General features: G+C 44.8%; 49 protein-coding genes and 2 riboswitches (2 of these 51 cut by a window edge). Of the genes, 44 read left to right on the top strand and 5 right to left on the bottom strand.

All coding sequences use genetic code 11. The features are described from left to right. Both rimI and tsaD read left to right on the top strand, forming a co-directional pair. On the top strand, window positions 1–137 hold the end of the coding sequence (gene rimI / locus BN1234_RS10270) for a ribosomal protein S18-alanine N-acetyltransferase (protein ID WP_054956594.1). 388 nt of this gene lie to the left of the window's left edge; the window shows 137 of its 525 coding nt (coding positions 389–525); its start codon lies off the left edge, out of view; its stop codon occupies window positions 135–137. Next, window positions 134–1,177 (top strand): tRNA (adenosine(37)-N6)-threonylcarbamoyltransferase complex transferase subunit TsaD, encoded by a 1,044-nt coding sequence (tsaD, locus tag BN1234_RS10265; RefSeq protein ID WP_054956566.1) that lies wholly within the window; start codon window positions 134–136, stop codon window positions 1,175–1,177. The genes rimI and tsaD overlap by 4 nt, the downstream gene beginning before the upstream one ends. A 447-nt stretch (window positions 1,178–1,624) precedes the next feature. Here tsaD and BN1234_RS10260 read toward each other — a convergent pair whose 3' ends face one another. Further along, window positions 1,625–3,574, bottom strand: coding sequence for an ABC-F family ATP-binding cassette domain-containing protein (locus BN1234_RS10260; RefSeq protein ID WP_054956565.1), 1,950 nt, complete (start codon window positions 3,572–3,574; stop codon window positions 1,625–1,627). A gap of 186 nt (window positions 3,575–3,760) precedes the next feature. Between BN1234_RS10260 and BN1234_RS10255 the strand changes: the two genes are divergently transcribed. The 11 genes from BN1234_RS10255 (at window position 3,761) to BN1234_RS10205 (ending at window position 14,537) form a co-directional block, all read left to right on the top strand. Beyond that, window positions 3,761–4,381 carry a 5-formyltetrahydrofolate cyclo-ligase gene (locus tag BN1234_RS10255; RefSeq protein WP_054956564.1) on the top strand — a complete coding sequence of 207 codons (621 nt, stop codon included), beginning with the start codon at window positions 3,761–3,763 and terminating at the stop codon, window positions 4,379–4,381. Between the two features lie 4 nt (window positions 4,382–4,385). Continuing rightward, window positions 4,386–4,862: a cyclic pyranopterin monophosphate synthase MoaC gene (gene moaC, locus BN1234_RS10250; RefSeq protein ID WP_054956563.1), complete on the top strand. Its 477-nt coding sequence runs from the start codon at window positions 4,386–4,388 to the stop codon at window positions 4,860–4,862. Between the two features lie 82 nt (window positions 4,863–4,944). Beyond that, window positions 4,945–5,430, top strand: a complete 486-nt coding sequence (locus tag BN1234_RS10245) for a MogA/MoaB family molybdenum cofactor biosynthesis protein (RefSeq protein WP_054956562.1) — start codon at window positions 4,945–4,947, stop codon at window positions 5,428–5,430. A 195-nt stretch (window positions 5,431–5,625) separates the two neighbouring features. Continuing rightward, complete coding sequence (tatA, locus tag BN1234_RS10240) at window positions 5,626–5,853, top strand: twin-arginine translocase TatA/TatE family subunit (RefSeq protein ID WP_054956561.1); 228 nt, start codon at window positions 5,626–5,628, stop codon at window positions 5,851–5,853. A 165-nt stretch (window positions 5,854–6,018) separates the two neighbouring features. Beyond that, a complete protein-coding gene (gene tatC, locus BN1234_RS10235) occupies window positions 6,019–6,777 on the top strand; it encodes a twin-arginine translocase subunit TatC (RefSeq protein ID WP_370733876.1) in 759 nt (252 codons plus the stop codon). Window positions 6,778–7,086: 309 nt separating this feature from the next. Continuing rightward, entirely contained in the window at window positions 7,087–7,368 is a 282-nt protein-coding gene (gene groES / locus BN1234_RS10230; protein WP_054956559.1) for a co-chaperone GroES, read from the top strand. Between the two features lie 61 nt (window positions 7,369–7,429). Beyond that, window positions 7,430–9,058 carry a chaperonin GroEL gene (gene groL, locus BN1234_RS10225; protein ID WP_054956558.1) on the top strand — a complete coding sequence of 543 codons (1,629 nt, stop codon included), beginning with the start codon at window positions 7,430–7,432 and terminating at the stop codon, window positions 9,056–9,058. Between the two features lie 341 nt (window positions 9,059–9,399). After that, window positions 9,400–9,501: riboswitch (purine riboswitch) on the top strand. A gap of 121 nt (window positions 9,502–9,622) precedes the next feature. After that, on the top strand, window positions 9,623–10,774 hold the full coding sequence (locus tag BN1234_RS10220; RefSeq protein WP_054956557.1) for a BMP family lipoprotein: 1,152 nt from the start codon (window positions 9,623–9,625) through the stop codon (window positions 10,772–10,774). Window positions 10,775–10,901: 127 nt separating this feature from the next. After that, a complete protein-coding gene (locus tag BN1234_RS10215; RefSeq protein ID WP_054956556.1) occupies window positions 10,902–12,434 on the top strand; it encodes an ABC transporter ATP-binding protein in 1,533 nt (510 codons plus the stop codon). Then, window positions 12,427–13,578 carry an ABC transporter permease gene (locus BN1234_RS10210; protein ID WP_054956555.1) on the top strand — a complete coding sequence of 384 codons (1,152 nt, stop codon included), beginning with the start codon at window positions 12,427–12,429 and terminating at the stop codon, window positions 13,576–13,578. The genes BN1234_RS10215 and BN1234_RS10210 overlap by 8 nt, the downstream gene beginning before the upstream one ends. Beyond that, window positions 13,578–14,537, top strand: a complete 960-nt coding sequence (locus BN1234_RS10205) for an ABC transporter permease (protein ID WP_054956554.1) — start codon at window positions 13,578–13,580, stop codon at window positions 14,535–14,537. The genes BN1234_RS10210 and BN1234_RS10205 overlap by 1 nt, the downstream gene beginning before the upstream one ends. Before the next feature lie 108 nt (window positions 14,538–14,645). On the opposite strand, the gene BN1234_RS10200 is transcribed toward BN1234_RS10205, so the two are convergent. After that, entirely contained in the window at window positions 14,646–14,879 is a 234-nt protein-coding gene (locus BN1234_RS10200; RefSeq protein ID WP_054956553.1) for a hypothetical protein, read from the bottom strand. Window positions 14,880–15,297: 418 nt separating this feature from the next. On the opposite strand from BN1234_RS10200, the gene BN1234_RS10195 reads away from it, so the two are divergent. The 24 genes from BN1234_RS10195 (at window position 15,298) to BN1234_RS10080 (ending at window position 47,641) form a co-directional block, all read left to right on the top strand. Then, window positions 15,298–16,896 (top strand): PucR family transcriptional regulator, encoded by a 1,599-nt coding sequence (locus tag BN1234_RS10195; RefSeq protein ID WP_054956552.1) that lies wholly within the window; start codon window positions 15,298–15,300, stop codon window positions 16,894–16,896. 123 nt (window positions 16,897–17,019) lie between these two features. After that, window positions 17,020–18,285, top strand: a complete 1,266-nt coding sequence (locus BN1234_RS10190) for a cytosine permease (protein WP_054956551.1) — start codon at window positions 17,020–17,022, stop codon at window positions 18,283–18,285. Beyond that, window positions 18,282–19,385 carry an S-methyl thiohydantoin desulfurase family protein gene (locus tag BN1234_RS10185; RefSeq protein WP_054956550.1) on the top strand — a complete coding sequence of 368 codons (1,104 nt, stop codon included), beginning with the start codon at window positions 18,282–18,284 and terminating at the stop codon, window positions 19,383–19,385. The genes BN1234_RS10190 and BN1234_RS10185 overlap by 4 nt, the downstream gene beginning before the upstream one ends. Further along, complete coding sequence (locus BN1234_RS10180) at window positions 19,378–20,928, top strand: hydantoinase/oxoprolinase family protein (protein WP_054956549.1); 1,551 nt, start codon at window positions 19,378–19,380, stop codon at window positions 20,926–20,928. The genes BN1234_RS10185 and BN1234_RS10180 overlap by 8 nt, the downstream gene beginning before the upstream one ends. A gap of 266 nt (window positions 20,929–21,194) precedes the next feature. Further along, a complete protein-coding gene (locus BN1234_RS10175) occupies window positions 21,195–22,157 on the top strand; it encodes an ABC transporter permease (protein WP_054956548.1) in 963 nt (320 codons plus the stop codon). A gap of 30 nt (window positions 22,158–22,187) precedes the next feature. Beyond that, entirely contained in the window at window positions 22,188–23,081 is an 894-nt protein-coding gene (locus tag BN1234_RS10170) for a carbohydrate ABC transporter permease (RefSeq protein ID WP_054956547.1), read from the top strand. 104 nt (window positions 23,082–23,185) lie between these two features. After that, on the top strand, window positions 23,186–24,871 hold the full coding sequence (locus BN1234_RS10165) for an extracellular solute-binding protein (protein WP_054956546.1): 1,686 nt from the start codon (window positions 23,186–23,188) through the stop codon (window positions 24,869–24,871). Window positions 24,872–25,029: 158 nt separating this feature from the next. Next, window positions 25,030–26,610 (top strand): response regulator, encoded by a 1,581-nt coding sequence (locus BN1234_RS10160; protein WP_054956545.1) that lies wholly within the window; start codon window positions 25,030–25,032, stop codon window positions 26,608–26,610. A 9-nt stretch (window positions 26,611–26,619) separates the two neighbouring features. Then, a complete protein-coding gene (locus tag BN1234_RS10155) occupies window positions 26,620–28,404 on the top strand; it encodes a cache domain-containing sensor histidine kinase (protein ID WP_082423156.1) in 1,785 nt (594 codons plus the stop codon). Between the two features lie 178 nt (window positions 28,405–28,582). Further along, window positions 28,583–29,680 carry a threonine-phosphate decarboxylase CobD gene (gene cobD / locus BN1234_RS10150; RefSeq protein ID WP_054956543.1) on the top strand — a complete coding sequence of 366 codons (1,098 nt, stop codon included), beginning with the start codon at window positions 28,583–28,585 and terminating at the stop codon, window positions 29,678–29,680. A 10-nt stretch (window positions 29,681–29,690) separates the two neighbouring features. Then, entirely contained in the window at window positions 29,691–30,413 is a 723-nt protein-coding gene (locus BN1234_RS10145) for an adenosylcobinamide amidohydrolase (RefSeq protein WP_054956542.1), read from the top strand. Beyond that, entirely contained in the window at window positions 30,410–31,387 is a 978-nt protein-coding gene (cbiB, locus tag BN1234_RS10140) for an adenosylcobinamide-phosphate synthase CbiB (RefSeq protein WP_054956541.1), read from the top strand. Before BN1234_RS10145 ends, cbiB begins: the two co-directional genes overlap by 4 nt. Continuing rightward, window positions 31,378–31,971, top strand: a complete 594-nt coding sequence (locus BN1234_RS10135; RefSeq protein ID WP_054956540.1) for a histidine phosphatase family protein — start codon at window positions 31,378–31,380, stop codon at window positions 31,969–31,971. Before cbiB ends, BN1234_RS10135 begins: the two co-directional genes overlap by 10 nt. Window positions 31,972–32,078: 107 nt before the next feature. Continuing rightward, a riboswitch (cobalamin riboswitch) is annotated at window positions 32,079–32,287 on the top strand. Between the two features lie 252 nt (window positions 32,288–32,539). Beyond that, on the top strand, window positions 32,540–33,541 hold the full coding sequence (locus tag BN1234_RS10130) for an ABC transporter substrate-binding protein (RefSeq protein WP_054956539.1): 1,002 nt from the start codon (window positions 32,540–32,542) through the stop codon (window positions 33,539–33,541). A gap of 21 nt (window positions 33,542–33,562) precedes the next feature. After that, the gene (gene cobT, locus BN1234_RS10125) at window positions 33,563–34,633 is read left to right on the top strand and encodes a nicotinate-nucleotide--dimethylbenzimidazole phosphoribosyltransferase (RefSeq protein ID WP_054956538.1); all 1,071 of its coding nucleotides are present in this window, start codon (window positions 33,563–33,565) and stop codon (window positions 34,631–34,633) included. Continuing rightward, window positions 34,630–35,202 carry a bifunctional adenosylcobinamide kinase/adenosylcobinamide-phosphate guanylyltransferase gene (cobU, locus tag BN1234_RS10120; RefSeq protein WP_054956537.1) on the top strand — a complete coding sequence of 191 codons (573 nt, stop codon included), beginning with the start codon at window positions 34,630–34,632 and terminating at the stop codon, window positions 35,200–35,202. The genes cobT and cobU overlap by 4 nt, the downstream gene beginning before the upstream one ends. Beyond that, on the top strand, window positions 35,199–36,008 hold the full coding sequence (gene cobS, locus BN1234_RS10115; protein WP_054956536.1) for an adenosylcobinamide-GDP ribazoletransferase: 810 nt from the start codon (window positions 35,199–35,201) through the stop codon (window positions 36,006–36,008). The genes cobU and cobS overlap by 4 nt, the downstream gene beginning before the upstream one ends. 313 nt (window positions 36,009–36,321) lie before the next feature. Next, window positions 36,322–37,479 carry a response regulator gene (locus BN1234_RS10110; RefSeq protein WP_054956535.1) on the top strand — a complete coding sequence of 386 codons (1,158 nt, stop codon included), beginning with the start codon at window positions 36,322–36,324 and terminating at the stop codon, window positions 37,477–37,479. Between the two features lie 18 nt (window positions 37,480–37,497). Beyond that, window positions 37,498–38,157 carry a class D sortase gene (locus BN1234_RS10105; protein ID WP_054956534.1) on the top strand — a complete coding sequence of 220 codons (660 nt, stop codon included), beginning with the start codon at window positions 37,498–37,500 and terminating at the stop codon, window positions 38,155–38,157. 114 nt (window positions 38,158–38,271) lie between these two features. After that, window positions 38,272–42,549 carry a collagen binding domain-containing protein gene (locus BN1234_RS10100; RefSeq protein WP_054956533.1) on the top strand — a complete coding sequence of 1,426 codons (4,278 nt, stop codon included), beginning with the start codon at window positions 38,272–38,274 and terminating at the stop codon, window positions 42,547–42,549. 294 nt (window positions 42,550–42,843) lie between these two features. Beyond that, on the top strand, window positions 42,844–43,821 hold the full coding sequence (locus BN1234_RS10095; protein WP_054956532.1) for a LacI family DNA-binding transcriptional regulator: 978 nt from the start codon (window positions 42,844–42,846) through the stop codon (window positions 43,819–43,821). A gap of 135 nt (window positions 43,822–43,956) precedes the next feature. Then, a complete protein-coding gene (locus BN1234_RS10090) occupies window positions 43,957–44,883 on the top strand; it encodes a prenyltransferase (RefSeq protein ID WP_054956531.1) in 927 nt (308 codons plus the stop codon). Window positions 44,884–44,899: 16 nt separating this feature from the next. Further along, window positions 44,900–45,628, top strand: a complete 729-nt coding sequence (locus BN1234_RS10085; RefSeq protein WP_054956530.1) for a DUF6081 family protein — start codon at window positions 44,900–44,902, stop codon at window positions 45,626–45,628. Window positions 45,629–45,925: 297 nt separating this feature from the next. Then, window positions 45,926–47,641 carry a hypothetical protein gene (locus tag BN1234_RS10080; RefSeq protein WP_156337190.1) on the top strand — a complete coding sequence of 572 codons (1,716 nt, stop codon included), beginning with the start codon at window positions 45,926–45,928 and terminating at the stop codon, window positions 47,639–47,641. A 116-nt stretch (window positions 47,642–47,757) separates the two neighbouring features. Here the strand turns inward: BN1234_RS10080 and BN1234_RS10075 are convergent, their stop codons facing one another. The 3 genes from BN1234_RS10075 to BN1234_RS10065 are packed head-to-tail and all read right to left on the bottom strand — an operon-like array spanning window position 47,758 to window position 50,691. After that, window positions 47,758–48,660 (bottom strand): glycine betaine ABC transporter substrate-binding protein, encoded by a 903-nt coding sequence (locus BN1234_RS10075; RefSeq protein WP_054956593.1) that lies wholly within the window; start codon window positions 48,658–48,660, stop codon window positions 47,758–47,760. Between the two features lie 11 nt (window positions 48,661–48,671). Further along, window positions 48,672–49,505: an ABC transporter permease gene (locus tag BN1234_RS10070; RefSeq protein WP_054956528.1), complete on the bottom strand. Its 834-nt coding sequence runs from the start codon at window positions 49,503–49,505 to the stop codon at window positions 48,672–48,674. Next, a complete protein-coding gene (locus tag BN1234_RS10065) occupies window positions 49,498–50,691 on the bottom strand; it encodes a quaternary amine ABC transporter ATP-binding protein (protein ID WP_170308022.1) in 1,194 nt (397 codons plus the stop codon). Before BN1234_RS10065 ends, BN1234_RS10070 begins: the two co-directional genes overlap by 8 nt. Window positions 50,692–51,073: 382 nt before the next feature. Between BN1234_RS10065 and BN1234_RS10060 the strand changes: the two genes are divergently transcribed. From BN1234_RS10060 to BN1234_RS10030, 7 genes are all read left to right on the top strand, one after another. Beyond that, on the top strand, window positions 51,074–51,640 hold the full coding sequence (locus tag BN1234_RS10060) for a GbsR/MarR family transcriptional regulator (protein ID WP_054956526.1): 567 nt from the start codon (window positions 51,074–51,076) through the stop codon (window positions 51,638–51,640). Between the two features lie 74 nt (window positions 51,641–51,714). After that, window positions 51,715–52,278 carry a GNAT family N-acetyltransferase gene (locus BN1234_RS10055; RefSeq protein WP_054956525.1) on the top strand — a complete coding sequence of 188 codons (564 nt, stop codon included), beginning with the start codon at window positions 51,715–51,717 and terminating at the stop codon, window positions 52,276–52,278. 545 nt (window positions 52,279–52,823) lie between these two features. Next, entirely contained in the window at window positions 52,824–53,321 is a 498-nt protein-coding gene (locus BN1234_RS10050; protein ID WP_054956524.1) for an ArsR/SmtB family transcription factor, read from the top strand. Between the two features lie 25 nt (window positions 53,322–53,346). Continuing rightward, window positions 53,347–54,660: an MFS transporter gene (locus BN1234_RS10045; RefSeq protein ID WP_054956523.1), complete on the top strand. Its 1,314-nt coding sequence runs from the start codon at window positions 53,347–53,349 to the stop codon at window positions 54,658–54,660. Between the two features lie 144 nt (window positions 54,661–54,804). Then, window positions 54,805–55,923: a LolA family protein gene (locus BN1234_RS10040; RefSeq protein ID WP_054956522.1), complete on the top strand. Its 1,119-nt coding sequence runs from the start codon at window positions 54,805–54,807 to the stop codon at window positions 55,921–55,923. Window positions 55,924–56,243: 320 nt separating this feature from the next. Beyond that, complete coding sequence (alr, locus tag BN1234_RS10035; RefSeq protein ID WP_054956521.1) at window positions 56,244–57,419, top strand: alanine racemase; 1,176 nt, start codon at window positions 56,244–56,246, stop codon at window positions 57,417–57,419. Window positions 57,420–57,654: 235 nt separating this feature from the next. Beyond that, a protein-coding gene (locus tag BN1234_RS10030; RefSeq protein WP_046681343.1) for a CopG family ribbon-helix-helix protein crosses the window boundary here: on the top strand, window positions 57,655–57,671 show its beginning. Its footprint extends 265 nt past the window's final position; 17 of the gene's 282 nt are visible here — the first part of the coding sequence; the start codon lies at window positions 57,655–57,657; its stop codon lies off the right edge, out of view.

Below are 57,671 nucleotides of genomic sequence, written 5' to 3'. Positions count from 1 at the left end.
CCAAAAAAGGATTTATGCCTGCAGGCATCCGCAAAGGATATTATTCGGATAATGGTGAGGATGCGCTGATTATGTGGGCGGATTTGCCCAAATATCATGAGGACGAGGGCGGGGAAGGAAGAGAAGCTTTATCATGAATGAACAGAACATAGAGCAGCACAGCTTAATACTTGCCATTGAAACCAGCTGTGATGAAACTTCGGTTGCGGTTGTAAAAGACGGGCATGAGGTGTTATCAAGCGTCATTGCAAGCCAGATCGAAACGCACAAGGCTTTCGGCGGGGTGGTGCCTGAGGTGGCTTCACGCAAACATGTAGAGAGCATCACGATGATCGTTGAGGAAGCTGTTGAAGAAGCAGGCATTGATATGCAGGACTTGTCCGCAATAGCAGTTACCCAGGGACCGGGTCTTGTCGGTGCATTACTGGTCGGCGTTGTGGCTGCCAAAAGCTTGGCTTATGCGCTTGGTAAACCGCTGATTGGTACCCATCATATTGCAGGGCATATTTATGCAAATCGAATTGTAGGGCCGATTGAATATCCGTGTATGTCTCTTGTTGTATCCGGAGGTCATACTGAACTTGTATACATGAAATCGGAAGGGCATTTTGAGGTTATTGGGCGGACACGCGACGATGCTGTCGGCGAGGCTTACGATAAAGTGGCACGTGCACTAGGTTTCCCTTATCCTGGTGGGCCCCACGTAGATAAGCTGGCGCTTGAAGCAGAGGAAGCTGTGACACTTCCACGTGCTTGGCTTGAGGCCGATTCGTATGATTTCAGCTTCAGCGGGCTGAAATCAGCTGTGTTAAATGTGGTCAATCAGAGTAAGATGCGCGGCGAAGAGGTTCAAACCGGTGAGATAGCCCGGGGTTTCCAGCAATCAGTGACCGAGGTGCTGGTTGAAAAAGCGGTACGCGCAGTAAAGGCTTATGGAGCGAAGCAGCTCCTTCTCTGCGGAGGGGTAGCAGCGAACCGCGGCTTGCGCCAGCTTCTTAAGGAACGCTGTGAGGTAGAGAGCATTCCTCTGACCATTCCACCACATAAGTACTGCACGGATAATGCAGCAATGATCGGGGCTGCAGCTCATTTGAAATGGAAACAGGGAGTACTGACACCGCTTGATATGAAGGCGGATCCTCAGCTGTCACTGGAGGAATGGGCTTTAAACGTATAGAAATAGCTTAATAATATAATGATCAGCTACTAAAAAAGGCCGCCTTCTCGATGTAATAGAAGGCGGCCTAATTATTATACATAAACTAGTTTCGCATAAATGAATCTTTACATATGTCAAGTTGTGGACAAGGTTATCCACATACCCCCTTCGAAATGTGCGTAGATTCAAAAAACATGGATGAATTCTAGCTTTGAAAGCGGTTGAGAAAAGAGGGCAGAATTTTCAAAAAAATCTGTTGAAACTGTGGATAATGTGCATAAGTTAGTGGATAAACTTGGTTGTTTTTGTTAAATGGCTTGTTTTCTAACAAAAAAATGGCCCTGAGGGCCATTTCCTTATCTTACTTATGCACTGAAACTGGGGATAAGTCTGTGTATAAGTCTGGCGGTGATAAAATGCTATTTTGTGAAAATTTCAAGTTTTTTTGTAGAATGAGCACGTTTTCTATTCAAGCAGTGATTCCCATTCCGTAAAAATCTCTTCGAGTTGAGATTTTTTGGCATCCGCAACTTGCTGACGCTCCTGGAGCGCCATGTAGTCCTGATATATTTCAGGAAGAGCCATTTCTTCTTCCAGCTTGGCAATTTCTTCTTCCAGCGAATGGATTTGCTCTTCCAGGCTGGCAAGCCTGCGCTGTCTGTTTCTCTCTTCACGTTTTGCTTGTTTATCGGCTTCAAAAGAGGAGGCACCTTGCTTCTCGGCAGGGGGCTCGTTAACAATCTCCTGCTTGACTCCTGGACGGGCGAACGGTTCAGAAGGCTCGTTACCCATCTCGTCGATTTCCTGCATTTTATCTGTATAATCATCGTAATTACCCAGGAAATGCTGAACTCCGTCCGGATGCAGCTCCACAATGCGTTCTGCCATTTTGTTCAAGAAATAACGGTCGTGAGAAATGAAGAACAGTGTGCCTTCGTAATCCATCAGCGCCGATTCAAGCACTTCTTTACTGAATAAATCCAGATGGTTCGTCGGTTCATCCAGAATGAGCATATTGGCTTCTAGCAGCATAAGTTTTGCCAGGGATACACGTGCTTTTTCCCCGCCGCTTAAAGCGCTGATCTTCTTCAGCACATCTTCCCCGCTGAACAGGAAATTACCAAGCACGGTACGGATACGCGCTTCCTCCATATGAGGATAGGTGCTCCACAGTTCCTCCAGCACGGTATTTTTCGGATTCAGTTCGGATTGCTCCTGATCGTAGTAACCGAACTTGACCTTCGTTCCCCACTGAATGGTACCGGAGGCTGGCTTCATAGTACCCATCAAGCATTTGAGTAATGTGGATTTACCAATTCCGTTCGGACCGATCAGGGCGACCGTTTCTCCCCGGCGGAGATCAAAGGATACGTTCTGGAACAAGGGGTGGCCTGGCTCGAAGGCAACGGACAGATCCTTGACCTGCAGCACTTCCTTACCGGACATATACTCAACCTCGAAGGAGAAGTGGGCTTTTTTCAGATCCCCCATCGGTTTGTCCATGCGTTCCATCCGGTCCAGCGCTTTACGCCGGCTCTGTGCACGCTTGGTGGTAGAGGCCCGTACGAGATTGCGCTGGATAAAGTTCTCCATGCGTGCGATCTCATCCTGCTGTTTCTCATATTGTTTCATCTGTGTTTCATATTCCGCAGCCTTCAGCTCAATATACTTGCTGTAATTTCCTGTGTACCGCTTGGATTGGTGCCGTTCAATTTCCACGATCGTTGTGACAAGGCGATCAAGGAAGTAACGGTCATGGGATACAACGAGCAGAGCGCCCGAATACCCGCGGAGATAATCTTCCAGCCAGGTTAACGTTGCTATGTCCAGGTGGTTCGTAGGCTCATCCAGCATAAGCAGGTCAGGGGCCTGAAGGAGAATTCGCGCCAGCGCCAGACGTGTCTTCTGTCCGCCGCTTAAAGTGGAGATCGGTGTGTCTGGTGAGAAGGTTCCGAACCCCATCCCGTGGAGAATGCTGCGGATGCGCGTCTCCATTTCGTAACCGCCGTGATCCTTGAACCAGTCGGAGCGATGAGCATATCGCTCAAGAAGATCTTGATAACGTTTAGGATCTTCGCTTGAAGCCGGGTCGGCAATCTGCTCCTCCATCTGCCGAAGCTCCCGCTCGGTCTCGATCAGAGGGGTGAATACGTCCAGCATTTCCTCCCAAATGGTGCGATCCGATTGCAGGCCGCTATTTTGCGCCAAATAACCGATTGTTGTTTCTTTTGCTTTAAATATTTGTCCCCCGTCGTATGACAGCTCTCCGGCTAAAATCTGAAGCAGCGTGGATTTACCAGCGCCGTTAACGCCGACAAGTCCAATTCGCTCGCGCTCCAGCACCTGCAGGTTAATGCCGTCCAGCACAGGAGTGACTCCGTATAATTTCGTTATGCCATTCGCTTGCAGCAGCATGAGAATAAAAACCTCCATCTATATATAGTTCAATGTTTCATCGTTCGATTCAGATGATGATAACGTAAGTTTACATGAAAAATGTTAAACAAGCGACCAAATGAAGGTGACTTCCGGCATTCTTGGCGAAAGGAAGGAACAATGGTAAACTAAACTTAATTATATGCAGGAGAGGAAATACCGGATATGAATATTTCTGTATCCAAGTCTGAACTGCGTGCACACCAGGTTTCTCTCAGAGATTCCATTGCTGACCCCATTCGTGCAGAGCATTCCGCGAAGGCATGCCGCCATGCAGCTGATTTAATGGTATCAACTCGCGCGGAGAGCATGCTCGCGTATGTTCCATTTCGTTCCGAGCTAGACACATGGCCGTTGATCAGATGGGGATGGAGGAACGGCATGGACGTCTTGGTGCCGAAAAGCCTTAAGGACAACAGAGTGATGGAGCTGTACTATCTTCAAAGCCCGGATGAACTGGTGAAGGGAACATATGGCATCTTGGAACCGGATCCCGTTCGCGCGAAGAAATGTCCGGAGGATGTTGTTCCGGGCATGATATGGGTTCCAGGACTGGCCTTCGATACCATGGGAGGCAGGCTTGGCTATGGAGGCGGCTATTATGATCGTCTTCGTGATCGCATGCTGCATGCGGGGAAGGTTCAAGAATGGAAAGCACCTTTGTGGATTGGACTCGGATATGGAGTACAGTTAATTGATCACGTGCCTATGGAATGTCATGACTTGCGTCTGGACGGGCTCATAACAGAGAATGGATACCTGCAGTCTGGATTTAGCGGAAGGTGATGGAATGGAGCTTAGTCATTTTAATGAGCAGGGAAGGGCAAGAATGGTAGATGTGAGTGATAAAGACATTACATCCCGGACTGCCACCGCAGTAACGACTGTCAAGATGTATCCGGAGACACTTCGCCGTATAATTGAAGGCGGAATTGAAAAAGGCGATGTGCTTGCGGTAGCGCAGGTAGCGGCTATTATGGCTGCCAAGAAAACATCGGATTGGATCCCGATGTGCCACCCGCTTCCGCTTACGGGTATTAACGTGGAATTCGGCAATAATGGCAGGGATGAACTTTATATAGAAGCAACCGTAAAAACAACGGGCAAGACCGGAGTTGAGATGGAAGCTCTGACCGCCGTATCTGCAGCAGCTTTAACCGTATACGATATGTGCAAGGCCATGCAGAAGGATATGGAGATTGGTCCGACCAAGCTGCTTCGCAAAACAGGAGGCAAGAGCGGAGATTATATGAATGAAGGAAAGTAGCGGGAATCATTAATTCATCTTTCCGTGATTAAATATTGAATATAGAAGTAAGAATCGGCAAAAGGGGAAGGAGAGGGTACTCATGTTATGGAAGACGGCGATCCTGACGGCGAGCGATAAAGGCTCGCGGGGGGAACGCGAGGATACGAGCGCCCAGGTCATCCGAGAACTGATTGAAGAGGAATTGGGCGGCGAAATTATTGAATACCGGATTGTGCCTGACGAAGAAGATGAGATCACCGCAGCGTTGATTGAGCTAACGGATTACTTTCAAGTAGACCTGGTATTAACAACCGGGGGAACCGAATTGGCTGCTCGCGACGTAACCCCTGAAGCTACAAAGCGTGTGGTGGAGCGTGAAGTTCCGGGTATCGTAGAGGCGATGAGAGCTTCTGTCATGCAAAAGAATCGGAGTGCCATGTTATTTCGCGGGGTATGCGGAATTCGGGGACAGACTTTGATTCTCAATTTACCGGGTTCTCCAAAAGGCGTGCATGAGAATCTTGCAGCTATTATGGATCAACTGCCAGAAGCACTCCTCATGGTTACAGGACAATACCGCGAGTAAGGGGAATACAGGCTATAAAGGGATATTTGTACAGAAAATGTTCATTTTTCCGTACTATTTATGTGATTTTTCTTATGGTATGATGACTGTATATATGTTATTTGGCTGATTTTTCTAAAATGAAGCTATATCCTAATTTGATGGCGTCTTGATTGCTTTTGAGCTGCTTCAAATAGGACAAGGAGGAGAAGAGGTATGGGTCCAATCGGGGTTCCGGGTATTATTTTGCTCGTCATCTTAGCATTGCTGCTGTTCGGACCGAACAAGCTGCCTGAGCTTGGACGTGCTGTAGGCAGAACGTTCCGTGAGTTCAAGGACGGAGCACGTGAGATTATGGAGGATGAGCCGGCTTCCAAGAAGAAAGAAGCTCCTCAACAGGTTGCAGCGCAGCCGAAGGCTGAAGATAAGCGTCTTCCGGAATAAATGCGTGAATTGATTTACCCTCCTGCGGGAGGGATTTTATTTAAGTTGGTTCATCCAAGTTTGTGCAATTAGTTTAATAGAAACGGTACTCTTTCGGTAAAGATACGCCGTTTCTTCTTGTGCTGCCGGGATACAGATGAGGTGATATCTAGCGTGTCGGAGAAAATGGAAGAGATGGCGCTTGTGGAGCACCTGGGTGAGCTTCGCAAGCGAATCTTTATTGTTCTTGTCGTATTTGTGGGCGGATTGATTGCCGGCCTGTTTATAGCCGAGCCGATCTACAAGTATCTTACAGAATCGGAGCAGGCTAAGAATTTTCAACTGAATGCTTTCTCTTTCTGGGATGGTATCGGGATCTATATGAAGATTGCTGCTCTATTCTCGCTTGTGATTTCCGTTCCGTTTATTTTTTATCAGGTTTGGGCGTTCGTAAAGCCGGGACTGCGCAAACATGAACAGAGAGCCGCTGCGCGTTATGTTCCATATGCATTTATTCTATTTATCTTGGGAACCTTGTTTGGATACTACATCGTCTTCCCGATGACCCTCCACTTTACAACGTCTATTACGCAGAGTATGGGGCTGCAGGAGACGTACGGGATTACGAATTATTTTAACTTTATGTTCAATCTAGTGCTGCCTCTCGCTCTCTTGTTTGAACTTCCGCTGATTGTCATGTTCCTGACGAAGATCCGGATTCTAAATCCGCTGCGGCTGAAGAAAATGCGTCGTTTGGGATATTTTGCTCTCGTATTTGTAGCAGTCATTATCACGCCGCCGGACTTTATTTCAGATTTTCTGGTTTCTATTCCGCTGCTGCTTCTGTATGAATTCAGTATATTCCTTTCATCAATTGTTTATCGTAAGCAGCTGGAGGCCGATATGGAGCTGGAGAGCCGCTATATCCGTACAGATGAAGACTAGCACTGAAGTGGAATACATATCGAATAAATCAAGAGTACCCGCTCCACGGGTGCTCTTTTTTTTGAACTTGCGGCACTCAGAAACAGGCATAAAATGAAAAGTGGTGGATAGAATGGAGAGAGGAGTCTGGAGGACAACCTCAATTTAGCAATCTGATTAAAAGTTATCAAAAAATAAAGTAAAGGACTTGAAATTTTCAGGCAACTTGAGTATCATAAAATTGGTTGTTAGCACTGACGATGGTCGAGTGCTAATACATAAAGTTTTGAACAAGAACACCACAATATATTATTAAGGAGGCTATTTTTCATGATCAGACCTTTAGGTGAACGCGTATTGGTTGAACCAATTGAACAAGAAGAAACCACGGCATTCGGGATCGTGCTTCCGGACTCCGCTAAAGAAAAGCCGCAAGAAGGTAAAGTTATCGCAGTAGGCAGCGGTTCTTTGAAAGACGGTGTGCGTGTAGCTTTGGAAGTGAAAGAAGGCGACCGTGTTATTTTCTCCAAATACGCTGGAACAGAAATCAAATACGAAGGTAAAGAATATTTGATTATGAAAGAAAGCGACATCCACGCGATCTTGGGTTAATTCACAACCTGAATATAAGAATGCTGAAATTTTCATAATCCATTAGGAGGTATGTAATATCATGGCTAAAGATATTAAGTTTAGTGAAGACGCCCGCCGCTCCATGCTCCGCGGTGTTGATGCATTGGCAGACGCAGTTAAAGTAACGCTCGGTCCTAAAGGCCGTAACGTTGTATTGGAAAAGAAATTCGGAAGCCCGCTCATCACAAATGACGGTGTAACGATTGCTAAAGAAATCGAGCTGGAAGATGCATTCGAGAACATGGGTGCACAGCTTGTTAAGGAAGTAGCTACGAAGACTAATGATGTTGCCGGTGACGGTACAACAACTGCAACAGTTCTTGCTCAAGCAATGATCCGTGAAGGTCTGAAAAACGTAACTGCAGGCGCTAACCCTATGGTTATCCGTAAAGGTATCGACAAAGCGGTTCGTGCAGCTGTAGAAGAGCTGAAGAGCATTTCCAAAACAATCGAAGGCAAACAGTCCATCGCTCAAGTTGCTGCGATCTCTGCAGCAGACGATGAAGTGGGTCAACTGATTGCTGAAGCTATGGAAAAAGTGGGTAAAGACGGTGTTATCACGGTTGAAGAATCCCGCGGTTTCCTGACTGAGCTGGAAGTTGTAGAAGGTATGCAATTTGACCGTGGCTACATCTCCCCATACATGATTACTGATACAGATAAAATGGAAGCTGTTCTTGAGAATCCATACATCCTGATCACAGATAAGAAGATTACGAACACGCAAGAAATCCTGCCAATCCTTGAGAAGATCGTTCAACAAGGCAAGGCACTCGTTCTGATCGCTGAAGACATTGAGGGCGAAGCTCAAGCTATGCTGATCGTGAACAAGCTTCGCGGAACATTCAACGCTGTAGCTGTTAAAGCTCCTGGCTTTGGTGACCGTCGTAAAGCAATGCTGCAGGATATCGCTGCATTGACTGGTGGTCAAGTGATCACTGAGGAATTGGGTCTTGACCTGAAATCCGCTACAATTGATCAATTGGGTACTGCTCGTCAAGTGCGTGTAACGAAAGAAAACACAATCATCGTGGACGGCGCTGGTAACAAAGAAGACATCGCTGCTCGCGTGAAGCAAATCCGTAACCAACTCGAAGAAACAACTTCCGAGTTCGATAAAGAGAAGCTGCAAGAGCGTCTGGCTAAACTGGCTGGCGGTGTAGCCGTAGTTAAAGTCGGCGCAGCAACGGAAACAGAATTGAAAGAGCGCAAGCTTCGCATTGAAGATGCTCTGAACGCAACTCGCGCTGCAGTTGAAGAAGGTATCGTATCCGGTGGTGGTACTGCACTCGTGAACGTATACAAAGCTGTTGCAGCAGTTGAAGCACATGGCGATGAGAAGACAGGCGTGAACATTGTTCTGCGTGCTCTTGAAGAGCCAATCCGCACAATCGCTGCGAACGCAGGTCAAGAAGGTTCCGTTATCGTTGAGCGTCTGAAGAACGAGCAAGTTGGCGTAGGATACAACGCGGCAACTGGCGAGTGGGTGAACATGTTCGAAGCAGGTATCGTTGACCCTGCTAAAGTAACTCGTTCCGCTCTTCAAAACGCTGCATCCGTAGCAGCTATGTTCTTGACTACTGAAGCGGTAATCGCTGATAAGCCAGAACCAGCAGCTCCTGCAGGTCCAGACATGGGCGGCATGGGTGGAATGGGCGGCATGATGTAATAAGGGTTAAAAACCTTATTGTATCAAGTTATTTTAGGGTAAGAGGATCAATCTATCCCCTTTTCATCCCCTACAAATTGAGGAATGTGTTAAGCAGAGAGGCTGCTCATAAGTTCACTGGACTTATGAGCAGCCTCTTTTTTTGGCTTTATTAATCCACAGTATAAATCGCTAACATGTAATAATTCGGAAAAATGCACTTGTTTTCCTCATCATTCTTCAAATCCATATGATAATCAATTCCTTTTCAATCCGTTTCCGAACATTGAATGTGATTTCCAAATATAACATACGTGTTTATTGTTGACGATGGGAATATCCCATGTTACTATGGCTTCTGTAAAAATTAAAATATTTATTCTCGTATAATGTTGGGGATATGGCCCGAAAGTTTCTACCAAGCTACCATAAATAGCTTGACTACGAGGTTAGGTAATATACGGATTTAACTTATGCTTTTTTCATTATCTACCTTCCTGAAGTCAAGCACCGGTGCAACTCGGTGCTTTTTAATTTTTACAAAAACAACAATTCAACAAGATTAACTGAGGGGGACCATGAGTAATGAAAAAAAGTACAAAAAATATAGCAGTTGTTTTAATCCTTGCTTTGATGACTGTTGTTATGGCAGCATGCGGAAACAATGCAAATGAAGCAAATGAAGCAAATTCCGGAGCAGGTAAAGACGGACTGAAAATTGCCATTGTTACAAGTCCTTCCGGCGTTGATGATGGCAACTTTAATGAAGATAACTATAACGGAATTTTGAACTTTATCAAAAATCATCCAACAGCAACTGTAAAGGCTGTGAGAGAGGAAACGGGTGATCCTGCTGCTGCTGTACAAGCTGTTGCTGATATTGTGGCAGATTATGATGTTATTATAACCCCAGGGTTTCAATTTGCCGGAGTTTCCAGCATCGCTCTAGAAAATCCTGACAAAACATTTATCTTAAATGACGCTGAGCCTTCACCTGTAGGTGATCAAAAAGATTTCGACAATGTATATGCCATGAATTTCGCGGAACAAGAAAGTGGCTTTTTTGCAGGCATGGCTGCAGCTCTTGAAACAAAATCAAATAAAGTAGCGGTCGTAAATGGCATTGCTTATCCTTCCAATGTAAATTATCAGTTTGGTTTTGAATCAGGGGTAAATTACGTTAACAAGGTTTATGGGAAAAACGTCGAAGTTGTTGAATTATCAGGTTATGCAGGAACGGATGTAACAGGTGCAGATGTGGGCGGTAACTATGCAGGCTCTTTTGCAGATGAAGCAACAGGTAAAGTAATCGGAAATGCATTGATCAATAAAGGTGTAGATAGAATCTTTGTGGCAGCAGGCGGCACGGGTAATGGTGTCTTTACAGCGGTTAAGGAAGCTAAAGGCGATGTTAAAGTAATTGGCGTGGACGTTGACCAATATGATGATGGTGCAAATGGCTCTGAAAATATCGTGTTAACATCTGCTGTAAAATTCATGAGTATGAATGTTGAAAAGGCATTAAATACTATTGTTGATGGAAGCTTTAAAGGCGGAAACGTAGTCCTTCATGCAGACACTGACTCAACTGGTTTCATCAAAGAAGAAGGACGTCATCAATTATCAGAGGATACATTAAATAAAATGAATGAGGCATACGAGTTAGTGAAGGATGGCAAAATCGTTCCAGCTTCTAACTTTAATGGCCATACACCAGAAAAGTTTCCAGGACTTTAATTTAAATATAGAAACACAATCGTGAAATGAACCTTAGAAGTTTATCATTCCCTGCTCTAGGATTTATGAGGGGATGATGAACTTCTAAATTTTTCTTTCCTGCTTATTGGGATGAAGGAGGAGAAAGATGTCTGATTTTATTGTAGAAATGAAACATATAACCAAACGCTTCCCAGGAATAGTGGCGAATGATGATGTATCCATTGATATAAAAAAAGGAGAAATTTTCGCCTTGCTTGGAGAGAATGGAGCGGGTAAATCCACGTTGATGAGTATTCTGGGCGGCATGTACGAGCCGGATGAAGGAGATATTTATATTCGCGGGGAGAAGGTACAGATCAGTTCGCCTAACCATGCGGCAAAGCTTAACATAGGAATGGTCCATCAGCATTTTAAGCTAGTCTCTGATTATACGATTACAGAGAATATTACCTTAGGAGTTGAGCCAATCAAAAAATTTGCAGGGCTCTTTCCATATGTGGATATTCGAAATGCTAATCGAAAAATTGAAGAGCTGTCCAAAAGCTTTGGCTTAGAAGTGGATCCTACGAAGAAAATAGCTGACCTAAACGTTTCCATGCAGCAGCGGGTGGAAATTCTGAAGGTGCTTTATCGTGAAGCTGAAATCCTTATATTTGATGAACCGACTGCAGTCTTGACGCCACAAGAAATTGAGTTCTTGCTGGGGATTATCAAAGGTCTGCGAGACGGCGGGAAAACCATCATCCTGATCACGCATAAGCTGGAAGAAATCAAAAAAGTGGCTGACCGATGCGCTGTACTGAATAAAGGCAGATTAGTGGATGTGCTGGATGTAAAGACGACGTCGGTTAATCATATGGCTCAATTAATGGTGGGCAGAGAGGTAAGCTTTGAAGCTGAGAAAGTGCCTGCCCGGTTTAAAGAGGAAATACTGAAAGTAGAGCATCTAACCATTAAGAATGAAGATGGATTTGAAGTGGTGAAAGACGTATCCTTTGCCATACGCAGCGGCGAGATATTTGCTATTGCTGGAGTCGCAGATAACGGCCAAGTCGAAATCGCTGATGCTATTGCAGGATTGACCAAGGTCAGCAGTGGGAAAATACTACTTCAGGGCAAGGACATTACGTATGAAAGTATAAGAAACAGAACAGAAGCTGGAATATCCTATATCCCTGAAGATCGACAAAGCTTTGGGCTGTTTTTGGATTTTGATTTATCTACGAATTTAGCATTAAAGCAGTACTATAAGGAGCCCTTTTCCAAGAAGGGGATTTTGAATAAAGAGGGATTTGAGCAATCTGGCAGGAAATTGATCGATAAATACGATATTAGAAGCGGACAAGGCGTCAAAACGCAAGTTCGTTCGATGAGCGGCGGTAACCAGCAAAAGGCGATTATTGCACGCGAAATCGAATTGCAGTCGCCGCTCATGATATTCGTTCAGCCAACACGGGGAGTCGATATTGGTGCGATCGAAAATATTCATAAGATGATGATTCAAGAACGGGATCGCGGAAAAGCGATTCTACTCATTTCACTGGAATTGGATGAAATTATGAATGTGGCAGATACCATAGGAGTTATATATAACGGTCAACTTCAAAAAATCGCCGGAAGTGATTCATTAACGACGAATGAAGTCGGCGAATATATGATGGGGGCAAAGCATGAGTAAAGATAAACAAAAGAAAACCTTAAGTAATCGTCTTATTCGGCCAATAAGGAATGAGAAATGGCAATCGATCTCCATACCGTTAGTCTCCATAATCCTAAGTTTTATTGCGGCGGCTATCGTTATCCTTTTAATCGGCAAAAATCCTCTGCAGGCGTTTTATAATTTATTCCAAGGGGCAGGGATCTTGCCTAAGCCTTCTTATGCAGGCTATAAGAGCATACTGACTGATTTCTTGAGTTTGCTGAACGCCATGACGCCGCTTGTGTTTGCCAGCTTGGCAGTCACTGTTGCCTTTAGAGCAGGCCTGTTTAATATTGGGGTTGCCGGCCAAATGCTCGTCTCCGGCTTTTTTGCGACAATCATTGTTGGCTATAGTGGTTTGGATGCAGTAATCGCAAAGCCGCTTGTTTTACTGATCGGAATCGTCGCCGGGGGACTCATGGGAGGATTAGTAGGGTGGCTAAAATATAAATTTAACATTAATGAAGTCGTATCGACGATTATGTTGAATTATATTGCTCAATATGTCATTAGCTTTTTTATTCAAATGTATTATATTGATCCTGTCTCAAGGCAGTCCCGGTATATTTCCGAAGCAGCAAGATTAACGCTAGTGAATGTCGAAGCAGCTAACCTGAAGATGGACATCCCAATCGGTTTTATTTTGGCTATGATTACCGCTGTTTTAATCAAGTTTGTTATGGACAAAACGGTGGTTGGCTTTGAAATGAAGGCGGTAGGCTCCAACCGGAATGCAGCAAAGTATGCGGGAATTAATGTAGGAAGAAATACAGTCCTAGCCATGGTTATTTCAGGTGGTTTGGCTGGTCTTGCCGGTGTCACTTACTATTTAGGCTATTACTCCTCCATCCAACCCAAAGTATTATCAAGCATCGGCTTTGATTCCATTGCTGTATCCCTATTAGGGAACTCTCATCCAATTGGTGTTGTTTTTTCATCATTTTTAGTATCGATTATTGAACAGGGAAGCACATATATGAGTTCACAGGCAGGAATCAGACAAGAAATTTCTTCGGTGATCGTCGGGTTAATCCTCTTGTTTAGTGCATGTGGAGGATACTTGAAATATAAAATCAGCCGTCTGAAGGAAAATGAAGCGGGCCGGAAGGAGAGTGAAGCATAATGGATACAATAATTATGGATGGTTTATCCTTTGCTCTGCCTCTTTTTATCATTGCTATAGGCGGTATATATAGTGAAAAGAGTGGCATTACCAATCTAGCACTTGAAGGCTTTCAAGGCTTTGGGGCATTCATCGGAGCGCTGTCGGCTGTTTTGATCGCAAATGCTCTTGGCACAGATGTTCAAAACCTGTTTTATGTAGCGCTGCTGTTTGCGATGATTGGCGGAATGGCTTTTTCCATTATTCATGCTGTATTATGCATTAAGTTTAGGGCAGATCAAGTGATCAGTGGTGTCGTAATAAATATACTGGCGCTCGCGCTAACCACTTTCTTAACGACACAAATCAATGCACTTGTCTTTGGATCGGCATCGGACAAGTTCCGATTAGGAGTCATGGAGCGGTTTACAATCGGCGGTTTATCCGAAATACCCGTAATCGGCGCGGTCTTTACGAATGTGTATCCATTCGAAGTGATTATCATCGTGATTGCCTGTTTTGCTTGGTATCTGTTATATAAAACAAAATATGGCATGCGATTAAGAGCGTGCGGCGAAAATCCCCATTCAGTTGATGCAGCAGGTGTAAATGTATCGAAAATCAGGTTTTCTGCCGTTTTAATATCAGGTCTGTTATCAGGTCTGGGCGGTATGTGCTTTGCCTATTCGATTTCAGCTAACTTTTCGTCCAGCATTTATATGGGATATGGCTTCTTGGCCATTGCTGCATTAATTTTTGGTAACTGGAGAATTCTCCCTACTTTAGCTGCTTGTCTTTTATTTGGTTTTGCAAAATCCGGGGGAGCTTTCATAGCTCAGTCAATGGCATTACCAAGCAGCTTCACGGATTTATTCATGATTTTACCGTATGTATTGACGTTATTGTTATTAATCTTTTTCTCTAAATCCAACCGCGCTCCGAGAGCATTAGGTGAAATTTATGACAAAGGAAAGAGATAAATAAATATCGATGATTTAGAGGCATCTCATTGGTTCTCCGAACTTTTGAGCTGTCTCTTTCTACTATCAATACAACAAAAAGCTGCCTTATGGGCAGCTTTTTGTTAATTACATCCCGTTTTCCCCTTTTTGAATCCATTCGCCGAACTGCTTCATGGCTTTCTCGCTGTGCACGTATTTATACTTCTTGCCGTCTTCATAATGAAAAATCGCCGCGCTATCCTCGTCGCCTTCGATTTCGGATGAGATCGATAGGATACGTTCAACGTCGAGCAGCTTGAAGTTGCCCTGGTCGTCTTCAGCCGGTATGGCTTGTTGCTTTGCTTCTTCTTCCATGTTCATGATGCAGCCTCCAAAATTCCGTTTGGTCTTATTGTACCCGAAAGGAGAATGATTTGCATTTGGGATGTGGTTAAGACGTAAGCATTGGATTTTTTACGACGTAATCCAAACATCTGATGAATTCCAAGTGTTATATTCTTATAACAATAAATTGACGATACCAAGGAGGGCTTATGGTACAAGATAATGAATTTGAAGAGCTCAAAGAGCGGTTAGAGAATGTTGAGAGGCAACTTAAGCATAGATCAAAAAACACGAAAGCAATAAAAAGGGTGCTTATCGCAATCCTCGTTGTTTTTCTTTTGTTAACGACCGTTGGAATTCTTCAATTTATAAGCTATTAGATGAAAATATAGCATAAAATGCTAAAATGAAATAAGATATTTATTAATTTACTACATTAGATAACACAGAAGAAGTGGTGAGGAAACATGGGATAACTGTACAGGATATGCTGCAACTGCCTTCTTTTCGTGGGGCGAAGGTGCTAACCGGAAAAAATAGCCTTCACCGTACCATCTCCTCTTTATCTGTCCTGGAGGTTTCCAATGCGGATTATTCCTCCCGAATCGTGCATTCGGTTCAAGATGAGTGGTATGCGGAAGAGATTGTGATCAGCTCGTTTTATTCCATTAAAGACAGTGTTGAGAAGCAGTGCGAAGCCATTGAATATCTGCATGGTCTTGGTGAAGTGGGACTGATTTTATATTATGTTGGAATCATTATTCCGGAAGTGGCTGAAGAGGTGCTGCAGTTAGCAGAGTCGAAGGATTTCATCATCATCTGCATGCCGGAGAATGATTTTTCGCTTCGTTATAACGAAGTTATCTATGAGGTCATGGAAGCAATTGTTCTGAAAAACCAGACGATCAATGATAACTTTGTGAATGAAGCATTAGAAAAAGTATCACTGCTGCCTGAACACTCACGGAGCGTAGAAATCACCCTTAAATTCCTGTCTGACAGGCTGAAAACGAACCTTATTCTGACCAACACGAATATGGAAATCGTGAATCAGGTGATGTGGCCTCGGAATTCAACGCTGGATGTGGCTCATCTGATTGAGAAGCAGGCTCCTTATCTAGTGAATGGGTCGAGAGGCCAAGCGGACGATCATTCAGATTGCTTTATGGAGTGCAAAACAGTTCATCAGAAAAACGGAGAAGCACTTTATTTATTTCTGATTAAAGAGAACACGAAATTACCTGCAAAGACCGTTGATAAAACCTGTGAGGTGGTGCAGGTGGCAATCAATTTATGGGGAGATAAGCATAACGAGGTTAGCGAATACGCCTTGGTAAAAGCCATTATTAACGATGAAAGCGAAAAAATGCGGAGACTGGCTCAACTTCTCCATATTGATGTCTCTTCGATCCAAATGATGTGGTTGATCGAAATTCAAGACCTGTCCCTAGAGAAGCTTATCCGCGAAGAACTGGAAGAGCATCTGTTCAAATATTACAAAACAGCGCTCATTCAAACGATCGACCATTGTGTAATTGCTCTTATGGGAAATTGCTCTTACAAGTACAACGAGTATGAAATTGCTGCCGAATATATCGATACAACGAATTTCTTCCCGGTGATCTCAGAAATGGTCTATGCGCCCAGAATGAGAAATACACAAGATGTAAGGCGCATGTACCGGCTTGTGAACAATATTGGGCGGAAGGTCCATCTCATTTATGAACATCGCAAATTATTTACGGCAGCCGAGATTCGTTCGATGAAGCAGGCCATTGATTTAAGTGTGCAGGGAGAGGAAACTCTTGAAGAATATATGGCCGTTATTGATCCGATAATAAACGAGCCGGATTCAATCAAGACACTGATGACCTTTTTGTTAGATGCAAGAGGGAATTACGATGAATGCGGGAAAATGCTGTTTGTCCATAAAAACACTGTAAAATATCGGATCAAAAAGATCAGTGAAGCTATTGGCTATGATATAACCGTCAACTCCGAATCCTATGATGTTTACATCGCTTGCATGATTTATCGACTCATAATCAGCTGACATGATCCGTAACTTTTGTCCAAAAGACAAAAATTACGGATTTTTTTTGGGTTTAAGAAAAAGACGCAGCCCCGTATCTCCTTCTATAATAAGAAAAATTTACTTTTCGAGGAGGAGAAATGCATGAGAAAGGACGGACATCAGTCCTGGTTCACTCTTGGGGTAGTGTGGGCCGGTGCAGTCATCAGCATTCCAGGCCTCCTGGTTGGGAATACACTCATTTCCGGTATGAGCTTATCCAAGACATTATGGATTGCTTTTTTGGGATATGCCATTATCGTCGCTCTAATGATTCTGCAGGGGATCCAGAGTACGGATCTGGGCAAATCCACCGTTCAAGTCGCAGCCCAGGTATTTGGCAAAAAGGGTTCGCGTACGATTCTATCCATTATTCTCGCCATTGCCTGCCTCGGTTGGTTCGGGATTCAGGCAAACGTATGCGGGGCGGCACTGGCAAGTCTGTTGGCGGAGTATGGAATGAATATCCCGGTTCCTCTTGCTTCATTAATTAGCGGGTTGGTCATGGTCATTTCAGCAATGTATGGTATCAAAGTTCTGCGTGTACTGAGCTATATCGCAGTGCCTCTGCTGGTTGTGATATGCGTATATGGCTTGATCCAAGCATTCACGATGGATTCTTTTCAGAATATCTGGAGCTACCAGCCTGAGAAGCAAATGAAATTCATGGACGGATTAGCTGTAACGATTGGATCTTTTGCCTTGGGGGCCGTTATAGCAGGCGACTATTCGCAGTTTTCGAGAAAGCGTTCTGATGTATTGAAAGCAGCGTTAATCGGCATTGTACCTTCTGGCGTATTGATGATTAGTGTGGGTGCAGTTCTATCGATCGCTTACCGGACGAGTGATGTTGCGGCTGTCTTTGTTAATATCACAACACCTTTTATCGGAGGTACGGTATTGATCCTGGCTGCATGGAAGACCAATATGGTTAACGCCATATCGGGTGGATTTGCACTCACCAATGTACTTCATATTTCTAAAGATAAAGAGAAATGGGCCGTAGGAGCTGCTGGACTTATTGGAACGGTGCTTGCGGTGATTGGGATTTTAAATTACTTCACGCCTGTCATGTCGGTCTTGTCGGCCATGGTTCCGCCGGTAGCGGGAGTTATGATTGCGTCGTATTGGGTTATGAACAAAGGCGATAAGAACAGCTGGAAGGAAACAGAGGGCGTTAATCGTCTGGGCGTAATTTCTTGGCTGATTGGTTCGATTATTGCTTGTATGCCTGTAGTTCTGTCTTTCTTCCCGAGCTTGCCTCAAGTATCGAATCAGCCGCTGCTCGGTATCATCATTTCATTTGTTATTTATATCGTCTGCTACCGAATCACGGCTTCTAAGTCAGTCCTAATGGAGGGAAATCAATGAGATATATCGATAAGCAAGCGATTGAACATATTGCTGTAGGTGCCGCATTTTTGGGAACAGGTGGAGGAGGAGATCCTTACATCGGTAAACTGATGGCCCTCTCAGCCATAGAAAAATATGGACCTGTAAAACTTTACTCTGTGGATGAAATCGAAGATGAAGACTTTTTCATTCCAGCTGCGATGATGGGCGCGCCGTCTGTATTAGTGGAGAAATTTCCGAAAGGCGACGAATTTGTTAAGGTGTTTCAGAAGCTGGCCAAGTATTTGGGCAGAGAACAGATCACAGGCACGTTTCCAATGGAAGCGGGCGGTGTCAATTCCATGATCCCGATTGTTGTAGCAGCACAGCTGAATTTGCCGCTTATCGATTGTGATGGCATGGGAAGAGCGTTCCCGGAGCTGCAGATGGTGACGTTTAACCTGGATGGCATTTCGGCTGCGCCGATGGCGATTACGGATGAGAAAGGGAATATGGGTATTTTCGAGACGATCGACAATAAATGGACCGAACGGTTAGCTCGTACAGCTACAGTAGAGATGGGAGCCAGTGCACTGGTAAGCCTGTATTCAACAACAGGGGCTCAAATTAAGAAAAGCGGCGTCCATAACATTGTGACTTTATCAGAGAGAATCGGGGAGATCATTACCTCAAAGAATAGAGATGCCAAGGACAAGCTGGAAGAGCTTCTAAATCTGACATCCGGCTACGAGCTGTTCCAAGGAAAAATAAACGATGTGATTCGGGAGACCAAGGGTGGCTTTAACCTCGGAAAAATGAACCTGGAAGGCATTGAAGTATATAAAGATGAGCAGATGAAGGTTCGATTCCAGAATGAGAACCTGATTGCCGAGAAGAATGGACAGGTTACAGCCATGACACCGGATCTCATCTGTCTGGTCGATTATGACACCTTGCTTCCTGTAACGACGGAGAGTCTGAAATACGGTAAACGTATACGCGTTATCGGGCTGCCGGCACATTCCAAATGGAGAACGGAAAAAGGGATCGAAACGGTAGGTCCGAGATACTTTGGATATGATTACGACTATGTTCCAATTGAGGAATTGGTAAGTAAGGCGGTGGCTAAGCATGTTTAGAATCGGAATCGATGTAGGCGGCACGAATACAGATGCTATTATTTTGGACGAACATAACCGGTTAATCCACAGCGTAAAATCCCCAACGACACTGGATATCAAGACAGGAATCGAGGCGTCCCTGCGAAGAGTACTTAAGGAAGCGGATATCGATAAGACGAAAATCACGCATGCCATGCTCGGCACAACCCAGTGCACCAATGCGATTGTGGAACGTAAGAAATTAGCTACGGTTGGTGTGATCCGCTTGGGATATCCAGCTACCGCGTCTGTCCCGCCATATACGGCTTGGCCAAAAGACATGGTGGACAAATTATCAGGTAACTATGCTCTGGTTCATGGCGGATATGAATATGATGGTCAATTGCTCGGTGAGATTGATGAGCAGGAGATTAAAGATCTGCTGGCCAAATGGCAGGACAAAGTAGAATCAATCGCGATCATTGGTGTATTTTCCTCTATCAAAAATGATCAGGAGCTCAGGGTACGTGACTTCATCTGGGAGGCATACGGCGAAGACTATCCGGTTTCCTGTTCGTCCCTGATTGGATCGGTTGGCCTGATTGAACGTGAGAATGCAACGATTCTGAATGCTGCTTTATGCCAAGTTATAGAGACGACTGCAACGGGCTTTACCCATGCGTTGGAGGCTGAAGGAATTCAAGACGCAGAGGTTTACTTGTGTCAGAATGACGGTACCCTCATGTCGATTGAATATGCGAAGCAGTTCCCGATTCTTACGATTGCTTGCGGACCAACGAACAGCATTCGGGGAGCTTCCTATTTGGCGAACATTAAAGATACGATGGTCATCGACGTTGGCGGTACGACATCCGATATCGGTGTTTTGCAGGATGGTTTTCCAAGGGAGTCCTCTGTAGCGGTAGAGGTGGGGGATATTCGTACAAACTTCAGAATGCCGGATATTATCTCTGTAGGACTTGGCGGAGGAAGCATTGTTCGTGTAGACAACGGCAAGATTACGGTCGGGCCAGATAGCGTAGGTTATAAGATCGCAGAAGAAGCACTCGTCTTCGGAGGAAGTACACTGACGACAACAGACATTGCGGTGCGTCTCGGATTAGCTGATGTGGGAGATAAGAGCCTGGTCAGCCATATTGATGAATCCTTTGCGAAAGAGGTTCAATCCGTCATTTCTTCATTCCTCGCCAATGCGATTGACAAGATGAAGACTTCTTCCGAGGATGTACAGATTGTGCTCGTAGGCGGAGGCAGCGTAATTATACCGGATCAGATTCCTGGTGTAGCTGATATCGTGAAAGTAGAGAACGGGGGGGTTGCGAATGCCATCGGAGCCTCGATCTCTCAAATTAGCGGACAGTACGAACAGATTTATATTTATTCCCGTGAACCGCGAGAAGATTCGCTTAAGGATGCTGAAGACAAAGCGGTAAAACAAGCGGTAATGGCAGGGGCCAATCCGGATACGGTTAAATTGGTTGAAGTTGAAGAGACTCCGCTTGCCTATCATCCGGAAAATGCGACAAGATTAAGAGTCAAGGTTGTAGGTGAGATGAGTTAGAAGCACTTCAGTAATAAAAGGTTTGATAAGCCTCTTTAAGCCTCTCATGAGTTCATTCGAGCTTATGGGAGGTTTTTATGTTGCAATCAGAGCTTCCTCATAAAGTAGAAAATGATTCTGCCTATGGGAAAGCTTTTTTCGTGTTCAATCAATCCTTAATTGTTGTTGAAAAGTATCACATTTCGTTGATTGATCAAGTAGTAAACGATTTCATGGTCCTTTAGAATGATACATAGACGGAGAATGATAGTAGGGAGGAACTAAAAATGTCACAACTTTCCGTAGATAAAGCAATCGAGCCTCAGCCAAAAGGAAAGTTTCAGAATGGATTTGTCCGTTTTTTCAGGCAAATTGATTTACAGCTTATGGTAATACCCGCTTTAATCTTGATTTTCATTTTCAGCTACATACCGATGTATGGAATTTTGATTGCTTTTCAGGATTACAAGATCGGACACAGTTTCTCGAGCAGCCCTTGGGTTGGATTGAAGCATTTTAATTATTTCTTTAATTCCCCTGAATTTGGATTAGTTATGCGCAATACAATCGTGATCAGCTTGCTGAAATTCTGTATTGGTTTTCCAGCACCGATCTTTCTGGCATTGATATTGAATGAAGTTAGAAGGATGAGGTTCAAGCGTATCGTACAGACGATCACCTATTTACCGCACTTTATGTCCTGGGTTATCCTTGGAGGCTTGGTTACCTCCATGCTGGCGGTGGATAATGGTAGCGTTAATATGCTGCTGGAGAAACTGAACTTAATTGATAAACCGATAAACTTCCTGTCGCTGCCTGAATATTTCTGGGGAATTCTCGTAACGACAAATGTATGGAAAGAAATTGGCTTCAGCTCCATTGTATATCTGGCTGCAATTGCAGGAGTAGATCCTCATACTTATGAGGCAGCGTCGATCGACGGATCTAGCCGCTTCAAGCAGATCTTCCTGATTACGATACCATCAATCATGCCAGTTGTTTCAATCTTTATGATTCTGAATATCGGTAACTTGCTTAGTGCAGGTTTTGAAGATATTTTGATCCTGGCTGCAAATCCGGCGCTGCGAGATGTATCCGATGTGCTTGATACATATGTCGTTCGAGTCGGAATAAATAATTACCGATATTCTTATGCAACTGCTGTTGGAGTATTTAAGTCTGTGATTAGTGTCATCCTGCTTACAATTGCGAACCTTGTTGCGAGAAGAAGCGGCAACAGTCTATGGTAAAAGGCACAGTATCAGAGGAGGAATTTGGACATGAAAGATAGCCTTGGGGATCGCATTATGGTCACATTTATATATGCATTTTTAATCGTATTATCTATAACTACTTTATATCCTTTCCTGAATGCCCTTGCAGTTTCGTTTAACCAGGGGTTGGATACATCCAAGGGTGGGGTTACGCTTTGGCCAAGATCATTCACTTTGGAAAACTATGAAATCGTCTTTAAAGACAAACGGATGATGAGTGGCTTTACAATTTCTGTACTTCGTACGGTGGTTGGTACAGTTACCTCCATTCTTTCCACAGCAATATTCGCTTACGGCATGTCCAAGCGGGAGCTCATGGGCCGTAAATACTATATGGTTATGTGTATCATCACGATGTATTTTGGCGGAGGGCTTATTCCTTCATTTATGTTGATCCGTAATCTTGGCCTGATGAACTCCTTCTGGGTATTCATCATTCCAGGAATGGTTGGGGTCTGGAACATGATCATTTTCCGAACCTTCTTTAGCGGATTACCGGCTGGACTTGAAGAATCTGCGAAGATTGATGGCTGTGGGAACTGGGGGACATTATTCCGCATCGTATTTCCTCTGTCGGGTCCGGTAATTGCAACATTGTCCCTGTTTACTGCAGTTGCACACTGGAATGAGTGGTTCTTAGCCGGAATTTATATCTCGGATGAGTCGAAGTATCCAATTCAAACGATACTCAGACAACTCCTGTTATCTAATATCGTTAGTGAAACGGCTTCGGAAATGAATTCCGCCGCACTTGCCGCTATGCAAAGAGCCAAGACTGTAACGAGTAAATCGCTATCCATGGCTACAATGATGGTGGCCACCCTTCCGATAATATGCGTTTATCCATTCGTGCAGAAGTATTTCGTGAAGGGCGTACTGGTAGGTTCTTTGAAAGAGTAGCAATCTATGAATAAGAGTCTGAAAAGATTTACTTAAGTCTGGGTTTAGAGCATTTGCTTTAACCATAAACAAAATCAAGGATTTGAAAGGGGAAAAAACAGCGTATGAAACAGAGAAGAAAGCTGCTCGTAACTGTCCTGTCGATGCTAATGGTTATTGCTATGATCGCAGGGTGCGGCAAAAGCAATACTGCAGCTCCAGAGCCAGAGCCTCCAAAGTCAAATACGGAGACTCCGAAGGAGAACACAACTCCACCGAAAGAAGAAGAAGGACCTCAGACGTACAAACTTGGCAAGGAGCCTCTGGAGATTAAACTCTACGGGAATTACGACTGGTATGTAATGCCTAAATGGGGCGACGATGAAATGACGAAGTGGGTACAGGACAACAAGAAGGTGACTGTTACTAACATACCTAATGGTGGTAGCGCAGCGCAAAAACTGAATACGATGATTGCTTCTGGTGATCTCCCTGACGTTATTTGGGGTGACAAGGGTCCGGATGTAGAACGTCTGCGTGAAGCTGGTTTGCTCGTACCGATTGATGAATATATTGAAAAATACCCGAACCTGAAAAAATGGCTCCCTGAGGAAGCAAAGAATTTCCTGAAATCCTCGGACGGCAAGCTGTATCAATTCCCGAACTGGTACACAAGTGGTGCGAACGGGAACGCAGGCTGGGTAGTTAACACAAAGATCTATAACGAACTAGGTAAACCTAAACTTGAAACTACTGATGATTTGTATGCTTATTTGAAAATGGTCAAGGAGAAATACCCGGACGTAATTCCGTTTGAGACTGACCTGGCTGCTGAAGGAAATGGTCTTGAACAAATTTACTCCGCATTTAAGGAAGATAATCTTGCCTACACCAGATATTACGCCGTTCCTGATGGCGATCAAATGAAGTCGATCTATAAGGATGAACCGTTCCGCGAGTCTGTAGTGTATGCTGCGAAACTGTTCCGTGAAGGATTGATGACTCAGGATGCGATGACTCAAACACGTGATCAGGTCGATGAGAAGCTGATGAACGGGCGTGTAGCGGTATATGCAACATCGAATCCTACTTTATATGCTAGTAAGGCTGATGCAGAATTAAGAAAGAAAGATCCTGAAGCCGGATACTTTATGATCTGGCCGATTCATAAGGAAGGACTGGATAAGAATAAAATTTATCCGGGAACTTACACTACAGATGGCTGGAACGTTGCTTTAATTACAACTGCAGCGAAAGATCCAGAAGCAGTGTTTGAATTCCTTGACTGGTGGACTGGTCCTGAGGGTATGGCACTTCAGTATTTTGGAGCCCCAGGGGAGTTCTGGGATGGTTTTGAGGAAGATGGAGAAACACCTAAATTCACCGAGAATTATGCAAAAGAAAAAGATAAGCTTGCAGAATTCCAGGCATTCACAGATCCGCTGCAATGGGTAGGTAATACGGATTACATTAATAATGTAAAGGGTAAGATTGAATCAACCTTAAGTGATGCAGAACGGAACTGGGCAACCTACTGGCAGTATCAAATTACTTGGAAGACTCAAGGAAACGCTACTGAATTCCTGAATTTGTCTCCGCTCCCAGACACGGAAGAGGGTATTGCTCGTCAGCGTGCCAAAGATATTTGGTTGAAAGTACGTGCACAAACCTTGTATGCTAAGTCTGATGAGGAAGCGCTTGCACTTCTCGATAAAGCTTATGATGATACAATGGCGGCTGGATTCCAAAAGACGCTAGACTATTACTCCAAAAAATGGGCTGAGAATAAGGCAATTACTGCTGGTAAATAATTTGTATTCTGGAAGGGGGCCCCTAGGGGGCCCTTTTATGCATTTTTTATGCATTTTAACGCAACATTTATGATCGGATACTTAAATTAATCTATTCATCAATAATTCCACAGAGTATAGTGGGATATATAACCAACCACAAGGGGGGCAGTGCCATCGTGTATAAAGTATTGTTGGCTGATGATGAAATACTTGATCTAGAGGGCATGAAACAATTCATCCCTTGGTCTGAGCTTGGGCTTGAAGTTGTTGCAGCAGTAAGTAATGGATTTTCTGCTTGTGAGGTACTGGAACAGCAGGATATAAATATTTTAGTCACTGACGTAAATATGCCCAATATGTCTGGTCTTGAGCTTGCCAGAATCGCAATCCAGAAAAACCCCAATATCCGGATTATTTTTGTAAGCGGTTATCAGGATTTTCAATATGTTAAGCAAGCATTGTCAATGAAGGCTTGCAGCTACGTGCTTAAACCAATGGATGATAACGAATTGATCGCTTCTCTAAAGAGCGTTATTGAAGAGCTCGAGAAGGAGAAACGAAGGAAGGAAGCTGAGGAGCAGTTCAATCATCTCAAGCCGATGGCTAAGAATGATCTGCTGTTCCGTTTGCTGGAAGGAGAACAGGTTTCCCCGATAAATGAGCAAGTAAACAAGCTCGTTCAGGCTTATGGCCTTGATTGTATGGAAGCCCCTCTGAGGGCTGCTGTTTTGGAGATTGATGAGCTAAAACTGTTGAGAGGAAGAGTAACTTCAGAATCAGAGGCTCAGGAAATGCTAGAGAAATGTCATATACAGCTTCAGGAGTTTGTGAAGAGGAAAGAAATCCATTGGTGTAAGCTGTCCCGATATCGGTGGGCACTCGTACTGGACAAGCATGTATGGGGAAGAGGCATTGAAGAAATGCTCGAAGCTCTAGATAGTGAACTAGCCAGCTCCATCACACTGGGATTAGGCGAGCAGGTCAACGATATTTATCAAATATCCTCTTCTTATAATCAGGCGCTTGAGACATTGGACGGTAAAATGTTCTTCGACCGTGGCTTGTTGATCAAATATAACGATGTCCAGAAAGAATCGGAGCTTAAGGATGCCCGCACGCTGGATAAACGACTTGATGCTTTATTCAAGGCCATGGTCGACTATGATTTGGTCAATATTCATGATGAAATCGATAATTTATTCCTGTCGGTGTCTACGTTCAGGTCCAAATTTACGATCTACAACCTGGCAACCTATATCATATTTAAGCTGGATCAATACTTACATACATTGGATAAAGATCTGTTCGAGATGCTGGGCATGGAGCTGAATAGCCTTGATGTCGTATTGAAACTTGAAAAGATGGATGATATCCGTTCCTGGCTGGTACGGAAAGTATTTCAAATTTCCGAGATGATCCACGAGAACGAAGTATCCAAGAACAGTCGTCTGATTCGTGAGATTCAGAAGATGATCAAGGAGAGGCTGCATGAGAATATCACTTTGAAGGATATCGCCCAGCAGTTTTCGTTTTCTCCCAATTACTTAGGCTATTTATTCAAGGAGGAAGTAGGCAAGAGCTTTAGCGAGGTGCTTATATCCATGCGCATGGAGCAGGCACGTGAACTTTTGAAGGATCCCACGCTGAAGATCTATGAGGTAGCGGATCAGGTAGGGTACCGTTATATTCCTTATTTTAGCAAGCAGTTCAGAGAGACCTACGGAATGACACCGGCCGAATACCGTAAACGTGAATGATGACGGAGGATGAGTATGCAGGTCCCAAATTCGCCAAGAAAAATGAGGTTTATGCCTTTTGGATATAAGCTGATGTTAACATATATGGTTTTTATCATCATTCCCATGATTGCAATCGGTTATTTCTCCAACTCGATGTACCAGAATTCAATACGCAAGCATACAAGGAACAACATCCAGGGGACGATTACCCAGATTAAAGATAATATTGAGTACCGTATGCGTGATGTAGAGCGGATTTCCGATATGCTGTATAACGATGAATCTTTAATTATTCCACTCAAAAATTATGAGACAGGCTGGAACAGCTATGAGCGGATGGCAGATATAATTATACCGAAGTTTAATATTGCAATGAATGCTACAGGCTTGAACATTGCTATGTACATATTCTTGAGCAATGAGACCCTTCCGGAAAGATACTATGGTTCCTTTGAAAGCGAGGACCCGGATCAACTGGAACGAATCAAGAACACAAATATATTTCATTTGAACCGGATTGAAGATAAGGTCTGGCACAAAAACTTTCCTGAGGAAAAGTTTGGGCTAACGATGGAATGGCAGAGGGTAGAGCGTGATTATGAACTTGGGCGAATCTCACTGCTTCGGCGGTTGGTTGATTTAAAATACCAGGTAAAACCACGGGAAATCGGATTTATGAGAATCAGCTTACGCAAGCAAGAGCTATTTGAGGCAATCGATTACTCCAAAATCGGGGAAGGCAGCACCTTATGGGTCACGGATGAGCAGGGAAGCATCTTATATATGTCAGGCAGGACACCTGATTATGCCAACATGGACAACTATCTTATTATCAAGGATAGCGTCGGTCGTCAGAACTGGGAGCTGACCGCTTATGTTCCCTTGACGGTTATGGAGACGGACTCAGCTCGGGTGAAAATGTTCATTATCGCAATCTGCCTGCTCTGTCTCGTTGTATTTACCTTTGCCGGCATGTTTATTTCACGCTATTTCTCGATTCGGATGAATAAGGTTGTTTCTGTATTGAACGCTTATCGCGAAGGAGAACTGCATAAGCGGATGGGTTATCAGGGCAATGATGAATTCTCGGAGATCGCTTCGGCTTTAAATGAGATGGGACAAAATATCAATCATCTGATTGAGGAAGTATACATGACGCAGATTGAGAAGAAAGAGGCTGAGCTGGAGTCCTTACAGGCTCAGATCAATCCTCATTTCCTATATAATACCTTGTCATCGATCAGCAGGCTGGCCAAATTCGGAGAGATCGACAAGCTGCAGCGGATGGTACTTGATCTGGCCAAGTTCTACCGACTGTCCTTGAACGAAGGGCGAACCCTGATTCCAGTCTCCAGTGAGCTGGAGCAGGCCGAGGCGTACATTAACATTCAAAGGACGAAGTTCGGCGATGCTGTTACCATTGATTATGATATTGACCCGGCGATCGTTAAATATGAGACGATTAAATTAATATTGCAGCCTTTTATTGAGAATGCGTTCGAGCATGCCCGTATGGGGGATTCATTAAATATTCGTATTGTCGGCCGACTTGAAGGAAAGCGGATCGTATTTAAAATTATCGATAACGGGGTTGGGATGCCAGCCGAACGAATTCGACAGATATTTGATCCGATCGAAGGACTCAACACCGGCTTCGGAATCCGCAATGTGCATAGCCGGATACAGCTTCATTTCGGCAGTGATTATGGAGTAAAGATTGGAAGTGGACGAGGGATCGGTACGACTGTGCAGATCGTGATTCCAGCGAGAGAGATCGGTAAAGTACCGGTTGATAGATCATCTACTTCATAAATTGATAAACTAAATTCAGAGCTTTCCCACAAGTAGAAGCTTCTACTTTAATGAGGAAGGCTCTTTTTGTATGAAGCGAATCAAAAAATGAGTAATATCCTCACTTCCAATTGACGCATCTGAAGTTCTGGCGCGATAATAGCATCATTGAATCTATTAAGTCAGGAGCGTAATCAGAATGATAGAACGTTATGGGCATGGGGGAGATTTAGAAACGGCAGCGGAGGCGTATGGCAGAAAAGAGACCGATTTTCTTGACTTTAGTGCCAACATCAACCCTCTCGGGCCTCCCAAGCAGGTGCAGGATCATTTGGAACAGGCTCTATCTTCAATAATTCGCTATCCTGATCCGGGTCATCGTCAGTTCAAACATATTCTTAGTCGCAAACTGGGGGTTAGTGAAGACAATATCTGTGTAGGTAATGGCGCGGCTGAGTGTATGTCCCTTATTCTGCTTGGGCTCTATCCGCAATCGGTAGGTATTATTGAGCCATGCTTCTCCGAATATCGGCAGCTATCGGAGCAGTTTGATATCGAGGTGCGCTCGGTGCGGGGCAGGGAAGAGCTGGACTGGAGAGGGGCAGCCGAGGACATAAGTGAGCTTATACAGCAGGTGGATATGGTGTTTATCGGGCAGCCGAACAATCCGAACGGTGTACAATACAGCCTGGAAGAACTCCGTATGTTAGCGGAAAAGGCCGAACAATCAAACACCTATCTCGTTGTTGATGAAGCCTTTATTGATTTCATTCCAGAAGAACAGCAGGCGTCATTATTGAGAGAGCTTGAAAACTATCCGGGTACGATATTGGTGAGGTCGATGACTAAATTCTATGCAATTCCGGGACTGCGTTTAGGATTTACTGTAGCTCATCCGGATGTGATTCGGTTCATGACAGGTAAGCAGGTGACGTGGAGTGTGAATGGGCTGGCGCTGTTAGCGGGAGAAGCGGCTCTTGCGTGTGACGGGGAATTCGAGCAGCAAACGATGAAGCTGATTACGGAGCAGCGTCAAGCATTGGTACAAGGCCTTTCAGCACTTGGATGCGAGGTCAGTGCTGGGGAGGCCAATTTCTTGTTAGTAAAGCTCCCCGAGTCTTGGCGAGCCATCGATATGCAGCGGGAGCTTGGGCAAAGAGGGATTCTCATTCGAAGCTGTGCCATGTATCCGGGGCTTGGAGAGAGGCATGTACGGATTGCGGTGAAGGATGCGAAAGCGAATCAAGTATTTTTGGCCGAAATAGAACGTGTGCTTCAGAATGAAAATAGAGAATAGGAGTTAAGAGATGACCACGCCTTTTTTGCAGAGTGATATTACAGAGTACAAATCTAGCGTTGTGCCGGGTTTAACCCTGACGCGGCACGAACGCTATCTGCTGCTTCAATTCCCTGGTCCATTTGACAGCTTGAGCAGTGCAATACACGGCGGCGGAGTGGGTAAACTTGACCGCGCAGCTAATATATATGTAGATCGGTTTTACAATGTCAGTGATCCGGAAAAGGATATTGAGGGGTTGTTCCGTGAATGGGACTATTCCCTGCAATCGACAGCAGGATTATTGACAGCGGTGCGCCTGGAGTACGCTTCTGTTCTTGAAGAGACAGGCAAGGATGCTTCTGTATTCTGCTGTACTACAGCGGGAGTATCGAATGGTGCGCGAGCTGGATCAGAGCGGACAACTTTCCCGGCATATCAGCCCGGCACGATTAATATCATGCTCATCATTGATGCCAGAATGACACAGGCAGCCATGGTCAATGCGGTTATAACTGCAGTAGAAGCGAAGACGGCTGCACTTGCAGACCTCGGTATACGCGATGCAGAGAACGGCTTAATCGCGACAGGAACGACAACCGATTCTATCGTGCTTGGAGTCAGTCAATCAGTCCTCTATTCTGCCGAGCACAGATACTGCGGTACAGCCACAGATCTTGGGGCCGCAATCGGGCGCACGGTATATGGCACCGTCATTGAAAGCTACAAGGCTCCGGGAGTGAAGCCATCATGATGGAATGGAACATCGTATTCGTTCTTTGTGCAGCCTATCTGATCGATCTCATTATTGGAGATCCGCGATGGCTGCCTCATCCCGTGATCGGGATGGGAAACGCGATTAAGCGCTTGGAAAAGTGGATTCGCAGACGGTTTACACAGCCAGGCCAATTGAAAAAGGCCGGTATTCTACTTCCTGTCATTATCGCAGGCGGATCGCTGCTTATCACCTGGGTTGTTCTAAAGGGACTATATCTCATTCATCCTTGGCTTGCGACAGGAGTCGAGATCCTACTGATTGCGACAACGATAGCGACGAAGGGCCTAAGGGCTGCAGGGATGGAGGTGTACCATCACCTGAGACAGGGAGATCTGCCTGCTGCACGGAAAGCGCTGGGTATGATTGTCGGACGGGATACGGCGCATTTGGATGAGCCTGAAATTGTACGCGGGACGGTTGAGACCGTTGCGGAAAATATCGTGGATGCCATTGTATCCCCGCTGTTCTATGCACTTATCGGCGGAGCTCCGCTGGCGATAGCCTATCGTGCGGTGAACACCCTTGATTCTATGGTGGGCTACAAGAATGAAAAATACATCAACCTGGGATGGGCTTCTGCCCGTTTGGATGATGCAGCGAATTTTATTCCGGCCCGAATCACAGCATTGCTGCTTATCGCCAGCAGTTGGATGCTGCGCCTTGACTACAGACGATCCTATCGAACAATCAAGCATGATGCACGTTTGCATCCGAGTCCCAACAGCGGATTTCCGGAGTCAGCTGTAGCTGGAGCATTAGGCATTCGTCTTGGCGGCGAAAATGTGTATCATGGCATAACCTCCTTTCGGGCTTATATGGGCGAGGCTGTTCGTCCGATGAGTAGGGAGGATATTCGGTCAACCATTCGGTTGATGCTGATGGCATCCGTATTATTTTTATTGATTGGAGTCTTAATCTCAGGATTTGCAGGTGGGGCATTATGGAGATAGAGCTGGTATGTGTTCGTCATGGGGCGACACATTGGAACAAGGAGAGACGGTATCTGGGGCATACCGATCTTGGACTGCTTGAGGAGTCATTTACAGAGCTTTTACCTCTAAAGAAATCTCTTGAAGGAAGTCGGTTTCGCACCATTTTTTGTAGTGACTTGAAGCGATGCCGTGAAACCTTGAGCTGGATTTGCCCGGATTCATCCGAAGAGGCCATTATGGATTCCCGTTTGCGGGAGATGGATTTTGGAGAATGGGAGGGGAAGACTTACGATCAGCTGAAAGATCTCCCGGCATACCGAGCATGGCTGGATGATCCACGATCCGTCACCCCTCCGGGCGGAGAATCCTGGGAGCATTTTCATCAGAGAATTATGGACTTTATGAACAGCTTGTCCTTCTCCTTGCAGGAAGAGGATCGGGAAGGTCGCGTCCTTATCGTCACGCATGGAGGAGTAATCAGACAGATGGCTGCAATAACGATCCCCGGTTCATCCTTTTGGGATGTTACAGCAGATCCCGGGGGTGTGTTAACATTAAAGCTGAACTATGCTTCTGGAAGATGGACAGGTACACGGATATGAGCAGATATGATTGGCTTGGAGTTTACAGACTCCGCTTATTAAAGCTTGTAAGTCGACCTTATCTAACCTATAATCATGAAATGAGAGGTAATACTTGTATCGAAAATGAATAGCATAACTTATGGGGTCCAGAAATGAGAGGCGATAATTGCTTTTACATCTGGTTAAAAGGGAAGTTGGTGAAATTCCGACACGGTCCCGCCACTGTGAAACAGGGAGATTCTCTATATACCACTGTTCTGTGATAAGCAGGATGGGAAGGAGAGAAGATCGAGAACCTGTGAGTCAGGAGACCTGCCTTATAAGTCGTACGACGGTCCTTCGAGGAAAGGATTACGTTTTGGCTTGCTGACTGTATAACCTACAATCTAGCCCTGTATCTGGTCTTGGCCTGTGATACACGGTAATCATCATGAGCCTGTAAGACGTAACCCCTGATTCTTCCTTGATGATAAGGAGATCAGGTTTTTTTATTTTGTGCGGACTTCGTTAAGGGGATTTCATTGAAGTAACAAGAGAAGCTTCTCTCATGTTCTGCTTAAACAAAATAGTAGAGGAGAGAAAAAGGATGAAGCAATTATTGAAGAATTGGACAATGGGTGCCTTGGCACTCATCATGGTACTGGCACTTGCCGCCTGTGGTAGCAGCGGGGAACCGAAGCAAATGACAGAAACGGCACCAGCGGAGCAAGCAGCGCCGCCGGCTGAAGAAGGGAATACGCTTAAAACCGAGTATCCTTTGACGGTAAAGGATGCTACGGGTGAGGAATTCACGTTTAAAGAAGCGCCGAAGAAGATTATTTCGATCTCGCCAGCGGAGACGGAGATCCTGTTCGCGATTGGATTAAATGAAGAGATTGCCGGAGTATCGGATTTTGATGATTATCCGGAAGCAGCTTCAGCCAAGCCCAAGATGGGCGACCTGTTCAGTCCTAACCAGGAAGCAATTATTGCGGCACAGGCTGATCTTGTTGTTACAGGGATATCCACGAGTGCAGAGGCAGCGCAGCATTTGCGCGATCTGGGAATACCCGTTTTCAAGACAGACCCGAAAAAGGTAGATGATGTGATTGCCAATATCGAACTGTTCGGTAAGATTACTGATCATCAAGAGCAAGCCAAGAAAGTTGTAGACAAAATGAAGCAGGATCGGGATGAAGTGACAGAAGCAGTGAAGTCCCTTGCTTCTGAACAGAAGAAGAAAGTATATATCGAATTCTCCGAGGGCTGGACGGTAGGCAGCGGCGAATTTATAGATGAGCTGATCACGCTGGCAGGCGGTATTAATGTAGCTGCGGATACGGTAGGCTGGAATGAAATTAGCGAGGAGAAGATCATTAAGGATAATCCGGATGTGATTCTGTTCTCCAAAAATGTTGTGGATGAGAAAACCAAGCAAACGCTGGACCAGATGATTAAAGCTCGCAGTGGCTGGGATCAGATTACGGCAGTGAAGAATAACGCCATTTATGGATTGGATGATAACCTGGTCAGCCGCCCGGGACCGCGTGTGATCGAAGGACTTAAGATCATTGCCAATGCGATTTATCCTGAATTGGTGAAACCATAAGTTGATAAAGGAGTAGTGATGATGAGACAACGTGTCATGGAATATATCGGAGAAATTCGCGGACTGGATCAGACTGCAGTTGAGGCAGCGAAGCAGCATATCAATAATCTTACGGTCCCTCCGGGCAGTCTTGGGAAGCTTGCGGCAATGGCACAGCAGCTTGCGGGTATCACGGGGCAGGTAAAGCCTTCTTTTGACCGCAGAGAAGTGATTATTATGGCAGGCGATCACGGAGTATGCGAAGAAGGTGTCAGTGCTTTTCCTCAAGAGGTTACTCCGCAGATGATTCACAATTTCCTTGCAGGTGGAGCTGCGGTTAATGTGCTGGCCAGACAAGCGGGTGCAGATGTAGTATGTGTAGACATCGGGGTAAACAGTGAGATATCCCATCCTGATCTTCTATCGCGAAAAATCCGGTATGGTACTGCGAACATGGCACAGGGTCCTGCAATGTCTTATGATGAAGCGGTGCAGTCTATTTTGGTCGGTGTGAAGGTCGTTGAAGATGCGGTAAAACGGGGAATACAGCTGTTTATTACAGGTGAAATGGGTATCGGAAATACAACGGCAAGCTCAGCTGTTATCTGTGCGCTTACCGATATTCCTGTAGTTGATGCGGTTGGCCGGGGAACCGGAATTGACGATGCCCGTTTACAGCATAAGATATCCGTTGTGGAACAAGCCTTGAAGGTGAACGCGCCTGACCCGCTTGACCCTGTAGATGTGCTGGCCAAGGTAGGCGGACTTGAAATTGGAGGCTTGGCAGGAGTTATCCTCGGAGCGGCCGTACATGGTTGTCCTGTCATTATTGATGGATTCATTTCAAGTGCAGCGGCGCTTCTTGCCAAATCGATCTGTCCGGATGCGGCTGATTATATGATCGTGTCTCATGCTTCTCACGAGCAGGGGCATCGGAGACTGCTGCAGGAGATGGATCTTCATCCTGCACTGGAGTTAGACCTTCGTATTGGAGAAGGCACAGGCGGTGTATTATGTCTTCATCTTGTAGATGCGGCATGCCGTATCGTTCGTGAGATGGCAACGTTCGAAAGTGCAGGCATTTCAGGTGAAACGAAGGAGCAAGCTCAATGAGCACACTTGTTACAGGCGGGGCTAGGAGCGGGAAGAGCACTTTTGCCGAGAAGCTATGTATGTCGAGATCAACAGAAGCCATTTACGTCGCTACGGCGCAAGCCTTCGATGAGGAGATGAAGGGGCGGATCGCTCTCCATCAGCTTCAGCGCAGTCAAGCGGGCTATGCATGGCGAAATGTAGAAGAGCCTTTGAAGTTGGTGGAGCTGCTGAGCAATTGGGGGGAACAGAGCCGAGGTGAAGGTGAGGCTGCTCCTGCGGTTCTGGTCGATTGCCTTACACTGTGGCTGTCCAATATTCTGCTCTCCTTGGAAGGTGAACAGGATGCGGAAACGAAGGTGAAATCGGAAATTGCCCGTCTTGCAGATCAAGCGGAGCAGTACCCGGGTCAGTTGATTCTGGTGACGAATGAAGTAGGCAGCGGCATTGTACCGGAATATCCGCTTGGTCGGTTGTATCGTGATTTAGCGGGCTATATGAATCAGGCTATAGCGAGACGCAGCAGCGAGGTCTTCCTGGTCACAGCGGGCATTCCAGTTGAGCTGAAGAGCAGGGAGTATCAGCTATGAAGAGACAGGGGCAAGCGGCTGCGGCCGCTTTTCAATTTCTCTCACGCTTTCCGGTCAAGGCAAATCTGGATTACTCACCCGCACTTTTTCGCCAAAGCGTGAGGTTCTATCCACTCGTTGGAGCTGCAATTGGGCTTGTTGTATGGGGAGCGGGCGCGGGGTTAACCTATCTGCTTCCTGTAATGCCTGCAGCAGCGCTGACTCTTATTTTATGGGTGTGGCTTACCGGCGGACTTCATCTGGATGGATGGATGGATACAGCGGATGGGATCCTGAGCTATCGCTCCCGTGAGCAGATGCTGGATATAATGAAGGACAGCCGTGTCGGAGCTATGGGTGTCATTGCCTGTGTGCTTCTGCTTATTCTAAAGCTGTCTTTAATCTATTCGGTGCTGGTCAGCAACTCATATGCATCAGGGCTTCTGCTTCTCCCGTTGATCTGGAGCCGCTGGTTTATGGTTCATGCGATGTCCTCTTGGCCTATGGCTCGTGGCAAAGGCGGTTTGGCGGGACAATTCAAGGATATGGATCAAAAGCATTTATGGGCAGCACTATTCACTGCGGTGATATTATCCGGAGTGTCTGCAGCGATTGCTCCATTCATCGTTATGGATGATCATTCGCTAATTCTCGCTCTTCTTGGTTTTTTAATCTTCCCCTTGGTTATATGGGCGGCAGGTACCTGGCTGGCACGGAGATTGAATGCAGCGCTAGGCGGGTTAACGGGGGACACCTATGGAGCTCTCAATGAGTTCCTTGAAGTGGCAGGTTTGCTTACTCTTGTACTGCTGTTTAAGCATGTATGATCTGCATAGGGAGAGTTCGGTTTTTAATAGAATAAGATATTACGTGACAATACAAGCCGCTCAGGGTTTATCCTTGGGCGGCTTGTTGCTGTTTGGGAGATTGCAATGTGTGGGCACAGGAACAATTGGAGGAATGCTTCGCGCGGGTGATTATCTGCAATTACCAAAATGTGGCATTGCAGAATCGTTATTCAAAAAATATTTAGTAGCGTATGATTAAGTTGTAATGATATATATTTTTTTTTGCTGTCTAACTATATATGAAACAGAAATGAGTAGAGTTGACAACGAACTGGGGGGCGAATTGGACACGATGGTCTTAAGGGTGATCGTTGTAGATGATGAGAGACTTGCTCTTGAAAAAATGGAGAAGCTTTTGACAGCAGGACAATATGAGGAGGGAATTAAGGTTACGCTCTCAGGTGTTTTTCAAGACCCATTCGAAGCTATAGGGTTCATTTCACAGGAGACGGTGGATTTGGCTTTTTTGGAAGTGCGGATGCCGGAGATTGATGGGTTTGAGTTGGCAGAGAGACTGCAGCAGATCCAGCCGAATATACGAGTTGTTTTTGTAACAGCATATCAGGAATATGCGATTAAGGCATTTGAGATGAATGCATTCGATTATTTAATGAAACCGGTGCATGGGACACGTCTATCCAAAACGTTGAAACGCGCTGTTAATACGACGGTGAATAGCACATCGACCCCCAGTCACACGGTCCTTGTAACACTTTGCTGTTTACAAAACTTGCACTATATTGATCTCAAAGGAAATGTGCATTATTTTTCATGGAAAACTTTGAAGGCACCCGAATTGTTTGCTTATCTTGTGTATCATCGGGGCAAAACCGTTAACAAGCAATTGCTGATAGATTTGCTGTGGCCAGAATATGATGTGGAAAGAGCAACAGCTCAGCTATATACGGCGATCTATCAGATTCGAAAAGTGATTAAGGCAGCAGAACTTGATTTGGAGATCAAGTATAAGGATGAAGGCTATCGAATGGTGTGGGGAGCATTAAATCTGGATGTGGATGATTGGGAAAGGGATCTTCACCAGGCTGGAAAGGTTACTTCGGACACACTTGATACTCATTTATCCATAAAAGCGCGATACACGGGTGATTTTTTGGAGGAGCATCTTTACTCCTGGGCATCGTGTGAGCAAGAACGGATTCGTCTCATCTGGCTGGACCATGTGAAACATATTGCGAATTACTACATATTACAGTGTCAGTATACGGAAGCGATTCTCCTCTATCAAGAAGTGAAGGAAAAGATGCCTGATTTGGAAGAGGGATATTTCGGTCTAATGAAAATATACGCGATGTTGAGTTATCAAGTAGAGGTTCAAAAGCAGTATCGTCTTCTATTAAACAAATTTAAAGAGGAATTTGATGTCCCTCCCAGCAAAGAAATCACCAATTGGTATGAGCAGTGGATGAGTACCTTGCAGCAAATTAATTAAAGAACAGGTTGAATGTAGATGAAAATAAAAGTAGCTGCTTTGCTGCTTATTGTCACCGGAGCGGTTGTACTGTTCTATCCGGCATTGGCAGAAAAGTATCATGACAGGCAAAAGGAGCAGATTATAAGAGAATGGCAGAATAGTATGCTTAATATTAATAATGGTGAAGGCGCTGCAGAGGGTAACAGCGCAAGTGAAGCCGTAAAGACAGAGACAGCGGAAGATGATTCAGCGTCTGATCGAGTTTCAAATCTTGGCCATCCCAACGCAGAAGGAATACTAATCATAGATAAGATCAATTTAATGCAGCCGATTCTTCATGGAGCAACAGCGAGTAATCTGAACATTACCCTGGGAAGTGTTGAGAATACGGGAAAAGCCGGAGAGATCGGCAACTATGCCGTAGCAGGACACCGGAATCATACATATGGAAGAAACTTTAATAGACTTGATGAAATTGTAGTTGGTGATAAGGTTCAAGTGAATAATGGAACCGAAACTTTTGAATATACGGTGACAGAAAAGCTGTATGTAAAGCCTGAAGAAGTTGAGGTGCTGGACCCCAATGGAGTAGATAAGGAGATTACGTTGATTACTTGTCATCCCATGGTTAATCCAACACATCGAATTATTGTTAAAGGAAAAATAATAGATCCATCCACTGCATCGTCTCTCTGAAGAGAACGGTGCTTTTTTTGTTGTTTCATTGTTTTTCGGCATATTCAAAAAGTATTCAACTTCATTTTGTAAAATAATGAAATATTAAATTGGAAAAACGAGGTGAATTGTGTAGTGAAGATACTTAGACAATCCATGTATGTATTTTTAATCGCAGCCCTTATGATCAATGTATGGATACCTTCTTCATTTGCTATCGCTGCGGATGAAGGTGCCGGTGAAGGAGTGATCACTGAGAATCTGATTACGTCTGTTGTCATAAAAGACGAGGCTGGTAATCTTATTGAAACGGTTCGTCCTGATCAAGGGGCAAAGGTTCAGGTTAATTTTGAATGGAAGCTGCCTGAGAATCATGGATATAGAGAAGGAGCTGCCTTCTCTTTTCATTTGCCTGAGAACTTTAAGATAGACAGTGAAAAAAGAGGCGATTTAGACGGGGGTATCGGTACATATGTTGTAACTCCTGAAGGAGAAATTATTCTTACTTTTAATGAAGAAATTAATGATCAAAATGAATTAACAGGTAACTTTTTCGTGTGGAGATATTTTGATGAAAAATCGTTCTCCGGAGGAACCCATCAGGAGGTAGTCTTTAAGTACAACGAAACAGAAGAGACTACGATTCCTGTCCATTTTAAGAGCAAATCAGGCAGTGAATTCGACAAGAGCGGGAAAGCCAATAAAGGAATGAACGCTAGTAAGATCGACTGGACAGCTGATTTTAACATGGGTGAAAAAAAGATTGAGAATGCGGTCTTTACCGATGCACTTCCGGCGGGGCTTTCCGTCGATATGAGCTCGATTGAAGTGTATCCGCTTGATGTTCAGCTGGATGGAAGTGTAGTAGAAGGGAAGACTCCTGCAAGCTTTGCATCAAATCCAACCGCGAATGGATTTGAGCTTCTCCTTGGCGGCATAGACAGCGCTTATCGCGTGAAGTATACAACCCCAATCACATCAACTGCCGATGCCACTTACAAGAATGATGCAGCACTTACCGGAGACCCTGATATCAAATTGGGAGATTCGGATAGTGTAGCCGTGAAATTCAGCAAGCCGCTTGATAAAAAATCAACAGGCTACGAATCATCCACGCAGACGATTACCTGGGCTATTCAGTATAACTACAATGAACAGGCGGTTCCGCAGGCGAAGGCCTGGATCAAGGATACCTTTGATAAGGGCCATCAAAAGCTTGCTGAGGATTCGTTCGAAGTCTATGAGATGACGATTGATGATAACGGGAAAGCGAAACGAACAACAGGAGCCGCACTTGAAAAGGATCAGGATTATTATGTTGATAATACCTTAGCGGATGGATTTAAGTTAACATTCCAAAATGAGATTAGCAAAGCTTATGAAATTATCTATAAGACCTCTGCCATAAATCGTGTACATGACGATAAAGTGTCGGTTAAGAATAAAGTGGAGATTGAGAATGGTACGAGCATAGAAGCAGGTCGTGACGTGGGTCAAGTCATCTTCGCGAAGCGCGCAGGCAAAGTGGATTACGCAGCCAAAACGATTGAATGGAAGATTAGTCTGAACAAAGACAACAAGACTATGGATAAAATCGTGATCAAGGATAGCTTTGCTGGTCAAGGTCTGACGTTTCTTCCTGATTCATTGAGTGTAAGCGGGCTTGCACCGGATAATGGGGACGGAACAGGAGATTATACCGTAGAACCGAACCCAACTTATGAAGAAGGATTCCTCCTTACATTTAAGAATCCGACATCGGTTGGACATGATATTACCTACAAGACTTCTTTTGATTCCACACGGGTTAATCCGAACCCTTATCGTAATCAGGCTGTATTGAATTGGGATGAGGATAACACTCAGCAGCCATCCATCACCAAATCAGGAGAAGTTGACCCGGATAATTATACGAAAGACAATGGTCATAAGACCGGGACGTATAATGCCTCAACCAAGGAGATTACTTGGACTATTGATGTGAACTACAACCTGCATAAGATTAAAGATGCAGTGGTTCGCGACTTCTATACAAATGGACAGACATTTGTTCCGGGTTCATTGACGGTGCATAAGCTGAAGCTTACAGGAGGCTCAAATGGTGTAGACACCGGAGAAGAGTTCACAGGATATACGTTTGAGACAAAAAAAGAAAATGATAAAGACGGTTTTGAATTGAAGCTTGGCGAGATCGATTCTGTATACCGAATTACATATAAAACAAGCCTGAAGGGACTCCCTGTCATTAAGGATTACAGTAACGAAGCTACATTACGTGATGTACAGGCAGCGAACGGATTTATCTTCAAGAAATCGGCCGCGGTTAATCCGAAATATCCTGGAGAATACGTGATGAAAACAGGAAAACAAGGAACAGGTGCCAATGCCGATTTTGCATACTGGGAAGTGAATATTAACCGGAGTTTGTCACATATCGAGAAGGGTGCTGTACTCCAAGACGAATTGTCCCCGAATCAAATTCTCGTGAAGGATTCCTTTAAGTTGTACCACAATATCGTTGATGCAAAAGGGGATTTGAGAAAGGGAAGTTTGGTAGATAAGTCTTTATATACTTTGGAGGTTCAAGGGAATACCTTTGAACTTGTATTTAAAGAGGATATCGAAAGCTCGTTTCTGCTAGAGTATCAATCTTTCATTAATGCGGATCATAATGAAGTAATTAATAACAAGGTTTCATTCCAAGGTCAATCTTCGGGTGTTGTGGATAAAAATGAACATTTTGATATTAAAGTAATGTTCTCGGGAGCTGGCGGCGGAGCCAATGCCCCAGGTAAGGGCAATCTGAAAGTACATAAGGTAGATGCCGCTGATGGAAAGACACCTCTACCAGGAGTTCGCTTCGGTCTCTATGACAAAACCGGAGTTAATCTGCTGGAAGAGTTAATTACAGATGAGAATGGTGTAGCTGAATTTACGAACTACAAATATAAAGATTACATGCTCAAAGAACTGGAGGCTCCAGCCGGTTATTTGATAGCACCAGAGTACAAGGCAGGAAAGATTCTGAAGTTTAAGACGGATGAGACTGATTTTACAGTAGCGAACGTACAGGGTAACTGGGATGTGGAATTAACGAAGGTAGATCAAGATGACCAGAACGTGGTTCTGGAGGGTGCAGTCTTTAAACTTCAGATTCATAATGGGACTGAGTTTATTGACGTGCCTGATCCAGCTGAATTCACCACCGATACGGACGGAAAGATACAGCTTCATAACTTGAAGCCAGGCAGCTATCAGTTTGTTGAGACCAAAGCGCCGAAAGGCTACAAACTGAATGGGACTCCGATTCCTTTCACTGTGGATGCAGATCAATCAGCACCTAAGCAATTGATCGCACAGAATGAGATTTACATCGGTTCCGTTGAACTGTTGAAAGTAGATGCTGCTACGGGGGAGACTCTCCAAGGTGCGGAATTTGAGCTGTGGGATACAGCAGATAATGTTGTGAGAACCGGTCTTACGACGGATCAGGATGGCAAGTTGTTTGTTGATCAGCTCAAAGCAGGGGGCTATCAATTCGTAGAAGTTAAGGCTCCGGATGATTATGTACTGAGCGTTACTCCATTGGAGTTCGAAATCCTGGACGATACCAAGCTATCCCTTGAGTTTAAGAACTCTATGAATACAGGCTCAGTGAAATTGACCAAGATCGAGCAAGGTCTCCCTGACGTGAAACTGCCGGGAGCACAGTTCCGACTTCTGGATGCCAACATGGCTCTGGTGAAGGATAGTGCTGGTAAGGAGCTGGCAGAGCTTACAACAGATCAATATGGAGAGTTAATCATTCCTGATCTAAGACCAGGTAAATACTATATCGAGGAAACTCGTGCTCCATATGGTTATCTCCTAGAGGATAAATTGACGGAAATTACAGTTATTATTGGAGAAGAAGCACTCGTTACCATAGAAAATATATATATCCATTGGAACGGTGGAGGCGGCGGTGGTGAAACCAATCCGAACCCTCCTGTTGATCCGAATCCTGGAGAGCCGGTTGACCCTGACCCGGATAAACCAGTAGATCCGGTTGAGCCAGAAGTACCAGGTGATTCTGGAGAGCCAGGTGAATCGGTTGATCCTAGTCAACCAACCGATCCTTCAAACCCATCAGCTCCATCGGGTAACGAGAATCCACCGGCTGCTGGTGATCCGGGTGATCCATCAGGTAATGATCATACAGGTGTAACGCCGAATGAGGGTCCTGAGTCTGGTGATGGCAATAATGGGAATACATTAGGTCAGAGTGCGAGCCCTCATAAGCCGAATGGCAATGTATTGCCTAAGACAGGAGAAGATAGTCGTTTACCATTTCAATTGGTTGGCACAGGATTCATTATGCTAGGATTGGCATTGATGATCCTGCGAAAGAAACCTTCGTTTCATAAGCAATAGAAGATAACAATGCTTAAATAAGAAAGAGCCTGCTGTATATACAGCAGGCTCTTTCTTATTCGTAAACCAAAGGGACTCAGCAACTAAAACCAATAAAGAACTGACCATGTCACGCCCTTCACGGTCACGCCAGCCTTGGTCAGTCTCTCGAAGATTATTGTATATTATGAAAAGCATACCAGAGCAAGTGCTTTTTCATTCAATAGTGTGTTTCATCAGAGTTACTCAAGATGATTCCCATCTCCAAACATGCTACTATTCAAACAAAGACATAACAAAGGGGAGGCATAGGATTTGGCGAATATAAAAGAAATAGCCAAGCTGGCAGGAGTTTCGATCTCGACGGTATCCCGTGTGCTGAATGATCACCCCTACGTAAGTGATGAGAAAAGAGCTCGGGTCCTCGAAACGATGAAGCAATTGAAATATGCCCGGAATATGAACGCAGTTCATTTAATTACAGGTAAAACCAAAAGTGCAGCCATTATGCTGCCTATCATTAACCATGCTTATTTTTCAGCGCTGATGGAAGGAATTGGCGGTGAGGCGCTTGCGAACCATTATAGACTGGTGCTTTGTCAGACCGGATATGAGCAGGATAAGGAGCGCGAGGTGCTGGAGATGCTGCGTAACCGGGAGATTGACGGGATTATTATTCTATCTACAGCAACCCCGCTTGAACAAATCGAGGAGTACTGTCGATATGGTCCGATCGTGTGCTGTCTGGAAGCCGGTAAACGAGCTTTTTCATCCATATTTATAGATCATTCCCGTGCGTTTCGTGCTGCGATGGAATATCTTGTTGCGAAAGGACACAGGCATATTGGCTTTACCGTTGGACGGATGGACGGCCCGAGCAGCAGAGCCCGGCTTGAGGCTTATCGTGAAGTGCTTAGTGAGCTGGGAGAGCCGCTGAGGGAAGAATGGATTATCGACGGGTGCGTGGATATGGAGGATGGGGCTGCGATTATGAAGCAGCTTGCAGCGATGTCAAAGCGTCCAAGTGCGATGCTGGTTACAGGAGATCATGCTGCTGCGGGGATGTTATGGGAAGCTGGGAAACTCGGGATTTCAGTTCCGGAACAGCTGGCGATTATCGGGTTCGATAATCAGCCCATCAGCGGGCTGCTGGGCCTGACCACGATTGATAACCGGCTTATGGATATGGGTGCAGAGGCATTTCGTATTCTTTTTAATCATATCCAGGAGCCTGATCAAGAGCCTGTTCAAAGAGAAGTTGATTTTATGTTCATTGAGCGAACCTCGGTCTAAGGACTCTCCAAAACTAGTGGATTACAAGTTTCGACAATTGTGATATTCTTAATAGACAAGTACTTTGTTTCACAATTCCCGTCTGCAAAATGTTTTGCGGCGTATTTTTTGTAACAACGGAAAGGAGTTGATTCAGTGAACGCCTGGACACAGTTCAAACAAGCTTCGCGGATGAAGGTTATTCCCGTCATGCTGATTCCCGTTATTCTTGGTGCATTGGGGGCTTATGTATGGACTGGCGAATTTCATCCGCTGCTTTTTATACTGACATTGATTGGTGCAGGCTCGGCTCACTTATTTTCCAATATGGTCAATGACCTGTGGGATTTTAAGAATGGGACCGATGACGAGGCTAAGAACAGCGTCGATGCGATTTCTACCAATTCGGGGTTTTTGACGAACGGAAAGTGGTCATTACGGAAATTCGAGATGATGACCTGGATCTTGTTTGGAATTGCAGCCTTGAGCGGTATCATTCTCAGCCTGTTCAGTGGATGGTGGGCTTTTGTATTCGGTGGTTTGGGTGGACTGATTGCTTATTTCTATGTAGCTCCGCCAATTCGGTTTGGATACCGGGGGAAAGGTTACAGCGAGATCGCGATTTTGCTATCCTTTGGTGTTTTGCCTGTAATGGGTGCTTATTACGTACAGACCTCTCATTTGGATATCCGCGCCTTGCTGCTGTCTCTGCCCATCGGGCTTTTGACAACATTGATCCTGTTCAACCATCATTTTCTGCATTGGCAGGCGGATCGTCAAGCCGGGAAGAATACCCTTGTGGTCGTATGGGGTGAAAAAAGAGCACTTCGATTCTCCCGCATCCTGCTTATCCTTGCATGCATTTCACTTATCGCCTGTGTAATAGCAGGAGCACTGCCGCTATATTCACTTTTGGCACTGTTAACAGTTATTCCTTTATATTTGGTTTATGGACGTTTACAAGACAGCAATCGTTCCGAAGCTTATCTGCCGCTTATGGGTGCTTCAACGATGACAACCTTTCGCTGTGGCGGTGTGTTGATAATTTCGCTTATGGTACAGGGCATTATTCAAACTATGTAGGAAAGAAGGTTCTATCATGGAACAAGAGCGTATTTTTGGAGATTTTCATACCATTTTATCCGAAGGAGAAGTTTGGAAAATGGGAGGCTTCCCGCTGCCGGACGGCACGTTCTGGGAATACCGTGAACCGAATGCCGTAGTTATCGTGCGGAATGGAATTTTGTATGTACGGGCTCCGCTCAGCCGTCAGAATAATCAGGTTCAGATTCTGGACAACGCGAAACATATGTACTACTCGGTAGAAGACGTGAAGGTACCGGAAGAGGGAGAAGTCAGCTTCGAGCTTCAAATCCGCGCCCGTACCCAAGGAACGGTGCCCGGTGATCTGTACGATGGATATGTATCTCTGAATCTGCTCGATTTCACAACAGGCGCTGCCCTTGACTTTTTTGCTTCAAATGACAAGTATGCGAGTGTTTATGCTGTTCTTCCATTCCCGGGCGTTGAAGTGCCTGAGTCGAATAAAACCCGTTATTTCTGCATTTTCAAAGAAGATACCAACTTCAAGGCACGTGAATTTAACACGTACAAAATTACCTACAACCGTGCCAATGATGAAGTGGTGTTCTATCTGAACGGGGAAGAAGTACGCCGCGAGAAAAATGTACCGATCAAGTTCAATCAGTTCACAATTGCCCTTGGCATTATGACAGAGAAGGATTTGACGCCGGAAGGCAGCGTATCCGTTCATGGTCAAACCGTAATTGCAGAATATTCACCGGTGAAAGTAACAATTAAAGAATAGAATCATAGATCGGAAAGTTTAAAAATCGCCGCATGTAAATGCAGCGATTTTTTTGTTTTGGTCCAAGAGTAGTTGCTTTTAATATTGTATAGATCAGGAAGTGGGTAATATTGTATAGTTAAAAAGAACCATTAAAAAAGGAGGAGAAACTTGTGTTCGCGGGTCTTGGCTAAAGGCAACAGAACAGGGATTTATGGGAGTGTACAGCAAGTAAGGAATGAAAAAAGCAAACAGCATATGAGCTTTCAAGGGTGTTTAGCTTAAGATGGAGCTTCGTAAACACATAATTCGGGGGTAATGATGATAAAAAGATTAATTAGTGCGCTACTCGTTGTATTGTTGTATATACCAACACTTGGAAGTGTATCCACATCTACAATCTACGCTGGCAGTACGGTGAGAGCTGAGTATTCTCAACATGATGTATACATAAATGATTCACGAGTATATTTAAGAGGCTTTAATATTCTGAACAATAATTACTACGGGCTAAGGGATATAGCTAAAGCTTTTTCTGGTACAAGCAGTCAGTTCAATGTTGTTTGGAATCAACAGAAGAATGCCATCGAGATCCTAACAGGACAATCGTATAATACTGAAGATCAAGACGATATGGGCTATTTCAGCAACTATAATGCTGTGCTTTCTACCTCGAAGTTGCTCATCAATGGAAAGCCGGTACATATCAAGGCGTACACAGTGAACAACCGCAATTATTTTCAATTAAGAGACTTGGCAAGTAAAATTCCATTTGAACTCCAATATGACGCCAAAAAGAATAATATCCAGCTGTATTCGGTGGTTCCAGATCATGCCTATCGTGTCAAATTAAAAGGTGAGCAAAGTAATAACCACAACCTGGAATCACCATTATTTCCGAGATGGAAGGAGACAGTCACCTCCTATCTGGTGAACAATAGTGATGGGACGATAAGCGCTATTAATGCGGGTGAGAAGCTTAAGATAGAAACGTACAACGGGAAATTTGAACCCATAAGCAGCAAGACAATTGCCTATGAGCTTCCGATATTCGGTGGTTATTATAGCGGTAACACTTACAATTACATCGCCTTTGGACAAACGAATCACGAAGAGAATGATAATAAGGAAGTCATCCGTATTGTTCGATATGATAAGAACTTTAAACGAGTGGATAGTGTTTCGATTAAGGGAGGAAAGGCCTATACCGTCATACCTTTTGATGCCGCTGCAGGGAGAATGGCTGAACAAGGGGATACATTAGTATTTCATACTTCTCGTGAACGCTACATGACAGAGGACGGGCTAAATCACCAATCTCAGCTCACTATTATGATCAATACGAATTCAATGACGGTTATGAATGATCTCGGAAAATTCCAGAGCAATCATGTCAGCCATTCCTTCGATCAATATGTGCTGTTCGATGGCACGTCTCATGTCTTGGTTGATCATGGCGATGCTTATCCTCGAACAATAGCCTTGCAGAAGGGTGATGGAACTCGCTACGACATGGCCAGCATGTTTGATATCCCTGGTGCAACAGGTGCCAATGCTACCGGTGTTTCAATTGGTGGATTCGAAATCTCAGCGAACAATTACATTGTCGCGTTAAATACAATCGATCATTCGCTTGTGAAGCAATATACCTCGTTTGAATTGGTAGGTTTAAAAGAGGATCAGCGTGATATCATGTTAAGTGTGCTGCCTAAAAATAGTAGCGACAATGGAACTGCGCAGCATATTACACTGGCGAAATATGTGGGCACCAAGCATATTGCCTCGATTCCGAAACTGGTAAAGATCACGGATGACAAGTTTATGGTGCTGTGGCAGGAATTCGACAAGACCAGCTACCAGATTGGTGATCTCAAATATGTGTACGTTAATGGCAACGGGCAAATCGTTGGAAGCATCAAAACGATAAAGCACTTCGAATTATCCGAATGCAACCCTATCGTTGCTGGAAACAACGTTATATGGTTCACCAACAATAGCCGCTCGCGCATGTTCTACAGAATTCCTGTTCAATAGTCTTTTTGGAGAATAATCTAATACAAAAGAGCTGTCCCGCAGCTGACATGCTCTCCGTATAGAGGGGAGTATATCACTGTCGAGGCAGCTCTTTTTTGTGCATAGAAGATATGAAATTACTTCGTCTTTAAATCCTCAATGGAGTTAATGTTCATATAGGATGGAACAACCAGGCCTGTTTTAACACCTTCCATGTTGGCGCCCAGGTCTTCTACCTGTTCCTTGTATTTGTTCCAGTAATCCGCGTGAGTCAGAGGAAGCCATGCAGCGACGGTGGCATCCACATCACCATTTGCAACCCCTGTCCACATTGGGCCGGCTTCTACTTGAAGAGCGGTCACCTTGTAACCGAGCTTGTTCTCCAGCACATATTGTACCAAGTGGGTGCTAGCAATTTCGGAATCCCATGCAACATAGCTGAGCTTCAATTCTTTGTTGCTGACAGGGCTGATCCCTTTTGTCCACTCATCGATGCGGTCCGTATGGCTTTCAGCCCATTCTTTAGCAGCATCCACAGGTGATTTGCCTTCCTGGATTGCCGTCATGATCTCGCCCATTTCCTCCGGAGTCCATTTAAAGTTCTCCAGGAATTGATAAGCCTCCGGCTGCTCCTCTTTCAAGCCTTTACGGGCGAGTGTATGAATTTCTTCTGCTTCACCAAAGGATTTCTTCGGATCTTCCAGATATTTAAGGTCATATTTGGCGAACATCCAGTGTGGAGTCCAGCCTGTAATGACAATAGGTTCTTCCTTTTTAATCGCTTTAGCCAGAGTGGCTGTCATTGCGGCTCCTGAACCTTCAATCAGTTTCCAGTCGGTCAGACCGTAGTCTTCAATGGCTTTTGCCGTAGCTTTCATAATGCCTGCCCCAGGGTCAATACCGATAATTTCGTATTTAACCTGTTCTCCGACGGTTTGGGTACCCGCTTCACCTTTCGCATTGTCTCCGCTATTTCCACACGCTGACAAGGCAAGTACGGAAACCAGGCTGAGTGTCATCCAGAATTTCGATTTTTTGATATTACGCAATGTTACGCACCCCTTTTCTTTGTTTTAAAAATATTTTGTGTAAAGCGGTCGAGAACGATCGCCAAGATGACGACAGCAAGACCCGCTTCAAATCCTTTACCAATCTGGAGCTGTGTTACCGCACGGTATACCTCGGCTCCAATGCCCTGAGCTCCGATCATGGAAGCAATCACGACCATGGACAGGGACAGCATGATGGTCTGGTTAACCCCCGCCATAAGTGTCGGCATAGCCAGCGGTAGCTGAACCTTAAACAGCTTCTGGCTGGAGGTGGAACCAAATGCATCAGCGGCTTCCGTGAGTTCTCCGGATACTTGTTTAATACCGAGCTGTGTCAGGCGAATCGTTGGTGGAATGGCAAAAATTACCGATGCGATAACACCAGGAACCACACCTAAGCTGAAGAAGGTAACTGCAGGCAGCAGGTATACAAACGCAGGCATCGTCTGCATGAAATCAAGCAGCGGGATAATAATCCTTGATGCGGTTTTGCTATACGCACACCAGATTCCGATCGGTACACCGAGCAGGATGGAAATAAGAGCTGAAGTAAGAACCAGGCTCAGCGTATCCATCGTCTGTGTCCAATAGCCCAGATTATCGATAATCAGAAATCCGATCACCGTGAAGAGTGTGAGTGGAAGACGGCCTGCAAAAAAAGCAAGTATCCCGAAAATCACAATAAAAATCAACGGATGTGGAAGCAGGAACAAATCGCTAAACGCACCCACGATGCTTTCGATTACCGCAGCAATGACATCGAAGAAGCCTGATAAATAATCCTCCATCCAGCTAACCAGGGATTCAATCCAATCGGCGAGTGGAATCTTAGGCATTCGTCTTCACCTCCTCATTCTTGCTCTCTCCGGCGAGGGCACCGAGAACAGCTCCGCGAACAATAACGCCAAGCAACTTACCACCATCATCCACCACAGCAAGCGGAACCTTCGATAAGCTCGTAATTTCGAATAGTTCATTCAGAAGGGTGTTAGGACCGACTCTTGGCCCATCCGGAATGATGATGTCTTCAAGCTTGAGATTGTTACGCAAAGCATGATTGGCATCTTCAGCTGTAATGACGCCGAGCAGATGTTTACCCCGGTCAATAACAAATAAATTGGATATTCCACGCTCACGCATAAGCTCCAGAGCGACGCGAGGGCCGCGGTCTGGAGTAATAGTTTCCGGACGGCGCATAACATGAGCTGCTGTTAGCACCTTGGACAGGTCTACATCCTCAACAAATCGTTCAACATAGTCGTTGGCTGGCTGTGTAAGAATTTCTTCCGGCGTACCGATCTGTACGATAGAACCGTCCTTCATCAGTGCGATTCGGTCACCAATGCGAAGAGCCTCGTCCAAATCGTGAGTAATGAAGATAATGGTTTTTTTCATTTTGTCTTGAAGCTCAATGAGCTCGTCCTGCATATCCCGTCGGATCAGCGGGTCAAGTGCACTAAAGGCTTCGTCCATAAGCAGTATTTCTGGATCGTTTGCAAGGGCACGGGCCAGACCAACTCGCTGCTGCATACCTCCGCTCAATTGATCAGGCATTTTATTCTCCCAGCCCTTGAGACCTACAAGCTCCAAAGACCGTAAAGCGGCTTCGCGGCGTTTTTTCTTGTCTGCCTTTTGAATTTCAAGGCCATATTCCGCATTTTCGACTACAGTACGGTGAGGAAACAGGGCGAACTTCTGAAATACCATACTAATGGTTTTGCGGCGCACGTTCCTCAGTTGTTCTTTATTCATTTTTCTTAAATCTTGGCCGTGAATCAGGATTTCCCCTGAGGTAGGCTCAATTAAGCGATTTAGCAGACGCACGAGCGTAGACTTTCCGCTGCCGGACAATCCCATAATGACGAAAATCTCGCCTTGGTTGATTTCAAAGGTTGCACGATTGACACCGACGGTTATATTTTTTTCTTTTGCAATACGTTCTTTGCTCCAACCCTGCTGAAGAAGCTCCAGTCCTTGCTCAGCATGAGGGCCGAATAGCTTGCTGACGTTTCTGACTTGCATAATGGCCAAAGATATTCCTCCCTTATATATAGAAGCTAAGATTATTCACCGAGCGCTTAGCCGCGCTTTATGGTTATCACGATTAAACCCATGGGTAACATTGTAACAATATAGAACGTATTGTATCAAATGTTGTATCCGTACATGTAGAACGTACAGTAAAAACTGTACAAACTATTCCTCCCATATGCTATCACATGCTCCTTAATGCTCAAGGCTGGAGTTCTTTACTTTTAAAATAGCTTTCCCTACAATAAACGAGAGAATGTGTAAAGGATGGACCAAGGCGTTTTTTTCTTGGGACAGCAAGACATTAACTTCCGTGGAATTAGGCAAAATAGCCACAAAGCGGAGACGGTCACAGAAAGAGGAGGCTGCAAGCATGAGCTTGTACCAGTTAGATGAAGAACGGCAGGCCGCCGTACACAAAATTCGTAAACGTGTTATTGAAAATATTGGGCGCAATATGGATTTATACGGTATTTCGATGTCGACGGGGCACTTATACGGGCTATTGTTTTTTGCAGATAAGCCGATGAATCTCGATGAGATGGGTCAGGAAATGAAGATGAGCAAGACCAGCATGAGCACAGGTGTCCGGACATTGCTTGATTACAAGATGGTAAACAAGGTGTGGGAGAAAGGTTCACGCAAAGATCTGTATGAAGTGGAATATGACTGGTACCAGACCTTTGCTGATTTTTTTGATATAAAATGGAGAAAATCGGTTGAGAGCAATATTGTCATTCTGGGAAAAGCATTGGAAGAAACCGCAAAGCTGATGAGACAGCATGAAGATGATCCGCTGCTTATGAGTGTGCTGCAGGAAGACCAGGCAAAGATGAAAGAGGCCATATCGTACTACAAATGGCTTGACCGGTTAATTGACACATTGGTCAGCGGTGAAATTTTCAATCTGGTTCCGAAGGAACCATCTTCAGAAGACTAAGCCATTTTAGAGAAGATTAGTATCTGTTTCACCCCGTTGTAACAACGTTCAACTTAGAGGAGACTTGGAGAGATATGAACATCAGACCAGCAGTTAAGGAAGACGCACAAGCTGCAGCCCGTCTGCTTTATGATGCGCTGCACGATATTGCTCACCAGCTGACAGGACAAGAAAGCGAAGAAGATGCACTTAGAGACCTTGCGTTTTATTTTGAACAAGAGGAAGGACGTCTTAGCTATCATCAATGTTTGGTAAGTGAAGTGGATGGTAAGGCAGCAGGCCTTATTGTCACTTATGGCGGTGACGAAGCGAAGGAACTGGATCGACCGATGGTGGAGCGGCTGCGTGAACTGAAGAACGATCCATCATTTACATTGGATAAAGAAGCGGATGAAGATGAATTTTATATAGATACATTATCGGTTTCTTCCTCATATAAAGGAATGGGAATCGGGTCGGCATTAATTCGAGCTGCCGAGGCCCGGGCCAAAGAGCGAGGGTATGGAAAAATCGCACTGGCTGTCGTTACAGGCAACAAAAGAGCGTATTCCTTGTATTTAAGAACCGGATATGAGGTCGATAAAGAAATCATCATTAATAAGCATGTATATTTCCATATGGTCAAACACTTGGAATAGAAAATAAAACAAGCTGGCTCCTATACAGGAACCAGCTTGTTTTATTTTCTTCGATTTCTCTTTGCTGTCCATCTATACTTCGTATATCATAGAGATAACTACATCATGTGCGGTTTTAAACATTTGATTCTCCTTACAGGTGGTGTGAAGAATGATTATTATTTGGGAAACGGTTATTATTTCTTTTATCGTAATAATATTTCTTATACTAATAATAAAATCAATGATAAAGTCACTGATTAAGTCAATTATGAATAAGAGAGACAGGTAGACATGTTCATTTTCATAATACCATCCTGATTACATATCAAATGTTCAAGGAAAAGGCCAACCAGGGATCCCTGGTTGGCCTTTTTTTGCAGGTTGAACTGCAAAAAAATATTTTAAATTGCCTATTTACAAAAGGAAAATGATGGATTATTATTGTTGATAAGTAACCGATCTAAAAATTTAGAATGATTAAAAAATATAGTATGAATTAATAAACCAGATCGAATCCAAATCGAATCCAGATCGAATTCCATGCAAAAAGGAGAAGATGTTAAATGAATCCGAAGCAAAATTCTATTCCCATATCGGTGGAGCAATCCAAGCTGCTGGGCAGTGCTCAGCGTATCAAGATTATAGGTGCTATTGCAGACACCGCCAAGACCGCCAAACAGGTAGCCGATGAGCTTGGACAATCGCCGGGAAGCACACATTACCATATTCAGAAGCTGCATGACGGGGGCTTGATCGACCTGGTTGAAACGCGAACTACTGGAGGAATCGTAGAGAAATATTACATGTCGAAGGCAAAGTGGTTTGATTTGGACGGCGATCATTTGTCTGATCCTGTTCTTGCGGATGGCTTTGAATCTTCCAATTCAACGAAAATCAACCTCCGACTCTCCCTGACACCTGAGCAGAGAGATGAGTTGACAGCAGAATTTAAATCGCTCATGGAAAAATGGGTTACTCTTACTTCCTCCTCCAAGGATGAGGGAGAGGAATTTGCTATCGGCTTTAAGCTCATATCTGCGAAGAAAAAATCTGACGCTTAAAGCGTCCAAAGGGGATTGAATTAAAATGGACATTTTCAGAAACCGAAATTTCTCGATTATGTTTTCAGGCCGGATTTTGACCAATATCGGTGACAGCCTTTACGCGGTTGCGGCGATGTGGCTTGTATATGATTTAGGCGGCTCGACCCTGTTTACCGGATTGGCAGGCTTTTTATCAATCATCCCTAGAATTATTCAGATTTTTTCCGGTCCGCTTATTGATCGCCTACCCGTAAGAGGTATTCTTGTCTTCACGCAGCTCTTTCAAGGTGTCGTTTTGCTGATTGTCCCGATTGCTTATTATTTTGATTTTCTGACCGTAGGCCTGGTTCTTACCATTACTCCGATTCTATCAACCTGTAATATGTGGGTGTATCCGGCTCAATTGTCGGCTCTTCCGAAAATCCTGGATAAGAAATTATTAACGCAGGGTAACTCGCTGTTCTCCATCGCATATCAAGGGATTGACGTAGCTTGCAATGCTATATCCGGAGTTCTTATTGTAGCCATAGGGGCGGTATCGTTATATTTCTGGAATGCGATCGGCTTTTTCATTGGGGCGTTGTTGTTTACACAAATACGTATGCCTTCAAGAACGGCAGATATTAATAAGGATGGCCATACAAATCTCTCACAAAATTCCACTGCTTCTGCTATACGGGATTTCAAGACTCGCTATTTATCCGATATGAAGGACGGGATCAGAACGCTTGTTGCTACGCCGCTGTCCAGATTACTCTTTGGCATCATCATGGTTAATGCAGCAGGTGGAGCAACCTTTACCGTATTGCCTGCCTTTAGTGACAGTATGGGCGGTGCCGGTATTTATGGCTTACTGCTGATGGCGCAGGCACTCGGAAGTTTAGTGGGAGCTGTGGCTGCTCCTTACTTGAAACTCGAGCGGATTAGTCTAGGTGCACTGTATTCTGGGGCATTTATGATCTGTGGAATTGCCTGGGGCGTTTGTGTATTCATACCGTGGCCTTGGCTTACAATACTTGTCTATGGACTTTCCTGGGTCCCGGGGGGCATTACGAATGTAATTATTAATACCGTAATTCAAAAGGGGGTTCCAGCCAAAAACCTTGGTTCTGTATTCGCTGCTGCTACAGGCTTGAGCGGTATTGCATCACCTGCAGGAAGCTTGATTGGCGGTGCTCTTGGTTTATGGATTGGTGGGAACGGGGTTATTTTATGGTGTGGAATTGCAATCTTCCTGGTCAGCGTGTATTGGAGACTGGATCCTGTATCTAGAAGGCTTCCAGCTTCAGACCAAGTGGACGAAACGGTGTTTGGGTACGGGACCACGGTGGAAAACACAGCCTCGTCAGTGATATAGATGAGTAATAGCTTCGCATCCTTGATGCGAGGCTTTTTTTGTTGAGACAACTTCCGGCTTGTCATGCCCGTCTGCATAATGTGAACAAGTCCCTCATAGACATGTATCAATCAATTCAAAACATGTACTGAAGGGGATGATGATATGCGCCGGATTTCATGGGTGCTGCTCGCTGCTGTTTTAAGCTTTACTCTAGTGTTATCGGGTTGTGGGAAGAAGGATGCTGCTGGAGTCATTAAAGATCTGGGCAAGGTGGCAGATAAGCTGGAAAGTGCCAAAGGAGCTTATCAGGGTGCAGGAGTGATGACCATACATACAGGGTCAACTCCTCAGCAGTATCAGGTAGAGGTATGGTACCAGGCTCCGTCTTACTACCGAATCAGCTTGACGAACGGACAGAAGGATATAACACAAATTGTACTTCGTAATGATGATGGTGTGTTTGTTCTAACGCCAAGCCTTAACAAGAGCTTCCGGTTCAAAAGCGATTGGCCGGAGAATCAGGGACAGGTATATCTGTACCAGACAATGCTTGGCAGTATTTTAGGAGATAACACACGTCAGTTTGCAGAAGACAAAGACAGCTATGTATTTGATGTTGCAGCGAATTATCATAGCCATGCACTGGTTCGTCAAAAGATCTGGCTGGCTAAGGATAACTACTCACCGAAGCAGGTTCAGGTAACGGACTCGGAGGCTAAAGTGGTTGTTGATGTGAAATTCAACTCCTTCACCTTCGATACGAATCTGACTAAAGATTCTTTCGATACGAACCGTAATCTGAGTGCTATGAATCCGGAAGCAAAAGACACGATGGGTGGAATTGAAGGAAGCGGCATGCCTGTTGCTTCTAAAGATGGAACTGGTGAAGCCGGGGTTACTGACGCAGAGCCTGTTGTAAACCAGCAGCTTGGAGCCTTTGGCATTATCGAACCGGATTATACGCCGGCTGGAGTGATGCGGAAGAGTGTGCAGGAGATGGCTGACAGTAAAGACTATACGGTTGTTCTTCGATATGACGGGGTGTACCAGTATACAATTATGGAATCCCGTCCACAGGACCGCGCTGTGTCGCTCGTTCCAGGAAGTGTAGTGGATTTAGGGTTTACGATGGGACTCATGACAGGGGGTCAGTCAGATTCTGAGCAAAAAACACTGACCTGGATGTCAGACGGGGTAGAGTTCCGAATTACGAGTGCAAACCTCCCAACTCCGGAAATGGTGGAAATCGCTGCTTCCATACAGGGACAATCGGGTAAATAAAAGGAGGAAGGCGGATACCGGGCATTGTAGAGGGGGGATTCTCTACAGTGAAGGCCATTCGCCTCTTTCTTTAAAAAATATAAGGAAGATATTTTTCCTGAAAAAATATTCCTTATATTTCAAGTGGTAGTTATGAAATTTGCTTATCCGTCAAGGCAGGTGAAGCCTAGTGTGTAAAACTGGCTTATCGGTTGGTTTGACAGTTGCCGTAAGGAACATTACCATTAATCTATTGTAGGAATCAACTGAATAATTCAATAATATATTATGAAGTTGGTTCAATCCTGAGTTTTTTCAAAATGGTAAGAAGGTGACTGGAATTGCAAATGACATATCGACCTACTCAAGCGGAGATTAATCTGGATCATCTTCGTGCGAATTATAACAGCATCCGGAATTCACTTCCGGAACAGATGAAGCTGCTAGCCTGTGTCAAAGCAAATGCATACGGACATGGTGCGGTAGAGGTTGCACGGGAGATGGAAGAACTGGGTGCGGACTACTTAAGCGTTGCCTTTTTGGATGAAGCGCTGGAGCTTCGCAAAGCAGGGATCATGCTGCCGATTCTTGTACTGGGCTACACGCCGCCAGAAGGGATTGAAATGGCATGGAAGCATGATGTCACCGTAACCTTGTTTACTCCGGAGGTACTCGAAGCGATTAGGGCACTGCCGGAAGCAGGAGAAAAGCAGCTGAAGGTACACATCAAAATCGACAGTGGCATGGGCCGATTAGGTCTTTTGCCTGGAGAGAATGCCATATCTTTCATAGAAGAGGCTTTCTCCCTTCCGCAAGTTTTCGTTGAAGGTATGTTTACTCATTTTGCAAGAGCGGATGAAGAGGATAAAAGCTACACACTTGAGCAGTATCGGCGCTTTAAAAGCGTGGCGGACGCGCTTCGGGATTTAGGTTACACCCTCCCGATTATACATACGGGTAATAGTGCTGCTGCCATCGATACTCCTGATCTATCATACAATATGGTGCGACTCGGCATCGCAATGTATGGATTGTACCCAGGTGAGGTGAATCGATCAGCGGTGAATTTGAGCCCGGTCATGACGCTTAAGACGCAGATGGTCTACGTCAAAAAACTGCCGCCAAACTACGGCATCAGCTATGGCAGTAAGTATGTAACCGAAGAGGAAGAAGTGATAGGAACCCTTCCTGTTGGTTATGCTGATGGTTATTCCCGTATGCTGAGCGGTAAAGCGGAAGTGCTGATACGCGGCCGTCGTGTTCCTGTTGTCGGAAATATTTGTATGGACCAGTGCATGATATCATTAAAATCTTTCGCCGAAGAGGCGGAACAAATTAAAGCCGGTGAAGAGGTTGTACTCATCGGTCAGCAATCTGATTCGTGTATAACGGCAGATGAGCTGGCTTCCATGCTGGGCACCATCCCTTATGAATTACTCTGCATGATTGCTCACCGCGTACCGCGGGTTTATATGCGCGCAGGTATGCCTGTTAAGATTGTAAATCCCCTTTTGTAATACTGCTTTTTTTACTGGGCGACCGTATTTATTTTATTTAAAGGAGAAGGAATATGTACAGGCTTTCCCGAATTAAGAATATAACAGTTAGTCTGTACGAACGTGCCGGATGTAGTTTATAATGAGATGCAGCATACTCAATATATCTGTGGCATATATATTCTTTTGTATAATTTTCCTTGAATAAAGCAATACTGGTGCACAGGGCAAGAAGGTTGTGGGGGTGTATTAGAAGGTGGCCAACATGCAGAA

The sequence above is a fragment of the Paenibacillus dakarensis genome (assembly GCF_001373415.1).
GTDB lineage: Bacteria > Bacillota > Bacilli > Paenibacillales > Paenibacillaceae > Paenibacillus_AQ > Paenibacillus_AQ dakarensis.
The sequence above is the reverse complement of the archived record's forward strand: the minus strand, read 5'-3'. Positions and strand labels throughout refer to the sequence as shown.

Coding starts and splice junctions, on each gene's coding strand:
- tsaD (WP_054956566.1), top strand. CDS start 134: ATGAATGAACAGAACATAGAGCAGCACAGCTTAATACTTGCCATTGAA.
- BN1234_RS10260 (WP_054956565.1), bottom strand. CDS start 3,574: ATGCTGCTGCAAGCGAATGGCATAACGAAATTATACGGAGTCACTCCT.
- BN1234_RS10255 (WP_054956564.1), top strand. CDS start 3,761: ATGAATATTTCTGTATCCAAGTCTGAACTGCGTGCACACCAGGTTTCT.
- moaC (WP_054956563.1), top strand. CDS start 4,386: ATGGAGCTTAGTCATTTTAATGAGCAGGGAAGGGCAAGAATGGTAGAT.
- BN1234_RS10245 (WP_054956562.1), top strand. CDS start 4,945: ATGTTATGGAAGACGGCGATCCTGACGGCGAGCGATAAAGGCTCGCGG.
- tatA (WP_054956561.1), top strand. CDS start 5,626: ATGGGTCCAATCGGGGTTCCGGGTATTATTTTGCTCGTCATCTTAGCA.
- tatC (WP_370733876.1), top strand. CDS start 6,019: ATGGAAGAGATGGCGCTTGTGGAGCACCTGGGTGAGCTTCGCAAGCGA.
- groES (WP_054956559.1), top strand. CDS start 7,087: ATGATCAGACCTTTAGGTGAACGCGTATTGGTTGAACCAATTGAACAA.
- groL (WP_054956558.1), top strand. CDS start 7,430: ATGGCTAAAGATATTAAGTTTAGTGAAGACGCCCGCCGCTCCATGCTC.
- BN1234_RS10220 (WP_054956557.1), top strand. CDS start 9,623: ATGAAAAAAAGTACAAAAAATATAGCAGTTGTTTTAATCCTTGCTTTG.
- BN1234_RS10215 (WP_054956556.1), top strand. CDS start 10,902: ATGTCTGATTTTATTGTAGAAATGAAACATATAACCAAACGCTTCCCA.
- BN1234_RS10210 (WP_054956555.1), top strand. CDS start 12,427: ATGAGTAAAGATAAACAAAAGAAAACCTTAAGTAATCGTCTTATTCGG.
- BN1234_RS10205 (WP_054956554.1), top strand. CDS start 13,578: ATGGATACAATAATTATGGATGGTTTATCCTTTGCTCTGCCTCTTTTT.
- BN1234_RS10200 (WP_054956553.1), bottom strand. CDS start 14,879: ATGAACATGGAAGAAGAAGCAAAGCAACAAGCCATACCGGCTGAAGAC.
- BN1234_RS10190 (WP_054956551.1), top strand. CDS start 17,020: ATGAGAAAGGACGGACATCAGTCCTGGTTCACTCTTGGGGTAGTGTGG.
- BN1234_RS10185 (WP_054956550.1), top strand. CDS start 18,282: ATGAGATATATCGATAAGCAAGCGATTGAACATATTGCTGTAGGTGCC.
- BN1234_RS10180 (WP_054956549.1), top strand. CDS start 19,378: ATGTTTAGAATCGGAATCGATGTAGGCGGCACGAATACAGATGCTATT.
- BN1234_RS10175 (WP_054956548.1), top strand. CDS start 21,195: ATGTCACAACTTTCCGTAGATAAAGCAATCGAGCCTCAGCCAAAAGGA.
- BN1234_RS10170 (WP_054956547.1), top strand. CDS start 22,188: ATGAAAGATAGCCTTGGGGATCGCATTATGGTCACATTTATATATGCA.
- BN1234_RS10165 (WP_054956546.1), top strand. CDS start 23,186: ATGAAACAGAGAAGAAAGCTGCTCGTAACTGTCCTGTCGATGCTAATG.
- BN1234_RS10155 (WP_082423156.1), top strand. CDS start 26,620: ATGAGTATGCAGGTCCCAAATTCGCCAAGAAAAATGAGGTTTATGCCT.
- cobD (WP_054956543.1), top strand. CDS start 28,583: ATGATAGAACGTTATGGGCATGGGGGAGATTTAGAAACGGCAGCGGAG.
- BN1234_RS10145 (WP_054956542.1), top strand. CDS start 29,691: ATGACCACGCCTTTTTTGCAGAGTGATATTACAGAGTACAAATCTAGC.
- cbiB (WP_054956541.1), top strand. CDS start 30,410: ATGATGGAATGGAACATCGTATTCGTTCTTTGTGCAGCCTATCTGATC.
- BN1234_RS10135 (WP_054956540.1), top strand. CDS start 31,378: ATGGAGATAGAGCTGGTATGTGTTCGTCATGGGGCGACACATTGGAAC.
- BN1234_RS10130 (WP_054956539.1), top strand. CDS start 32,540: ATGAAGCAATTATTGAAGAATTGGACAATGGGTGCCTTGGCACTCATC.
- cobT (WP_054956538.1), top strand. CDS start 33,563: ATGAGACAACGTGTCATGGAATATATCGGAGAAATTCGCGGACTGGAT.
- cobU (WP_054956537.1), top strand. CDS start 34,630: ATGAGCACACTTGTTACAGGCGGGGCTAGGAGCGGGAAGAGCACTTTT.
- cobS (WP_054956536.1), top strand. CDS start 35,199: ATGAAGAGACAGGGGCAAGCGGCTGCGGCCGCTTTTCAATTTCTCTCA.
- BN1234_RS10110 (WP_054956535.1), top strand. CDS start 36,322: ATGGTCTTAAGGGTGATCGTTGTAGATGATGAGAGACTTGCTCTTGAA.
- BN1234_RS10105 (WP_054956534.1), top strand. CDS start 37,498: ATGAAAATAAAAGTAGCTGCTTTGCTGCTTATTGTCACCGGAGCGGTT.
- BN1234_RS10085 (WP_054956530.1), top strand. CDS start 44,900: ATGGAACAAGAGCGTATTTTTGGAGATTTTCATACCATTTTATCCGAA.
- BN1234_RS10080 (WP_156337190.1), top strand. CDS start 45,926: ATGATGATAAAAAGATTAATTAGTGCGCTACTCGTTGTATTGTTGTAT.
- BN1234_RS10070 (WP_054956528.1), bottom strand. CDS start 49,505: ATGCCTAAGATTCCACTCGCCGATTGGATTGAATCCCTGGTTAGCTGG.
- BN1234_RS10065 (WP_170308022.1), bottom strand. CDS start 50,691: ATGCAAGTCAGAAACGTCAGCAAGCTATTCGGCCCTCATGCTGAGCAA.
- BN1234_RS10060 (WP_054956526.1), top strand. CDS start 51,074: ATGAGCTTGTACCAGTTAGATGAAGAACGGCAGGCCGCCGTACACAAA.
- BN1234_RS10055 (WP_054956525.1), top strand. CDS start 51,715: ATGAACATCAGACCAGCAGTTAAGGAAGACGCACAAGCTGCAGCCCGT.
- BN1234_RS10050 (WP_054956524.1), top strand. CDS start 52,824: ATGAATCCGAAGCAAAATTCTATTCCCATATCGGTGGAGCAATCCAAG.
- BN1234_RS10045 (WP_054956523.1), top strand. CDS start 53,347: ATGGACATTTTCAGAAACCGAAATTTCTCGATTATGTTTTCAGGCCGG.
- BN1234_RS10040 (WP_054956522.1), top strand. CDS start 54,805: ATGCGCCGGATTTCATGGGTGCTGCTCGCTGCTGTTTTAAGCTTTACT.